This is a genomic window from Geomicrobium sp. JCM 19037, from assembly GCF_000698105.1.
Classification (GTDB): Bacteria; Bacillota; Bacilli; order Bacillales; family Marinococcaceae; genus Geomicrobium_A.
This window is the reverse complement of sequence record NZ_BAWZ01000016.1, coordinates 1-57671: the sequence shown is the minus strand read 5'-3', so window position 1 is coordinate 57671 and position 57671 is coordinate 1. Positions and strand designations below refer to the sequence as shown.

General features: G+C 44.3%; 57 protein-coding genes and 13 pseudogenes (1 of these 70 running past the window's edge). 56 read left to right on the top strand and 14 right to left on the bottom strand.

Translation table 11 applies throughout. The features are described from left to right. The 5 genes from JCM19037_RS10820 to JCM19037_RS10805 all read left to right on the top strand — a co-directional run. Nucleotides 1–265, top strand: partial view of a hypothetical protein gene (locus JCM19037_RS10820; protein ID WP_042400929.1) — the 3' portion only. Its footprint begins 164 nt before the window's first position; only the last 265 of its 429 coding nucleotides appear in the window; its start codon lies beyond the left edge, outside the window; the stop codon is at nucleotides 263–265. Between the two features lie 76 nt (nucleotides 266–341). Next, on the top strand, nucleotides 342–1058 hold the full coding sequence (liaF, locus tag JCM19037_RS10815) for a cell wall-active antibiotics response protein LiaF (RefSeq protein WP_081829238.1): 717 nt from the start codon (nucleotides 342–344) through the stop codon (nucleotides 1056–1058). Further along, a complete protein-coding gene (locus JCM19037_RS10810; RefSeq protein WP_052363792.1) occupies nucleotides 1055–1969 on the top strand; it encodes a sensor histidine kinase in 915 nt (304 codons plus the stop codon). Before liaF ends, JCM19037_RS10810 begins: the two co-directional genes overlap by 4 nt. Nucleotides 1970–1986: 17 nt before the next feature. Next, on the top strand, nucleotides 1987–2103 hold the full coding sequence (locus JCM19037_RS30085; RefSeq protein WP_373900760.1) for a hypothetical protein: 117 nt from the start codon (nucleotides 1987–1989) through the stop codon (nucleotides 2101–2103). Beyond that, complete coding sequence (locus JCM19037_RS10805; protein ID WP_042400924.1) at nucleotides 2100–2729, top strand: response regulator transcription factor; 630 nt, start codon at nucleotides 2100–2102, stop codon at nucleotides 2727–2729. The genes JCM19037_RS30085 and JCM19037_RS10805 overlap by 4 nt, the downstream gene beginning before the upstream one ends. On the opposite strand, the gene JCM19037_RS10800 is transcribed toward JCM19037_RS10805, so the two are convergent. Beyond that, a complete protein-coding gene (locus tag JCM19037_RS10800; protein ID WP_042400920.1) occupies nucleotides 2711–2905 on the bottom strand; it encodes a YlaI family protein in 195 nt (64 codons plus the stop codon). The two genes, JCM19037_RS10805 and JCM19037_RS10800, sit on opposite strands and share 19 nt — an antisense overlap. 159 nt (nucleotides 2906–3064) lie before the next feature. On the opposite strand from JCM19037_RS10800, the pseudogene JCM19037_RS10795 reads away from it, so the two are divergent. From JCM19037_RS10795 to JCM19037_RS10770, 7 genes and pseudogenes are all read left to right on the top strand, one after another. Continuing rightward, nucleotides 3065–4392: pseudogene (locus JCM19037_RS10795) on the top strand (PhoH family protein). Between the two features lie 626 nt (nucleotides 4393–5018). Then, nucleotides 5019–5915: a glutaminase A gene (gene glsA / locus JCM19037_RS10790; protein WP_042400917.1), complete on the top strand. Its 897-nt coding sequence runs from the start codon at nucleotides 5019–5021 to the stop codon at nucleotides 5913–5915. Between the two features lie 87 nt (nucleotides 5916–6002). After that, nucleotides 6003–6281: a YlaN family protein gene (locus JCM19037_RS10785; protein ID WP_042400999.1), complete on the top strand. Its 279-nt coding sequence runs from the start codon at nucleotides 6003–6005 to the stop codon at nucleotides 6279–6281. Nucleotides 6282–6445: 164 nt separating this feature from the next. Next, nucleotides 6446–9890, top strand: a pseudogene (gene pyc / locus JCM19037_RS10780) (pyruvate carboxylase). A gap of 25 nt (nucleotides 9891–9915) precedes the next feature. Continuing rightward, on the top strand, nucleotides 9916–10347 hold the full coding sequence (locus tag JCM19037_RS24315; RefSeq protein ID WP_193744735.1) for a GNAT family N-acetyltransferase: 432 nt from the start codon (nucleotides 9916–9918) through the stop codon (nucleotides 10345–10347). Further along, nucleotides 10242–10727, top strand: coding sequence for an enhanced intracellular survival protein Eis (gene eis / locus JCM19037_RS25755; protein WP_042400913.1), 486 nt, complete (start codon nucleotides 10242–10244; stop codon nucleotides 10725–10727). The genes JCM19037_RS24315 and eis overlap by 106 nt, the downstream gene beginning before the upstream one ends. Further along, complete coding sequence (locus JCM19037_RS10770) at nucleotides 10706–11074, top strand: sterol carrier protein domain-containing protein (protein ID WP_042400911.1); 369 nt, start codon at nucleotides 10706–10708, stop codon at nucleotides 11072–11074. The genes eis and JCM19037_RS10770 overlap by 22 nt, the downstream gene beginning before the upstream one ends. 122 nt (nucleotides 11075–11196) lie before the next feature. On the opposite strand, the gene JCM19037_RS10765 is transcribed toward JCM19037_RS10770, so the two are convergent. After that, nucleotides 11197–12009, bottom strand: a complete 813-nt coding sequence (locus JCM19037_RS10765) for a heme A synthase (RefSeq protein WP_238544667.1) — start codon at nucleotides 12007–12009, stop codon at nucleotides 11197–11199. 949 nt (nucleotides 12010–12958) lie between these two features. Between JCM19037_RS10765 and coxB the strand changes: the two genes are divergently transcribed. The 5 genes and pseudogenes from coxB (at nucleotide 12959) to JCM19037_RS10740 (ending at nucleotide 17654) form a co-directional block, all read left to right on the top strand. Next, on the top strand, nucleotides 12959–14071 hold the full coding sequence (coxB, locus tag JCM19037_RS10760; protein ID WP_042400908.1) for a cytochrome c oxidase subunit II: 1113 nt from the start codon (nucleotides 12959–12961) through the stop codon (nucleotides 14069–14071). Between the two features lie 34 nt (nucleotides 14072–14105). Next, nucleotides 14106–15982, top strand: a pseudogene (gene ctaD / locus JCM19037_RS10755) (cytochrome c oxidase subunit I). Next, nucleotides 15975–16591: pseudogene (locus JCM19037_RS10750) on the top strand (cytochrome (ubi)quinol oxidase subunit III). The pseudogenes ctaD and JCM19037_RS10750 overlap by 8 nt, the downstream one beginning before the upstream one ends. A 6-nt stretch (nucleotides 16592–16597) precedes the next feature. Further along, complete coding sequence (locus JCM19037_RS10745) at nucleotides 16598–16942, top strand: cytochrome C oxidase subunit IV family protein (protein WP_042400905.1); 345 nt, start codon at nucleotides 16598–16600, stop codon at nucleotides 16940–16942. A 163-nt stretch (nucleotides 16943–17105) separates the two neighbouring features. Beyond that, on the top strand, nucleotides 17106–17654 hold the full coding sequence (locus tag JCM19037_RS10740) for a DUF420 domain-containing protein (protein ID WP_238544666.1): 549 nt from the start codon (nucleotides 17106–17108) through the stop codon (nucleotides 17652–17654). Nucleotides 17655–17692: 38 nt separating this feature from the next. Here JCM19037_RS10740 and JCM19037_RS10735 read toward each other — a convergent pair whose 3' ends face one another. Continuing rightward, a complete protein-coding gene (locus tag JCM19037_RS10735) occupies nucleotides 17693–18046 on the bottom strand; it encodes a YugN family protein (protein WP_042400903.1) in 354 nt (117 codons plus the stop codon). Between the two features lie 167 nt (nucleotides 18047–18213). Between JCM19037_RS10735 and ylbD the strand changes: the two genes are divergently transcribed. The 4 genes from ylbD to JCM19037_RS10715 are packed head-to-tail and all read left to right on the top strand — an operon-like array spanning nucleotide 18214 to nucleotide 19790. Further along, nucleotides 18214–18648 carry a spore coat protein YlbD gene (ylbD, locus tag JCM19037_RS10730; protein WP_042400899.1) on the top strand — a complete coding sequence of 145 codons (435 nt, stop codon included), beginning with the start codon at nucleotides 18214–18216 and terminating at the stop codon, nucleotides 18646–18648. A 17-nt stretch (nucleotides 18649–18665) separates the two neighbouring features. Next, entirely contained in the window at nucleotides 18666–18890 is a 225-nt protein-coding gene (locus tag JCM19037_RS10725; protein WP_042400896.1) for a YlbE-like family protein, read from the top strand. Between the two features lie 47 nt (nucleotides 18891–18937). Then, complete coding sequence (locus JCM19037_RS10720; RefSeq protein ID WP_042400893.1) at nucleotides 18938–19309, top strand: hypothetical protein; 372 nt, start codon at nucleotides 18938–18940, stop codon at nucleotides 19307–19309. 37 nt (nucleotides 19310–19346) lie between these two features. After that, nucleotides 19347–19790 (top strand): YlbF family regulator, encoded by a 444-nt coding sequence (locus JCM19037_RS10715; protein WP_307189785.1) that lies wholly within the window; start codon nucleotides 19347–19349, stop codon nucleotides 19788–19790. Nucleotides 19791–19835: 45 nt separating this feature from the next. On the opposite strand, the gene cbpB is transcribed toward JCM19037_RS10715, so the two are convergent. Next, nucleotides 19836–20273, bottom strand: a complete 438-nt coding sequence (gene cbpB / locus JCM19037_RS10710) for a cyclic-di-AMP-binding protein CbpB (protein WP_042400890.1) — start codon at nucleotides 20271–20273, stop codon at nucleotides 19836–19838. A 206-nt stretch (nucleotides 20274–20479) separates the two neighbouring features. Between cbpB and JCM19037_RS10705 the strand changes: the two genes are divergently transcribed. Next, complete coding sequence (locus JCM19037_RS10705; protein ID WP_042400888.1) at nucleotides 20480–20824, top strand: hypothetical protein; 345 nt, start codon at nucleotides 20480–20482, stop codon at nucleotides 20822–20824. A 37-nt stretch (nucleotides 20825–20861) separates the two neighbouring features. Next, nucleotides 20862–22232: an aspartate kinase gene (locus JCM19037_RS10700; RefSeq protein WP_042400885.1), complete on the top strand. Its 1371-nt coding sequence runs from the start codon at nucleotides 20862–20864 to the stop codon at nucleotides 22230–22232. A 324-nt stretch (nucleotides 22233–22556) separates the two neighbouring features. Here the strand turns inward: JCM19037_RS10700 and JCM19037_RS30080 are convergent, their stop codons facing one another. From JCM19037_RS30080 to JCM19037_RS10680, 6 genes and pseudogenes are all read right to left on the bottom strand, one after another. Next, nucleotides 22557–23435, bottom strand: coding sequence for an ion transporter (locus JCM19037_RS30080; protein ID WP_373900772.1), 879 nt, complete (start codon nucleotides 23433–23435; stop codon nucleotides 22557–22559). Next, nucleotides 23392–24200: pseudogene (gene proC / locus JCM19037_RS30075) on the bottom strand (pyrroline-5-carboxylate reductase). The gene JCM19037_RS30080 and the pseudogene proC overlap by 44 nt, the downstream one beginning before the upstream one ends. Further along, nucleotides 24190–24801, bottom strand: coding sequence for a hypothetical protein (locus tag JCM19037_RS29360; protein WP_307189783.1), 612 nt, complete (start codon nucleotides 24799–24801; stop codon nucleotides 24190–24192). Before JCM19037_RS29360 ends, proC begins: the two are co-directional and overlap by 11 nt. Nucleotides 24802–24944: 143 nt before the next feature. After that, a pseudogene (proA, locus tag JCM19037_RS29355) lies at nucleotides 24945–25457 on the bottom strand (gamma-glutamyl-phosphate reductase); the annotation flags it as partial. A gap of 1 nt (nucleotide 25458) precedes the next feature. After that, on the bottom strand, nucleotides 25459–26532 hold the full coding sequence (proB, locus tag JCM19037_RS10685) for a glutamate 5-kinase (protein WP_042400883.1): 1074 nt from the start codon (nucleotides 26530–26532) through the stop codon (nucleotides 25459–25461). 314 nt (nucleotides 26533–26846) lie between these two features. Beyond that, nucleotides 26847–27167 carry a hypothetical protein gene (locus JCM19037_RS10680; protein WP_042400880.1) on the bottom strand — a complete coding sequence of 107 codons (321 nt, stop codon included), beginning with the start codon at nucleotides 27165–27167 and terminating at the stop codon, nucleotides 26847–26849. An 89-nt stretch (nucleotides 27168–27256) separates the two neighbouring features. On the opposite strand from JCM19037_RS10680, the gene JCM19037_RS10675 reads away from it, so the two are divergent. The 4 genes and pseudogenes from JCM19037_RS10675 to coaD all read left to right on the top strand — a co-directional run bounded on the left by JCM19037_RS10675 (nucleotide 27257) and on the right by coaD (nucleotide 28984). Continuing rightward, on the top strand, nucleotides 27257–27526 hold the full coding sequence (locus JCM19037_RS10675) for a YlbG family protein (protein ID WP_042400877.1): 270 nt from the start codon (nucleotides 27257–27259) through the stop codon (nucleotides 27524–27526). Between the two features lie 204 nt (nucleotides 27527–27730). Continuing rightward, entirely contained in the window at nucleotides 27731–27856 is a 126-nt protein-coding gene (locus JCM19037_RS28475) for a hypothetical protein (protein ID WP_255357894.1), read from the top strand. 68 nt (nucleotides 27857–27924) lie between these two features. Beyond that, nucleotides 27925–28469: pseudogene (rsmD, locus tag JCM19037_RS10670) on the top strand (16S rRNA (guanine(966)-N(2))-methyltransferase RsmD). 17 nt (nucleotides 28470–28486) lie between these two features. After that, nucleotides 28487–28984, top strand: coding sequence for a pantetheine-phosphate adenylyltransferase (gene coaD / locus JCM19037_RS10665; protein ID WP_042400871.1), 498 nt, complete (start codon nucleotides 28487–28489; stop codon nucleotides 28982–28984). Here coaD and ylbJ read toward each other — a convergent pair. Continuing rightward, nucleotides 28959–30158 (bottom strand): sporulation integral membrane protein YlbJ, encoded by a 1200-nt coding sequence (gene ylbJ / locus JCM19037_RS10660; protein ID WP_042400868.1) that lies wholly within the window; start codon nucleotides 30156–30158, stop codon nucleotides 28959–28961. The genes coaD and ylbJ overlap by 26 nt on opposite strands. Before the next feature lie 192 nt (nucleotides 30159–30350). Between ylbJ and JCM19037_RS10655 the strand changes: the two genes are divergently transcribed. After that, complete coding sequence (locus JCM19037_RS10655; protein ID WP_042400865.1) at nucleotides 30351–31148, top strand: patatin-like phospholipase family protein; 798 nt, start codon at nucleotides 30351–30353, stop codon at nucleotides 31146–31148. Further along, entirely contained in the window at nucleotides 31141–32211 is a 1071-nt protein-coding gene (locus JCM19037_RS10650) for a PDZ domain-containing protein (protein WP_042400861.1), read from the top strand. The genes JCM19037_RS10655 and JCM19037_RS10650 overlap by 8 nt, the downstream gene beginning before the upstream one ends. Here JCM19037_RS10650 and JCM19037_RS28470 read toward each other — a convergent pair. Further along, nucleotides 32196–32939: a nucleotidyltransferase family protein gene (locus JCM19037_RS28470; RefSeq protein WP_193744733.1), complete on the bottom strand. Its 744-nt coding sequence runs from the start codon at nucleotides 32937–32939 to the stop codon at nucleotides 32196–32198. The two genes, JCM19037_RS10650 and JCM19037_RS28470, sit on opposite strands and share 16 nt — an antisense overlap. Continuing rightward, on the bottom strand, nucleotides 32900–33409 hold the full coding sequence (locus JCM19037_RS28465) for a nucleotidyltransferase family protein (RefSeq protein WP_052363790.1): 510 nt from the start codon (nucleotides 33407–33409) through the stop codon (nucleotides 32900–32902). The genes JCM19037_RS28470 and JCM19037_RS28465 overlap by 40 nt, the downstream gene beginning before the upstream one ends. Before the next feature lie 114 nt (nucleotides 33410–33523). Here JCM19037_RS28465 and JCM19037_RS10640 point away from each other — a divergent pair, with 114 nt between their 5' ends. The 3 genes and pseudogenes from JCM19037_RS10640 to JCM19037_RS10635 all read left to right on the top strand — a co-directional run bounded on the left by JCM19037_RS10640 (nucleotide 33524) and on the right by JCM19037_RS10635 (nucleotide 34983). Beyond that, nucleotides 33524–34054 (top strand): DUF177 domain-containing protein, encoded by a 531-nt coding sequence (locus JCM19037_RS10640; RefSeq protein ID WP_042400858.1) that lies wholly within the window; start codon nucleotides 33524–33526, stop codon nucleotides 34052–34054. Between the two features lie 74 nt (nucleotides 34055–34128). Next, nucleotides 34129–34303: pseudogene (gene rpmF, locus JCM19037_RS24290) on the top strand (50S ribosomal protein L32). A 164-nt stretch (nucleotides 34304–34467) separates the two neighbouring features. Continuing rightward, nucleotides 34468–34983, top strand: a complete 516-nt coding sequence (locus JCM19037_RS10635; RefSeq protein ID WP_042400856.1) for an RsfA family transcriptional regulator — start codon at nucleotides 34468–34470, stop codon at nucleotides 34981–34983. A 55-nt stretch (nucleotides 34984–35038) separates the two neighbouring features. On the opposite strand, the gene JCM19037_RS10630 is transcribed toward JCM19037_RS10635, so the two are convergent. Then, nucleotides 35039–35512 (bottom strand): N-acetyltransferase, encoded by a 474-nt coding sequence (locus JCM19037_RS10630; protein WP_042400855.1) that lies wholly within the window; start codon nucleotides 35510–35512, stop codon nucleotides 35039–35041. Between the two features lie 224 nt (nucleotides 35513–35736). Between JCM19037_RS10630 and JCM19037_RS10625 the strand changes: the two genes are divergently transcribed. From JCM19037_RS10625 to sigG, 24 genes and pseudogenes are all read left to right on the top strand, one after another. Then, a complete protein-coding gene (locus JCM19037_RS10625) occupies nucleotides 35737–36126 on the top strand; it encodes a DUF3397 domain-containing protein (protein WP_042400853.1) in 390 nt (129 codons plus the stop codon). 51 nt (nucleotides 36127–36177) lie between these two features. Further along, nucleotides 36178–37797 (top strand): bacillithiol biosynthesis cysteine-adding enzyme BshC, encoded by a 1620-nt coding sequence (bshC, locus tag JCM19037_RS10620; RefSeq protein ID WP_042400850.1) that lies wholly within the window; start codon nucleotides 36178–36180, stop codon nucleotides 37795–37797. 486 nt (nucleotides 37798–38283) lie between these two features. Next, a complete protein-coding gene (gene mraZ, locus JCM19037_RS10615; protein ID WP_042400849.1) occupies nucleotides 38284–38715 on the top strand; it encodes a division/cell wall cluster transcriptional repressor MraZ in 432 nt (143 codons plus the stop codon). A gap of 20 nt (nucleotides 38716–38735) precedes the next feature. Next, a complete protein-coding gene (gene rsmH / locus JCM19037_RS10610; RefSeq protein WP_042400846.1) occupies nucleotides 38736–39668 on the top strand; it encodes a 16S rRNA (cytosine(1402)-N(4))-methyltransferase RsmH in 933 nt (310 codons plus the stop codon). Between the two features lie 31 nt (nucleotides 39669–39699). After that, entirely contained in the window at nucleotides 39700–40059 is a 360-nt protein-coding gene (ftsL, locus tag JCM19037_RS10605; protein WP_042400843.1) for a cell division protein FtsL, read from the top strand. A 26-nt stretch (nucleotides 40060–40085) separates the two neighbouring features. Further along, nucleotides 40086–40394, top strand: a complete 309-nt coding sequence (locus tag JCM19037_RS22700) for a hypothetical protein (protein WP_052363789.1) — start codon at nucleotides 40086–40088, stop codon at nucleotides 40392–40394. A gap of 14 nt (nucleotides 40395–40408) precedes the next feature. Continuing rightward, a pseudogene (locus JCM19037_RS28460) lies at nucleotides 40409–41349 on the top strand (peptidoglycan D,D-transpeptidase FtsI family protein). Further along, complete coding sequence (locus JCM19037_RS22685) at nucleotides 41292–42293, top strand: penicillin-binding transpeptidase domain-containing protein (protein ID WP_081829227.1); 1002 nt, start codon at nucleotides 41292–41294, stop codon at nucleotides 42291–42293. Before JCM19037_RS28460 ends, JCM19037_RS22685 begins: the two are co-directional and overlap by 58 nt. A 138-nt stretch (nucleotides 42294–42431) precedes the next feature. Beyond that, nucleotides 42432–44368, top strand: a pseudogene (locus JCM19037_RS10595) (stage V sporulation protein D). 139 nt (nucleotides 44369–44507) lie between these two features. After that, nucleotides 44508–45980, top strand: a complete 1473-nt coding sequence (locus JCM19037_RS10590; RefSeq protein WP_042400840.1) for a UDP-N-acetylmuramoyl-L-alanyl-D-glutamate--2,6-diaminopimelate ligase — start codon at nucleotides 44508–44510, stop codon at nucleotides 45978–45980. Between the two features lie 24 nt (nucleotides 45981–46004). Next, nucleotides 46005–46985, top strand: a pseudogene (gene mraY, locus JCM19037_RS10580) (phospho-N-acetylmuramoyl-pentapeptide-transferase). Continuing rightward, the gene (gene murD, locus JCM19037_RS10575; protein WP_042400834.1) at nucleotides 46982–48331 is read left to right on the top strand and encodes a UDP-N-acetylmuramoyl-L-alanine--D-glutamate ligase; all 1350 of its coding nucleotides are present in this window, start codon (nucleotides 46982–46984) and stop codon (nucleotides 48329–48331) included. The pseudogene mraY and the gene murD overlap by 4 nt, the downstream one beginning before the upstream one ends. Before the next feature lie 96 nt (nucleotides 48332–48427). After that, nucleotides 48428–49531, top strand: coding sequence for a stage V sporulation protein E (spoVE, locus tag JCM19037_RS10570; protein WP_042400831.1), 1104 nt, complete (start codon nucleotides 48428–48430; stop codon nucleotides 49529–49531). Between the two features lie 39 nt (nucleotides 49532–49570). After that, a pseudogene (gene murG, locus JCM19037_RS10565) lies at nucleotides 49571–50673 on the top strand (undecaprenyldiphospho-muramoylpentapeptide beta-N-acetylglucosaminyltransferase). Between the two features lie 36 nt (nucleotides 50674–50709). Further along, nucleotides 50710–50934, top strand: a complete 225-nt coding sequence (locus JCM19037_RS25750) for a hypothetical protein (protein ID WP_052363785.1) — start codon at nucleotides 50710–50712, stop codon at nucleotides 50932–50934. Nucleotides 50935–50948: 14 nt separating this feature from the next. Beyond that, a pseudogene (locus JCM19037_RS30070) lies at nucleotides 50949–51005 on the top strand (hypothetical protein); the annotation flags it as partial. 24 nt (nucleotides 51006–51029) lie between these two features. Continuing rightward, nucleotides 51030–51419 (top strand): cell division protein FtsQ/DivIB, encoded by a 390-nt coding sequence (locus JCM19037_RS25745; protein ID WP_052363784.1) that lies wholly within the window; start codon nucleotides 51030–51032, stop codon nucleotides 51417–51419. A gap of 412 nt (nucleotides 51420–51831) precedes the next feature. Then, entirely contained in the window at nucleotides 51832–53094 is a 1263-nt protein-coding gene (gene ftsA / locus JCM19037_RS10555; RefSeq protein WP_152549033.1) for a cell division protein FtsA, read from the top strand. A gap of 60 nt (nucleotides 53095–53154) precedes the next feature. Further along, nucleotides 53155–54303 (top strand): cell division protein FtsZ, encoded by a 1149-nt coding sequence (gene ftsZ / locus JCM19037_RS10550; protein WP_042400825.1) that lies wholly within the window; start codon nucleotides 53155–53157, stop codon nucleotides 54301–54303. A 268-nt stretch (nucleotides 54304–54571) separates the two neighbouring features. Continuing rightward, nucleotides 54572–54853 carry a sigma-E processing peptidase SpoIIGA gene (locus JCM19037_RS30065; RefSeq protein WP_373900747.1) on the top strand — a complete coding sequence of 94 codons (282 nt, stop codon included), beginning with the start codon at nucleotides 54572–54574 and terminating at the stop codon, nucleotides 54851–54853. Next, the gene (locus JCM19037_RS10545; protein ID WP_042400823.1) at nucleotides 54813–55406 is read left to right on the top strand and encodes a sigma-E processing peptidase SpoIIGA; all 594 of its coding nucleotides are present in this window, start codon (nucleotides 54813–54815) and stop codon (nucleotides 55404–55406) included. Before JCM19037_RS30065 ends, JCM19037_RS10545 begins: the two co-directional genes overlap by 41 nt. Next, complete coding sequence (locus JCM19037_RS30060) at nucleotides 55304–55522, top strand: sigma-E processing peptidase SpoIIGA (RefSeq protein WP_373900770.1); 219 nt, start codon at nucleotides 55304–55306, stop codon at nucleotides 55520–55522. The genes JCM19037_RS10545 and JCM19037_RS30060 overlap by 103 nt, the downstream gene beginning before the upstream one ends. A gap of 31 nt (nucleotides 55523–55553) precedes the next feature. Next, nucleotides 55554–56276 carry an RNA polymerase sporulation sigma factor SigE gene (gene sigE / locus JCM19037_RS10540; RefSeq protein WP_255343733.1) on the top strand — a complete coding sequence of 241 codons (723 nt, stop codon included), beginning with the start codon at nucleotides 55554–55556 and terminating at the stop codon, nucleotides 56274–56276. 164 nt (nucleotides 56277–56440) lie between these two features. Next, nucleotides 56441–57223 (top strand): RNA polymerase sporulation sigma factor SigG, encoded by a 783-nt coding sequence (sigG, locus tag JCM19037_RS10535; protein ID WP_042400821.1) that lies wholly within the window; start codon nucleotides 56441–56443, stop codon nucleotides 57221–57223. Nucleotides 57224–57671: the final 448 nt, after the last annotated feature.

Here is a 57671-nt window from a genome sequence, read left to right as displayed (position 1 = left end):
AACACGGGTGAAAAACATTGAAAAGCGTGTAAGAGAGCTCCATTTTCTGAAGAAAAATTTAAAAAGACAGCACCTTTCTGAACATGCACGCACAGAGGAAGAAAAAGCTGAGAAAATGATTCGTCATTGGTTTAAAGAAACCGATGAGCGAGAAGATGAAAAAGACGCAACATCTACGGAGTATGTTGACCTTACAGCCGAAAATAGTGAACTGGATGAGAGATTTCGATTGCTGGAGGAGCAGAACGAGCATTCTAAGCAATGATTCGATATACTAATAGCGGGGGAGAGGGATGCTAGATTCGTTCCCCGCTTCCGACTACATAAAGAGAAGGTGATTGATGATGAGTTCTTCAAATAATCCACTGCTTGCCTATATCCTTTTCGGACTCATCATTTTAATTCTTCTTGAACTGATTTTTCGTTTTCAACCGATCTTCTTCCTAATCGGTGCGATTTTGCTCGTTTATTTTGGGCTTAGTTCTAAACGGATTAGGCACGGGAAGTGGCTTGTCCTTCTCGGCCTGATTATTGCGGCTTTAAGCGTGTTCTCTTCTTATGTGTTTCGCATTGCGATCTTTCTTATTGCCATCTATCTTTTGTATGCGTTTTGGAAAAGTAGGGCCGGAAATAAAAACGTTCAAGTGACGTTGGATACCGAAGGAGACATCGCGGATGCTCGCCGGCAACCGTACTTCCAAACGATGCTCGTCGGTTCACAACAAATTAATGAAGAAAACTTTCACTCGGAAGACATCAATATCCTTCTCGGTTTGGGGGAGACGACCATTCACTTTGAGAATACCGTCCTTCCTTCTGGCGACACGGTCGTTATCGTCCGTGGATTCATAGGAAAAGTGACCGTATATTTGCCTTATGATGTAGGTGTAATGGTCCATCATTCATCTTTTTTTGGAGAAACGCGGCTATTGGAACATTTTGAAACGGGTTTTAATCAAAGTGTAACGAAACACTCTAAGCAATATGAGAGCAATACGAGGCGAGTCAGAATCTACACGTCCCTCGTTGCAGGAGATGTGGAGGTGAGGCAACGATGAAAGCCATAGGGCGATTACGTTTTTATCATCTGCTCATCATTTTGCTGCTCATGACTAGTTTTTTCTTCATTGTTGAGTTTTACGTGGAAACACCGAATTGGGGTTGGTTGATTGAGATTGAACGCTCACACTTATACATCCCACCGCTTTTTTACATTGTCATAGGAATAGTTATCGCGATTTGGCTAATGAACGTCACGACATCTTGGAGTTGGAGGCGTAATGTAGACGTGATGGCGAGTGCGTTGCAACGAACCGAGGAAGGCCGGCTCAATCAGGCAAAGCAAGAGATTAAGCGAGTTGATGCCGATTTTAATATCGTGGTTGATCGTTTTACACAAGTAAATGAACGTTTAAAAGAGCAAGCGAAACGCTCACAACGGCTCGTTGACGATTGGTCAGAAAACGAAAAGGCACTGAAACAAGAAATTGTGGAACAAGAGCGTAATCGACTCGCGCGTGAATTACATGATTCCGTTTCTCAACAATTGTATGCCGCTTCCATGCTGTTATCGGCTCACGTTGAACAGCAAAAAGGGAAGGACGAGGCGCTGGCACTACAACAAATCGAAAAAACGATTACAGATGCACAATCAGACTTACGTTCAATGCTATTTCAATTGCGTCCGATTCAGTTGGAAAACAAGAGCTTTTCTGAAGGGATCCGCCAGTTCACGGAGCGATTAAGGCAATATCATGCGCTTCATTTTCATGTGTCTGTTACAGACGAAGTAGGACTTCTAACGGGGATTGAAGATCAGCTGTTTCGCATTGCCCAAGAAGCGGTCGCGAATGTTGTTCGTCATGCCAATGCGTTGACGGTTGATATTTTCTATCAGCATGTTGACGGGATTGCCCTTTTGAAAGTGACCGATGATGGCGTAGGTTTATCGTCCATGAACAATCTTTAGGATACGGTCTTTCGAGTATGAAAGAAAGAGCAGAAGAAATGGGAGGAACGCTTAAGCTAATGAGTGTGCCAAATCGTGGAACGAGCATCGAAGTACGTGTGCCATTAATTGAAAAGGAGGAGGGGGATAAATGATATCTGTAGTACTCGTCGACGATCACGAGACGGTACGTCTAGGCGTATCAGCTTACTTATCGACCCAGACAGACATTGAAGTTATAGGCGAGGCGAGTGACGGACGTGAAGGTGTTGAACGCGCACTCCAACTATTACCGGATGTAATTATTATGGACTTAGTGATGAGTCCGGTGAATGGGGTGGACGCTACGAAGGAAATTAAAGAGAAGTGGCCGGAAGCCAAAGTGCTCGTTGTGACGAGTTTTGTTGACGAGGAGATGCTAACACCGGCATTACAAGCCGGTGCTTCTAGTTATGTGTTGAAAACGAGTAGTGCAAAAGAAATTGCCGATGCGATTCGCAAAACGTACGCTGGGGAGTCGGTTCTTGATCCGAAAGTGCAAGGAAAAATGCTCTCTTTATACAAAACCCCACAAGTTGCTCTTCATGAACAACTTACAACGAGAGAAAGAGAAATTCTAAAGCTCATGGCTGAAGGAAAATCGAATCGGACCATTGCTGAAGAGTTATTCATAACGATTAAAACTGTGAAAACACATGTCAGTCATGTACTGCAGAAATTGGAAGTAGAAGATCGAACTCAGGCAGTTGTGTACGCGTTTGATTACAAGTTGTTTTCTTGACGATGAGGGACGTGGTAATGACCGTTTGCCCGTCTCTCTTTTGTTCGTTTTTCGATACGATCATAACAGTCCGGGCACGTATACGTGTGAATCGGACGGTTTTTTAGTTTCTTTGTAAAGGGGTCATCATCAGAAAGCCGATCAATTCGGTCGCATAGCAAGCATTTTGCTCTCATTGTTTTACTCCTTTTTGTTCAATAGACATACCTCTATTCTACTAATCCCGGACAGAAATTGAAAGACTTGTCAACATTGAACTTCTCTTTGCATAAAAAGAAGTAAGGCAGAAGTTTGCTGAGAGGTTTGCCCAAACCTCAATGCCGGGAGGTAATCGATTGAAGAATATTTATGTTCTTGATACAAATGTGCTTTTACAAGATCCCTATGCACTATTCTCTTTTAAAGATCATGATGTCATCATTCCAGCCGTTGTTCTTGAAGAACTTGACGGCAAGAAAAAGAACATGGATGAGCTTGGGAAAAATGCAAGAGAAGTGGCACGAATTCTAGATAAGCTAAGGGAAAAAGGCCCTTGCACAAAGGTATTACCGTTAGTAAAAATAGCCATTTACGTGTGGAACTTAATCACAGCTCTTATCAAGCAGTGAAAGAAACGTTGCCGCTAGCAACGAATGACAATCGAATTATTGCTCTAGCTTTAAATCTGCAAACTGAACAGAACACGTACGATGAACCAAAGCGTGTGATTGTTGTGAGCAAAGATGCGCTCGTCAGAATTAAATCTGAAGCATTTGGGATTGAAGCTGAAGATTTCTTGTTTGATCGTGTCATCGCCCATGACGATTTATTCAAAGGGTATCGCCAACTTGACGTTGATCCGCAACTGTTGGAACGGTTTTATCAGTTAGGGGATGTGAAAACCCGTGACGTTGGCGTTGAAGGAGCGGAGCCGAACACATTTTTTATTCTGAAAAATACGGTGAAACCATCGGTATCTGGGCTTGCTAAAGTGAGTGAGGACGGACGAATGTTGGCACCTTTACGCTTTGAGCGTGAGCACATATGGGGAGTGAAACCGAGAAATGTTCAGCAAAAGATGGCGGTTGAGTTGTTGCTAGATCCTTCAATTGCGCTCATTACGCTTGCAGGTAAGGCAGGCACGGGAAAAACGTTACTATCCATCGCAGCAGGGCTCTATCAGACGGAAGATTTGGCGCGGTACAACAAATTGTTAGTGGCGAGACCGGTCGTACCTATGGGGAAAGACATTGGATATTTGCCCGGTGAAAAAGAAGAGAAATTACGTCCGTGGATGCAGCCGATTTATGACAACTTGGAGTATTTGTTCAATACGAATAAACAAGAAGAGCTAGATCATATTCTAGCAGGAATGGGATCCATTCAAGTAGAGGCGCTCACGTATATTCGCGGTCGTAGCTTACCAGGGCAATTTATTATTATTGATGAAGCGCAAAACTTAACGAAGCATGAAGTGAAAACGATATTGACGAGAGTTGGCGAGAATAGCAAAATTGTTCTCGTCGGAGATCCTGAACAAATTGATCACCCGTATTTAGATGCGTACAACAATGGATTAACGTACGTGATTGAATGTTTTAAAAATGAGCGGTTAAGCGGGCATGCGACATTAGAAAAAGGCGAGCGCTCTGCACTCGCCCAACTGGCTGCGGATTTGCTGTAATTAATCAATTCGTAGAGCAGTGACGTGCGTAATCGGAGCATGTTGATTGGACCATCTCCAAAGTAGATGTGAAGAGGTCCCGTTTCTTTAATCGCCTTTCCGTCTTCGGAAAAGCAGGCAATCCAATCTTTACCCACGTCTAGAGATGATTGATGCTCTTCTCCGTCTTTTGTGACAGCGGTAATCGTAGTTGCACCGGCTGATGGTTCAGCGTTGTCAATAAAAGGTGAGAGCTTCATTCCATAGGAGCCTTCAATGGAGGCTTCTTTCTTTGTGCGAATCTGATTGGTTTGCCATCTTCTTGGGCCAAATTCTGGTTCGTTATTCGCTTCGCTTATCGATTCTTCATGAAAGTAGGTATCTAAATCAACTTTACGGTTGTCAAAGATCCATACGGTAGGATCGAGTGTAATAGTGAATTTCGTATTTCCTGATAAGGTAAGTATGTGAGCGTCCATTCGATGTCCTCCTTCAAGCATTTCATTCTCATGTTAACAGCTTCTTGGCTTTTCTGCCACTCGATTGTTTTAGGTTATTTCGATGAGGGAAGGTTAGAATAAAGAAAGTAGAAGGAGGCGCTTACAATCGATATTCATGCTTTACAAACCGCAACAGATATTGAAGAGATGATTGAAAAAGCAAGACCGTTAAGCCGGACTGGGAAAGTAGCGGATTACATACCGGCTTTAAAAGAGGCAGACCCGAATCTGGTAGCATGCTCGGTGTTTACGAAAGAAGGGGCTTGTCACCGCTTTGGGGACGTCGGTACGACCTTTACGATTCAAAGTGTTTCAAAAACCCTGACGCTCGCGTTAGCGATTATGGATCACGGGGAAGAGGAAGTTTTCAAACGTGTCGGAATGGAACCTACAGGAGACCCTTACTACTCAATGGCGAGGTTAGAACTCACCCGCCAAGCAAAACCGTTAAATCCAATGATTAACGCGGGTGCGCTTGCGATTACGTCTATGATAAAAGGACGTACCGTTGAAGAAAGATGTGAACGCATTCTATCATTCGTTCAGGCAGTGGCTGGGGACACAAGCATTCGCATCAATCAAGAGGTTGCTCATTCAGAATATGAGACGACAGATAAGAATCGAGCTTTGGCATTTTATTTAAAAGGGGAGGGCATCATTGACGATGACATTGATGACTTGATCCGTGTGTATACTCAGCAATGTTCTATCGAAGTGTCCTGTTGTCATCTCGCCCGCATCGGACTTATTATGGGAACTAGAGGGTATGCTATGGATGAACAGAGGCAGATCATTCCAAAGGAAGTGGCCAAGCTCGTAAAGACATTCATGGTGACGTGTGGAATGTATAACAGTTCAGGTGAACTCGCAATTAAATCAGGCATTCCTGCAAAAAGTGGTGTGTCGGGTGCAATTTTAGGCTCATTGCCTCAAGGTGTAGGTATTGGAATCTACAGTCCGCCGCTAGATGAGAAGGGAAATAGTAAAGTCGGGATTGAACTTTTGAAAAATCTGTCACAAAAATATGACTTAAGCATATTTTAAAGGCAGGTTTTTTGAATCTTGCTTGCATTTTTATCGCTCAGCCGATATGATGAGTAGAGAGTTCAAACTGGAGGGATGCATGTGCATATGGAGACTGTGATGGACAGCAGAGAGCAGGCCTTCGCCATCCTAAAAGCAGATGCTGAGAAAATCAGACAGCTGATTGAAGTACAGATGGATAACTTAACGATGCCGCAATGCCCGCTTTATGAAGAAGTACTCGATACACAGATGTTTGGCTTATCCCGCGAGATCGATTTTGCAATACGTTTACAGCTCATTGACGAAGCAAGCGGAAAACAGATTTTAGCAGAGCTTGAACGACAGTTGGCTGCTCTCCATGAAGCGACTGTAGTGAATAAATGATTCCATTCTATACATACATAGAATGGTTTTTTGTTGTTATTTTTCCCGATTTAAAGGTGTTAGGTCGTTCGTTTAACGTCACTAAACGGTTTCGTTCTAGCCGTTTAGCCGCCTCACATGCTATGATAAGTGAAACATATAGAAAATGAGGTGGAGACATAACTATGAGCAAGCTCAAGAACATCAAGAAAGTTCTCGTTGCTAATCGTGGCGAGATCGCCATTAGAATTTTTCGCGCATGTACGGAGTTAAACATTCGTACTGTTGCTGTGTATTCCAAAGAGGATTCAGGCGCTTTTCATCGCTATAAAGCAGATGAAGCCTATCTTGTCGGTGAAGGAAAAAAGCCGATTGATGCTTACTTAGATATTGAGAATATCCTTTCTTTAGCCAAAAGAATTGGTGTTGATGCCATCCATCCAGGTTATGGTTTTTTGGCAGAAAATACTCAATTTGCTGAGCGTTGTGAACAAGAAGGGATTGTGTTCATTGGTCCGAAGTCGAAACATTTGAATATGTTCGGCGATAAGATTAAAGCAAGAACGACAGCGATCCAAGCGGGTATACCTGTTATACCAGGCAGTGACGGAGCAGTTGAAGGCATCGAAGAAGTGGAAGCGTTTGCGGATGAACACGGATTCCCATTTATTATAAAAGCAAGCCTTGGTGGTGGTGGCCGAGGAATGCGGATTGTTCGGGAAGCATCCGAACTCGCTCAGAACTTCGAGCGTGCTCGTTCAGAAGCGAAATCTGCTTTCGGTAGTGATGAGGTATACGTTGAGAAGCTAATAGAAAATCCTAAGCATATTGAAGTACAGATTATCGGTGACCACGCAGGAAACTTGTTGCATTTGTACGAGCGGGACTGTTCTGTACAGCGCAGACACCAAAAAGTCGTAGAGGTCGCACCAAGCATTGGCTTAGCAATGATTTACGAGAGCGGATTTGCCAATCTGCGCTAGACCTTGCCAAAAGCATTGAATATGTGAATGCCGGTACGGTCGAGTTTTTACTCGGACAAGATGGTGAGTTTTATTTCATCGAAGTTAACCCGCGAATCCAAGTGAGCATACGATTACCGAAATGGTGACCGGTGTAGATATCGTACACGCCCAACTGTATGTTGCCGACGGATCGACATTGTTCGGTCCAGAATTGCGCTTACCACAACAAGAAGATGTTAGTTTACACGGGTATGCAATTCAATCGCGAGTCACAACAGAAGACCCAGAAAATCAGTTTATGCCAGACACGGGACGAATTATGGCTTATCGCTCTAGCGGCGGCTTTGGCGTGCGGTTAGATGCTGGGAACGGATTCCAAGGAGCGGTCATTAGCCTCATTATGACTCGTTACTCGTCAAAGTATCGACGTGGGCGCTTTCATTCGGTGTAGCTGCTGAGAAGATGATTCGGAACTTGCGAGAGTTTCGAATTCGAGGAATTAAAACGAACATATCGTTTTTAGAGAATGTGGTTCGTCACCCGTCGTTCTTAAATGGAGAATATAATACATCGTTTATTGATGATACACCAGAATTGTTTGTGTTCCCGAGAAGGAAAGACCGGGGAACGAAGATGTTGAGCTTTATCGGTGAAACGATCGTGAACGGCTATCCTGACTTGGAAAAACAAGACAAGCCGCTGTTTAGTAAACCTCGTATACCAGATGTGGATCTCACCAAACCGCTTCCAAGCGGTACGAAGCAAGTACTTGAACAACACGGCCCAGACGGGTTGGCGAAGTGGCTAAAAGACCAAGAAAAGACGATGATCACAGATACAACATTCCGTGATGCTCATCAATCACTGTTAGCTACGCGCATTCGCACGAAAGATTTAACGTCAATTGCTGAAGAAACGGCACACTTGCTTCCTGATTTGTTTTCGATGGAAATGTGGGGCGGGGCAACGTATGATGTATCGATGCGCTTTCTCCATGAAGACCCGTGGGAGCGTTTAATTCATTTAAGAGAGAAGATGCCGAACGTACTTTTCCAAATGCTGCTTCGAGGAGCAAATGCTGTTGGATATAAGAATTATCCAGACAACGTGATTGAGGAGTTCGTGAAGCGTTCAGCGGATGCAGGAATTGATGTGTTCCGTGTGTTTGACTCATTGAACTGGGTTGAAGGGATGCGACAAGCCATTCATGCGGTGCGCTCAGCAGATAAAGTCGCTGAAGCTGCCATTTGTTATACAGGTGACATTCTCGACCCGAACCGGACGAAATACAATCTCGAGTACTACAAACAGTTAGCTAAGACACTGCAGAGTGAAGGGGCGCACATTTTAGCGATTAAAGATATGGCGGGATTATTAAAGCCGGAAGCCGCTTTTGAGTTAATTGGTGAACTAAAAGCTACCGTTGATTTACCAATTCATCTGCACATGCATGATACGAGTGGCAACGGGGTATATACGTACAGCCGAGCGATTGATGCAGGCGTAGACGTTATCGATACAGCGATTAGTTCAATGGCGGGTTCAACTTCGCAACCGAGTATGGAAAGCTTATATTATGCATTAAGTGGAACGGGCAAAGAGCCTAACTTAAACATTCAATCCGCGCGTAAGCTTACAGGCTATTGGGAAGATGTCCGTGGTTTTTACCAAGGGTTTGAAAATGGATTGCTCTCGCCACACCCTGAGATCTATGAGCACGAAATGCCAGGGGGACAATACAGCAACTTGCTTCAACAAGCGAAGGCAGTTGGTTTGAAAGAACAATGGGACGACGTGAAGGATATGTATCAACGAGTGAATCAATTGTTTGGAGATATCGTGAAAGTAACACCATCATCCAAAGTGGTTGGTGATATGGCGTTATACATGGTCAAAAATGAACTTACTGAAGAAGACATTTTTGAAAAAGGGGAATCACTTGATTTTCCTGAATCGGTCATTGAATTGTTTGCCGGTGAAATTGGTCAGCCACCTGGTGGATTTCCAAAAGAGCTTCAAAACATCATTATAAAAAACCGCAAACCGTTAACCGATCGCCCAGGCAGTCATATGTCAGCAGTAGACTTTGATGAAGTCGGTAGGCAGTTGTATGAAGAACTAAATCGAGAAGTGACTGCTCACGACATTCTCAACTATACGATGTATCCGAAAGTGTACGAAGAATATGAGCAGTTTAGAAATCGATTTGGCGATGTGTCTGTCCTTGACACCCCGACATTTTTCTATGGCCTTCGCTAGGTGAGGAAATTGAAGTCGTGATAGAAGAAGGAAAAACATTGATCGTGAAACTGATTTCCATCTCAGAAGCTGATGAAAAAGCGGATCGCATCGTATACTTTGAATTGAATGGGCAACCTCGTGAGGTCGTCATTAAAGATCGGAGTATTAAAACAGACATTCGAGAAAAAGTAAAAGCAGATAAAAAGAACGCTGCGCATATCGGAGCAACGATGCAGGAACGATCTTAAAAGTACTCGTCCGTGATGGGGAAGAAGTGAAGAAAGGAGACCACTTGCTCATTACTGAGGCAATGAAAATGGAAACAACCGTACAAGCGCCTAAGGATGGCACGGTAAAATCCATACATGTACAAGCACAAGATACAATCGAAGCCGGTGATCTTTTAGTGGAGTTCTCCGAATAAGAACGTGGCTGAAGGGAGCCAAGTAGTGGAGTTTCGAACATTACAACCAGAAGAAAAAGAACAAGCAATACAATTAGGAGAATTTGCCTTTCAACATCGGTTTACAGATGAGGATCGTGATTACCTGCGAGAAAATACCCAACCTGAAAATGTATGGGGAGCATTTGATGGCGAGCGACTCGCTTCAAAAGTATCCTTGCTGCCGCTTAACGTGTGGTTACATGGTGTTTCCGTTAAAGGGTGCGGGGTGACAGGTGTTTCCACTTGGCCGGAAGAGCGTCGAGGAGGTTTAGTTCGTCAATTATTACAACGAGGGCTCAAAGATATGAAAGATCGTGGAGCCTCGTCTCCTTGCTCGATCCATTTTCTGTTGGTTATTATCGCAAGTTTGGCTGGGAGCTCTATTGCGATGAGACGATTGCCGAACTCAAAAAAGACGAGTTCCCAACCCCAGTAAAAGAAGGCAACGGTTCCTTTCGCAGTGTTAATCAAGAAGATTGGCAAGCACTTCAGCATATTTACGCGAAATACGCTCCGCGATTTACCGGGATGATTGACCGGGATGAATGGTGGTGGATGCGCCGCAAGTTTAGCCATTGGACAAAACAGCGAAGGAATATCATTTTTACCAATCCTGAAGGCGAAGACCGCGGGTATGTGCTGTATTCGATGAAAGATAAGCAGTTAAAAGTGTCAGAATTTGTTGCTTTAGATGACGCAGCCGAGCGTGAGCTATGGCGCTTTCTTGCAAACCATGATTCGATGGCAGACAGCATGAATGTGAAGGTGGCAAACAGTGAGTCATGGCGTTTTTCATGGAAAACCCAAAGGCTTTAGAAAAGAAACGAGCGTTTTTTATGGGAAGAATTGTAAATGTAGAAGCATTTTTCTCTATATTTCCTTTCCAATTCAAAGATGATCAGGCGTTCGTATTAAAGATTACTGATCAGTTTGCCGCGTGGAATGACGGGATTTTTGAAGTGAGTTCTGAAGGTGTGAAACGGATGGATGATGGCACGAATCTTATCGAGATGGATGTGTCCACACTTGTCCCTTTGTTGTTCGGATATGTGAATGGCGAACATTTATACGCAGATGGACGGATGAAAGGTGAGGCACAAGATGTTTTAAATCTATGTTCAGCCATCCCGTCGACGCGTCCGAACTTGTTTGATGCATTCTAGAGCGAACTAAAAAGGAAGTGCCCTTGGCACTTCCTTTTTTAGTTAATATGCCGGTTTTCTTACTGAAATCATTGCCATGTAGCAAAGGATCGTAAACATAATCGATACGACGAGCGAGTGTGTCAGAGCGTTGCCATATAGTATTGTGGCAACATGACAATCAACACACCTGCAGTCGCTTGAATGAAGATGAGAGCAACGCTGATCCATGCACATACAGTCAATGCTTTACTTTCTCGATAATAACGGATCGCTTTAATCGCAAGTATGATAAGAAGTACGACGAGCAAAATTGCTGCTGAGCGATGGACGATTTGTACGATCGTTTGCAACGTCATGCTTGATGCTACCGGGTCACAAAACGGAAAGCTTGTACATGCGTATGTTGATCCTGTATGTTTCACGTAAGCTCCGGTGTAAATGACAAGGTAGGCATACACGAGAACAAAAAATAAATAGTTACGAAACCCTTTACGAACACGCGGGGCTGGCGGGTTGTGACCATCCTCAAAGGCGAGGATCGTTAGGATGACAACTGTTGCTAACGAAATGGCTGAAATCCCAAAATGCAAGGCTAGCACAATGTTTGAGTGCCCAAATACGACAGCGGCGGCTCCCATCATGCCTTGGAAAATAATAAATAACACAGCCATAAGTGCCCAGAAATTCGTCTCTTTTACGTGGCTTAACTTCTTCCAAGACCAAATGGCGAGAATAATAACGAGTAAGCCAACAAAGCCAGAAACCAACCGGTGGCTATACTCAATAAGTGTGGCGAGCGCGGTCGAACTAGGAATCACTTCGCCAAAACAAAGTGGCCAAGTGTCTCCGCAGCCATCACCGGAGTCGGTTTTCGTCACGATCGCGCCTTGTAACAAAACGAGAATCATTCCGAGTGATGTGAGCACGCCAAAAAACTTTAAACCTCTATTCAAAGCAATCACCTTTTCTACCAAATTCAGATGGGTGTAGTAATATTTAGCATACCCAATTCTGTATATTCGACACAAGTTGACAAACCGTCTGCGAGCGATTATTCTATGTAGGCTGTCTAGGACTCGACGCAGAATAAACATGCCTTTATACTAAATAGTAAGAAGGAAATCAAAGGAAGTCAATTTTTCTCCAGTGAACATTTCGTGGCAATTCGGCTCAGGGAATTAAAACGATTACACCTTATGTAATGAAACCCATTCTATTTTAGGCTATAATAAGATTAAATCGATAACCCTTACGTTTTACACGTTATTTGTAGTAGAATAAGGGAGGGCTTGACTGGTCGCCGAACAAAGAATGGTGTTCACTGGTCTATTTCAAAAAGGGGGTGAAGACGGACAAAGGCGGACATGGCGTTAATGGTGTAGGATGAACAGTTAGAAGGAATGAATACAACGTGTATACCGTGCGAAGTATGACTTGTCTGTGACTCTTTTGTGAATAGAGGCACTCACCTCAGATGATCCGAGCTTTTTTTCATACATAGGTCGTGAGAACCCACTTTCGTAAAGAGCTTGACGATCAAGCAATTGCTTTTGCCGCCAATTAAGCCGTTATCAATTCGTCTTACCTGTAACGTCGATGTGTGCATAATAAAGGCTGATGTGCACCGCGATTTTCTGAACACAAGTATTCATGCTTTGTTGCATGACAACGGACTGAACTTTGTTCGCGATGATGTTTGTCTGCCAGCCTAAACATTTGTAAATCGCAGATGGTGCAGATGAATATAAAAAGGCTGATGATGAATTGTAATCTGTTGACTGTTCGGTGTAGAACTACAAATGTTTTCATTTGTATGCACGCGCCGATGTTTTTACATGTTTTCATGTTGCAACGGATACACTTGTAATATCAGCGATAGAAAGAAAGTGGGGTTAAACACTCATGAATGGTTGGAGAAAACTTCTCAAGTTTGCACCGTTTATGGCAGTCTTCCTGTTCCTAGCAGGCTGTGGTGAACGGAGATTGACAGCTCTTGATCCAATGGGACCACAGTCACAATGGATTTATGACAACATGATCTTGAGCCTTTACGTAATGGCAATCGTAATTATTGTAGTCTTTGTGTTGTTCTTTATCGTTGTTATTCGTTTCAGACATAAAGAAGGAGATAACGAATACCCTGAACAGGTACATGGAAGCACAAAGCTTGAAGTTGCCTGGACAGTGATTCCACTCTTCTTGCTTGCGATTCTTGCTGTTCCGACAGTGACCGGTCAATTTTACTTATCAAATACCGGCCTAGAAGATGCTGAAGCGCAAGAAGATGTAAATGAAGAAGAGTTGTCTGAAGAAGAATTAGAAGAACTGAATGATGACGTTCTTCAAATTACAGCAACAGGTCATCAGTTCTGGTGGCAGTTTGATTACAACCACGGTGATGGATTCACTGCCGGAAATGAAGTATATGTTCCGGTTGGAGAGAAAGTCGCGTTCATCTTGGAAGCTGAAGATGTTATGCACTCGTTCTGGGTTCCTGCACTCGCAGGTAAGGTTGATAACATCCCTGGAATTGAAAACTACATGTGGCTACAAGCAGATGAACCAGGGGTTTATAAAGGGAAATGTGCTGAGCTTTGCGGACCTTCCCACGCGCTCATGGACTTCAGGTTAATCGCTTTGGAACAAGACGACTATGAAGAGTGGGCAGAATCAATGCAAGAAGAAGCAGAAGAGCCTGCGGATACACTCGCTAACCAAGGTCGTGAAATCTTTGAAGAGCAAGGGTGTATTAGTTGTCACGCTGTCGAAGGACAAGGGTCTGCGCAAGGACCAGCATTAACGAACTTCGGTGATCGCGAGACAATTGCGAACTACCTTGAAGTCACAGATGAGAACCTAAAAGAATGGATTCAAGATCCACAATCGTTAAAACAAGGCAATGAAATGCCGGCGTATCCAGAGCTCAGTGATGAAGAGCTGGACGCGATTGTTGCTTACTTGAATCAATTAGAGAAATTAGATCCAGAAACGAAAGAGGGACTTGAACGAGACTAATTGTTCAAGGTATGCATAAAGGAGGCTAATCCACGTGGTAAGAGAGGCTACGAATACGCTCAGAAAGAGCGTGCTTTGGGATTGGTTGACGACTGTTGACCATAAGAAGCTAGCCGTCTTATATCTCATTTCGGGTACGCTGTTCTTCTTGAAAGCCGGCCTTATGGCGGTTTTCATGAGGATACAGCTCATGAGCCCAATGAATGATTTTCTAAGCGGCCAAACATTTAATGAATTTGTTACGATGCATGGTACTATCATGCTGTTTTTAGCGGCAACACCGTTGTTATTTGCTTTTATGAACTATATAGTTCCTTTGCAAATTGGTGCTCGAGATGTTGCCTTTCCGTTTGTGAACGCACTCGGTTTTTGGTTGTTTTTCTTCGGGGGACTTCTCGTAAGTTTGAGCTGGTTCTTTGGCGGAGCACCTGATGCAGGTTGGACATCTTATGTGCACTTGCAAGTCGAGAATACGGGGGCATAGGGATTGACTTCTATGTTCTTGGTCTACAAGTATCCGGGATTGGTACGCTCGTCTCGGGGATTAACTTTATCGTTACGATTATTAACATGCGCGCGCCAGGCATGACGATGATGCGTATGCCACTTTTCTGTTGGACAACGCTCGTAACGTCTATTCTTATCGTATTCGCATTTACTCCACTTGCAGCAGGTCTTGCACTATTAATGCTTGACCGGATGTTTGATGGGCAGTTCTTTATCCCAGGTGAAGGCGGAAACGTTGTCATTTGGCAACACATCTTCTGGATCTTTGGACACCCAGAAGTATACATTCTCGTATTGCCAGCTTTCGGTATGATTTCTGAAATCATTCCAACGTTCTCCAAGAAGCGTTTGTTTGGTTATACAGCGATGGTATTTGCAACACTTATCATCGGTTTCCTCGGTTTCATGGTATGGATGCACCACATGTTTACCGTAGGAATTGGACCGATTGCAAACTCAGTCTTTGCGATTGCGACAATGGTAATCGGGATTCCGACAGGGATTAAGATATTTAACTGGCTATTTACAATGTGGGGCGGTAAGCTCACATTCAACACAGCGATGCTTTGTGCTTCATCATTTGTTCCGACATTCGTACTTGGTGGTGTAACTGGAGTTATGCTTGCCATGGCGCCTGTTGACCACTTGTATCACGATACGTATTTCGTTGTCGCTCACTTCCACTACATTATCCTCGGTGGTATTGTTCTTGGACTTATTGGTGCAACGTTCTACTGGTATCCGAAGATGTTCGGTCATAAGCTAAATGAAGGATTAGGGAAGCTTACGTTCTGGTTGTTCTACATTGGTTTCCACTTAACGTTCTTCGTACAACACATTCTCGGTCTGATCGGTATGCCTCGTCGAGTGTATACATATCTCGAAGACCAAGGCATGGAAGCGATGAATATGGTCTCTACGATCGGCGCGTTTGTCATGAGTGTTGCGATTATTTTACTCGTTGTAAACGTCGTGTACTCTGCAATGAAATCACCGAAAGCGAGTAGCGACCCTTGGGATGGCCGTACACTTGAGTGGGCGACACACACACCAGTTCCAGAGTACAACTTTGCGCAAACACCGCAAGTTCGATCTCTTGATCCACTATTCTATGAAAAGATTCATGGAGACGGCACGATGAAGCCTGCTGAACCTGTTGCAGATATTCATATGCCAAACGGATCGATCTATCCATTTACAATTAGCTTAGGTTTATTCTTTGTAGGTTTTGGTTTTATTATGCTCAACATGGAAGCCATCATTAGCCCATGGATTGTAATTGCTATCGGAGGTATTATTACCTTTGGTTCTATGGCCTTGCATTCTGTGAAAGAAGACCACGGTTATCACATTACAAAAGAAACTGTAGAAGAAATTGAGAAAGAGGTGGGGACGAATGGCTGAAACGACTGATCTTTCGAAAGGACTTCCCTCCCATCCGGAACGAGCAACGCTAGAAGGTAAGAACAAGTTTCTTGGCTTCTGGGTTTTCCTCGCCGGGGAAACAACGATGTTTGCAACGTTTTTCGGTACGTATCTTGCTTGAGAAACGGTACAGGATCTGGCCCAGAAGCAGCAGATATTTTCTCTTTGCCACTCGTGTTCATTATGACAATGATCCTTTTGACGAGTTCATTGACAAGTGTGTTCGCGATGTTTGCAATGAAGAAGAACCAGTTCAAGAAAATGAAGGCTTGGATGTGGGTAACGGTTGCTCTAGGTGCCGCATTCTTAGGTTTTGAAATCTATGAGTTTGTGGAATATGTACACTATGGACTTGGATTTACGACAAGCGCCTTTGCTTCATCATTTTATGCACTTGTTGGTTTGCACGGTGCCCACGTTCTCTTTGGACTTTTGTGGATCAGTTTGTTACTCATTCGCTACCGCAACTCCGGAATTACGTTAACGAACGCACCGAAATTCTATGTTTCGAGTCTGTACTGGCACTTTATTGATGTCGTGTGGATCTTTATCTTCACCGTCGTCTATCTAATGGGAATCGGAGGTTGATCATAAATGGGTGAAAATTTATCTCAACCCTTTGAGAAAAGTGCGATGACTCAAGAAGAGATGGTAAAGATAAACCGTGAGCAACGCATTCAAACGATTGCTTTTGCATTCATGATTGCAATTACGTTGCTAGCGTTTATCGCTGTTGGCGCAGATGTTGTGCCTGGCGCCTTTGCAACACCATTTATCCTCGGACTTGCAGGGGTTCAACTCTTCTTGCAGCTGTTCTACTTTATGCACCTAAAGGATAAAGACCACGGTTGGCCGAATACGTTTATTGTATCCGGAATCGTGCTTGTTATTCCTACCATTGTTGCACTTATGCTTCTTATCGGTGTAACGAAGTACTAAATGTGAATAAAGAAAAACCCATACGGTCATTACCGTATGGGTTTTTTCTCGGATGCACCTTACGATTAAGGATAGCTCAAGCGTTGTCATACAATCGTCAAGGTGTGGTTTTGTTTCTCGAGCGGCATTCACGTATAATAAAAGCGATAGGAGGTTGTCCAGTTTGGAAAATACGAATCAAATACCCAAAAGCAATAAAAACTACACGGGCTTAGTTGTCACGTTAACGATCGTGATTAACGGGTTAATCGCTGTGCTCTTTTTCATGGACGGTATTGGTGCAGAAGCTTCATTTGACGTTACGCTTTTGCCGATGCTTAACGCGATCTACAATAGTTTTACGACCGTTTTCCTGTTTGCAGCGCTCTATGCAATATTAAAAAAGAACGTGAAAGTTCATCGTCGATTCATTTATGCGGCGTTAACGACGACGACGTTATTCCTCGTCACGTATGTGGCTCACCATCTGTTGGCTGACTCTACAACGTACGGAGGAGATGGAATCTTACAAACCGTGTATTACTTTATTTTACTCACACATATTCCGCTTGCGGCCATCATCGTACCGCTCGTCCTTTTATCTGTAATTTGGGGATACACGAATCAAGTGAAAAAACATAAAAAGATTGTCCGGTGGACGATGCCACTATGGTTATACGTAAGTATTACTGGCGTACTCATTTACATTCTCATATCACCATATTATGGATAAAAAAGAAGGACGGGGGTTTGCACCCTCATCCTTCTTTTTTAGAAGCCTTTTAAGCCTTCTTCAATGCCTTTTAGTTTTGTTGCACATTTGTTAAGTACTTTGCTTGGCATTTCTTCGTCATATTCTACACCGTGAGGGTAGTAGTGGCGGCCAACGATGGGTGTCATTAGCTTCACAATGGTGTCCTCTCCAGGAATGTCACCTTCTACTGCATATGCCGGAACGCGAAGGTAATACGTAGCGTTTACACGTTCATCAAGCATTTTATAGTCAAACATGACTCTTTCATAGTCCCATTGTTCTGCATGAACAAAACCGAACTCGTCCATTACCGGCAAGAGGTTGCCAAATTTCAATTCTTTTTCTGGAAAGTTATAGTCTGTTAGTTTCACTGCCGTTCCCTCCTCAAAGGATCAATCCACTCTTTATTTTATATGGAAATGCTTAGATTTGCAATTGTTCCAAGTGAACTTAACGACTGGAACGTAGACAAGAGTCTATACGTATAGTAGTTGTAAAAAGAGGGGGTTTTCATGTCGGATGAGCATATGGACCTTCGGTGATTGAATTCAAAACGTTCGTTCAAAATCATCCAGGGTTAATCCAAGAAGTACGACACGGAAGATACTCATGGAATGATTTATATCAAGAATGGGCAATTATCGGAGGTGACCACGCTGACTGGACGTCTTATCAAACGAACCCTGAGCCAGAGCCTGTAGGTGAAGCATCGACGAATGACAGAGAGACGAGTGGAGAAACGACAACGAACGCAGCTCAGAACTCGTTGAATCAATTTTTGGAGAGCAACCCGACCGTATCATCGGTCGTCAGTCGTCTCGGCCAGATGAATGTCAATGACCTCCAAGGCTATTTGTCGCAATTCAGTGGTGTAATGGGAAATGTTCAGCAACTCATGGGTCAATTTCAAAATACGGGTGGCCCTGTTCAAAACAGTACGAGAGAAAATCCTTTTTCGTTCCGTGGTTTCTAACGTAAAGGAGAGGTTGTATGAGGAATGATCTGCTCGTATATATAACGAGTCGGCAAGATTTGAAAAGGTATTTGCGTGCCGAGCCTACATGGTATCGCATCCTAGCAAGACATCCTGAACAGCTTCAGGAAATGGAGAAGGAAGCGAAAGTGTTTAATGGTCAAACGTGGCCACAACGTGTAGCTCGTGTGAATCAAGGGTTAGGGATGACAATGAGTTTGCTTAGCATGTTCAGAAAATAGCATAAACCGACCTTCCTTTGGCACATACTAGCCAAAGGAGGGTTTATATGTTGGTGTATTTCTTGTTTGTGATTTGTTTCACGTCGAATGCTGATGAAATTAAGATTGAGCCATTACCTGAAATACTCGAAGTAAGCCAAGATGTACAAGACGTGCGAATATCGGTTGAAGTGAGAGACGAAACCCTTTTTGTAGAATCATACATTCCTGATTTTACATTTCGGACAGAAGCTGATGATCCTGAAAGAACAAAAGGATATATGACTGTATCAGTAGATGGGGAACGTGCAGAAAGTGTGCATCAAGCGGCTTTTACAATTACAGGGTTAAGTGAAGGGGAACATCACGTTCACTTCCAGTTGTACGATCTCGAGCACATGTTGCTATATGAGCACGAAGAGACCGTTCAAATGTCATAATGGACATGTTATACTGATGGTGATGGAGGTGATTGTGGTGCAAACGGTTGTTTCCACACCAATTGAACTGCTTGATCGCTCAGAAGAGCTCTCTCGTATGATGCTTCAATCTGAATTATATCAAGCATTTACAGACGCAAGAAGAGCGATGAATGAAGACGAAGAGGCGCAAACACTTATTCATACATTTAATCAAGAAAAAGAACGTTTTGAAGAAGTGCAACGGTTTGGTAAATATCATCCAGACTATCATGAAGTGACGAAAGCACTCCGATTAGCAAAAAGGGAAATGGATGTTTGTGAATCGGTGGCGAATTATAGAAAGACAGAACGGGAACTTGAGAAGTTGTTAACGGGCATTAGTGAGCTGTTAGCCTACTCTGTTTCGCCAAGCATAAAAATTCCTTCGTCGAATCCATACTTTGACTCATCCTCATGCAGTGGGGGTTGCGGTTCAGGCGGTAGCTGTAGTTGTAGTTAGACGATAAAAATCGAGATGAAGAGGTCGAATCTTCATCTGATTTTATTATTGAAGATAACGGTGGATGAGTGCCAAAATCGAACGGCGTGTGAGTATGCCTACAAAGGCGTCGTCATCATCAACAATACATATGAATGGATGGTTGATCGAGGTCGTAAGTGCTTTATGAAATGTTGCATCCATTCGTAAACGAGGCAGTTTCGTGTTCATGACCGTATCCACAGTGATGTCATGAAGTTTTTCCATTTCTAATTGTTCAAGACCTAAAATTGAATCGAGGATTTCATTTTTACTAATCTGACCGTGAACACGATAATCCACATCCAACACGGGTATGGCAGTATAACCAGATTTAATTAAAACTAAGAGCGCATGATCCAGTCGGTTTTGTAACTGTACGTGGGCCACTTTTTCATGTGAAATGATCAGATCGTGGATTTCTTTATTTATGAGCTGGCGATTCTTTAAGGTGTCAATCGTCATGTCATCACGTCCCTTTCGCCTAAGCAAGACATTATACACCAGCATGAAACATTGTAGTACTATGTATAATCGTAGAAGTTTGCCATATTTTTGTCAAGAATTGTGTGACGCTTTCTGACATCGACAAAACGATCAGACTAACGGTAGACCCTCTGTGTAAATCCACGTATAATGAGGGGAGGTTGCATTATGGAAAGGAACATCGTATGAAAAAGAGGGACAAGAACATTATCACAGTGCTGTTATCGACACTCGTGGTGCTCATTATTGCGGGAATGTTTATTCCGATAACCGTAAATGCCCCATCAGACACACGGACCATCTTGGACCACACGACACATACGTACGCCTCGCCGTCTTGTTTTGATTCGGCAGACATGACGAATTTTTTGCAAGAAACGACGTATGGGCATGCTCAATCTCTTGATTACGAGGCAGAATCATCGTGTTCTCAAGAATTCTATACGCAAAGTGATGTACCTCTGCTGTTAGCTGTGTTCCAGCTCGTCGGTATTGGCGAACAGAAATGGACAGAAGAAGATCGTCTGTAACGGACGTTCACTATACAAAAGGGAGAGAACCATTCGAATGAAAGTCGTAAAATTTGGCGGGACTTCCGTGGCAAGCGGACCGCAAATTGAGAAAATCACGAATATCGTAAAAGATGATGAAACACGAAAGGTCATTGTTGTATCTGCTCCTGGCAAACGCTCATCGGATGATGTGAAAGTGACAGATATGCTCATTGATCTTGGGGAGAAATGTTTGAATAACGAGGATACTTCCGATGCACTTGCGGCAGTAACCGGTCGTTATCAGTCCATCGCGAAAGAATTGGCATTACCGATGACGGTCATTGAAGAAATCGAAGCAGATCTTAAAGAGCGCGTTATGTATGACGCAGATAATTCAGGCCAGTTTATGGATCAGATGAAAGCCGCTGGGGAAGATAACAATGCTAAACTAATTGCGGCTCATTTTAACAACATTGGTTTGGATGCCGTCTATATGAACCCTAAAGATGCAGGCTTGCTCGTTACTGGCGAAGCTGGTGATGCCCAAGTCATTCCAAAAGCATACGATCAATTAAGTGCACTACAAAAAGAAGAAAGAATTATTGTGTTCCCAGGCTTTTTTGGATACACAGAAGCGGGTGTTCTCACAACCTTCCCACGCGGGGGTTCGGATATTACCGGCGCCATTGTCGCAGCAGGTGTGAATGCGACTTTATATGAGAATTTCACAGATGTTGATTCGGTTTGTGTGGCCAATCCGATGGTCATTGACCAACCAGAAGAAATCCATCATATGACGTACCGAGAGATGCGGGAGCTTTCTTACGCTGGTTTTACAGTATTCCATGATGTTGCACTCATTCCGGCATTCCAACATGATATACCGGTAAGCATTAAAAATACGAACAACCCTTCTAGTGACGGTACGTTAATTACCGCGAGCAGAAGAAAAGAAGATACGTATTATCCGGTTACGGGAATTGCCGCAGATAAAGGATTTAGTATCATTTACGTACGCAAATACTTAATGAACCGTGAAATCGGATTTGGACGTCGACTTCTTGAGATGGTTGAAGAAGAAGGCCTCTCCTATGAGCACTTGCCTTCAGGCATTGATGACACGTCGGTCATCTTAAGAACGTCTCAGTTTTCTTTAGATAGCGAAAACCGTCTACTCACACGCATTCAAACAGAACTCGGTGTAGATGACGCTTATATTGAACACGGGTTTGCAATGGTAATGGTTGTTGGTGAAGGCATGCACGAAACCGTAGGTCTTGCCGCTCGCGCAACCGACGCTATTGCTGGAGCAGGTGTTAACCTCGAAATGGTGAATCAAGGCTCTTCCGAAGTATCATTAACGTTCGGTGTAAAAGAGCGGGACGCGGACAATGCATTAAAAGCCTTATATGAGGAATTCTTTGCTCGAGTAGCTAAGCAATAAACTTTAGAAGGCTCTCGTAAAACTTCGAGGCTATTAAACAAGTGAAACACCCCAAAAGGTAGAGTTAACCTCACTTTTGGGGTGTTTTTTTTGAGTTTGTATTGAAATGACAGTTGCAAATAGAGGGGGAGGAACCGATTGTACGAAATAGGGATCATTCACGATTGTCCAACTGCGGCTGTGACAAGCATGGCTAACTGCATTCCGTGTGGATCGCAGGTGCTGACATTGTCGTGTTTTGCAACCCGAAGCGGCGACACCGGGATGCTACGGCAAATGACAAAAAAAGAGCTTAAGAACGAAAACGTTCGTAAGCTCAATCGATTACTGATTGTCGCTTTTCATATCTCGGAGCATCTCTTTAATTTCTTGTAGTTCATTTTGCAATGACTCGATGTCTTGATCTTTTTTATTTTTGCCTAGAAGTTGTTCGTCTTCTTCATTGGCTTTCTCGACGTTATTAACAATAACACCGATGAAGAGGTTGAAGATGATAAATGTACCGACGAGAACGAACGAAATAAAGTAGATCCAACTTAATGGCTCAATTTCGAGTATTGGACGCATCACAGCCTCTGTCCAAGAGTCCAGTGTTACAATTTGAAATAACGTGAGCACTGAACGACCTAAAGACCCGAAGTATTCTGGTGAGATCGATGCGAATAGCATTGTCCCAATGACTGCGAATATGTAGAAAACGAGACTCATGAGGAACATAATGTTGAAAAGTGAAGGAATCGTCCTCATAAGCGCATCGACAAGCCTTCGCAATGATGGAATGACTGACACGGCTCGAAGTACACGCAATACGCGAAGCACACGAAGAACTGTAACAAAGTGAGCGCCAGCAAACAAGTGACCCGCGGATATAATTAAAAAGTCAAACCAGTTCCAGCCACTTTTGAAAAAGGTAATCATCGGCTGCGCTGCGACCAACCGCATCGCAATTTCAACGGTAAAAATCCACAGAAGAATCCGATCCGCAATATAAAACCATTCTTTATATGGAACATACAGTTCAGGGTAGGTTTCCAAGCCTACAATAATGCATTCACGCCGATAAGCAACATAACGACCACCGTAAAAAAGCGGTGGTCTGTAATTTCTTGAAGGGTTTGCCTCCAGTTTTTTCGTTGACTCACATCTACACTCCCCCAAATTAGGAGCCGAGTTGTTTGGACCGTTCAATCGCTGCTTGAACACTGCGTGAAAAATGGCGTTGCACTTCGTTTTCTTCGAGCGTAACAAAAGCAGCTTCGGTCGTACCTCCTGGCTCATCACTTCTTTATATAAACTCTCTAAAGAAGCATCCGTTTTCGTCCAACGCATCGCAGCACCAAGAACCGTTTGGACAATGAGTTTTTTCGCTTCATCCTCGTTTAATCCGTTTTGTAGGGCGGTTTGTTGAAGACCTTCCATCATGTAATACATGTAAGCAGGGCCGCTGCCAGAAATTCCAGTCACTGCATCCATCTGAGTTTCTTCAACGTGAATGACAGAACCAATCGTTTCAAATAGTGTGGTTGCGAGTAACAAGTCATATTCTGAGGCATAATCCCCTTTGCAAACGGCTGTAGCGGACTGCAATACATTCGCTGAAGTATTAGGCATCGCTCGAATGATCGGGTTGTTTTCCCCGAGGTGATTCGTTATTGTTTGCGTTGTAATGCCTGCTAGCACAGAGATAATTAAATGTCTCGGCTCGACATAAGGTTGGATCCGGTCAATTGCTGATGCCATATCTTTCGGTTTCGTAGCAAGAATAATCATGTCAGCTTCAGCTACGGCCAAATCCATCTCAATTCCTTTATCGATGTTATATTTTTCATTTAGTAAAGACAGGCGTGTTTCATCATTACGATTGATCACACGAATGTCAGGTTGTTGTTGTTCGGCTAGGCGAATGCCTGAGATGATCGCCTCAGCCATCGCTCCTGCCCCGACAAAGAGTAAACGCTTATTGTGCATCATGTGTACCTGACCCTTTCGTTTGACCTGTACCGGTAATGTAGTACTTATTCGTTGTAAGTGCTTCGAGTCCAAGCGGACCTCTGGCGTGTAGTTTTTGTGTACTAATGCCAAGCTCTGCACCGAATCCAAATTCAGCACCGTCAGTGAAGCGAGTCGAGGCATTGTGATACACTGCAGCGGCGTCGATCAAATGACGAAACTGTTCAACGTGCTCGTCATCTTCAGAAATAATGGCTTCTGAATGCTTAGTCCCGTACTTATCGATATGCTGAGCTGCTTCTGCTACACTTGACACGCATTTAATCGCGACAATCGGGTCCAAGTATTCTTTTGCCCAATCTTCTTCGGTCGCTTGTTTTACGCGGTCATCTAATCGTTGCACGTCTTCGTCTCCATAGATCGTAACCCCTTTGGCAAGCAATGCTTGCAGTAATTCTTTTCCGTGGCGAGAAAGCCAGTCCTCGTTAATGAGGATCGTTTCGATGGCATTGCACACTGATGGGCGGTCAGTTTTCGCGTCGATTGCGACGGAAATGGCCATGTCTTCACGTGCAGATTGATCAATGAAAAGGTGACAATTTCCTTCTCCAGTTTCCAATACAGGGACGGTTGAGTTTTGTACAACCGTTTGGATGAGTGCCGCACCTCCTCTAGGATCATCACATCGACAATGCCGCGAAGTTGTCCAAGCTCTTTCACATTTTCACGTGTATGAGGAGGGACGAGGGTAATTGCATCCGCCGGTAGCCCAGCGTTTTTTAACCCTTCCTGCATACATGTGACGAGTATCCGGTTCGTTTTTTGTGCCGAGGAACTGCCGCGTAATAGGACGCTATTACCAGATTTTAAGCACAACCCAGCCGCATCTACGGTGACGTTTGGCCGGGCTTCATAAACCATCGCAATCACACCGAAAGGAACCCGGTGATTTTCTATAATAAGGCCGTCATCACGAACATAGCGACTTGGGGACTGACTGAGCGGATCTCGTAACGTTTTAACGTGCACGAGCCCTTGTGAGATCGATTGTAAACGTTCTTCTGTTAACGTTAAGCGGTCCAACATCTCCCGGCTCACATCATTTTTTTTCGCTAGTTCAACATCTTCTTGATTGGCCGCGAGTATGTCAACTTTATGGTCGAGTAAGACATTGGCGATGGCTTGAAGCGCATCATTTCGCTCAGCAGCTGTAAATGATGATAGTGACTTTGACGCAGCTTTACTTTGTAATGCTAATTGTTTTGTAGTTGTCATATTATTCGCCTCCGTTTACGTAAGATACCCAGTGATTTCTATGAATGCACAACTGATTATAATGTGTTGTTTTTATTTGTTCCGATGAAACCGCACTTCTTCCCCGCCCGATTGTATGACCATCTTGGTCACAAACGTCAATAACGGCTCCTTCAGGGAATGTCTTGATTACATCAACGATGCCGACGGTTAGCAAACTTTTTTTGTCGTGAAGAAGGGCTTGTTTCGCGCCGTTATCAATCATTATTGCACCTTCAACAGGAGAGTGAAGCCCGACCCATTGCTTGCCTTTTGTCCACGGCGTATGCCCGGCGTCTACGTACGTGCCGTCTCCGTTCGAGTGAACAGCGTCTTCAAGAGAGCGAGTGTCCCTTGCTTGGCCGATAAACGTCCGGATACCGAGTTGCTGCGCCCGCTTAGCGGCTTCTAGTTTGGAGCGCATCCCTCCTGTTCCAAGCGTCGAACGAGTGGATGCGGTTTGTTCATACAAGTCATCGGTAACGTCTGTAATTGTCGAATAGCGAACGGCATCCGGGCTGGATGGGTGTTTGTTGTAAACACCGTTCACGTCGGTGAGAAGAATGAGCATGTCGGCACGAATCAAGCCAGCAACAAGACTTGATAACCAATCGTTATCGCCGAACGTTAATTCTTCTATTGCAATCGAGTCATTTTCATTAATGATCGGCACGACCCCTCGCCGTAGCAATTCTTCAAGGGTCGCATACGCATTGTCGTACTGTTCTTCCACAACAAAGCTTTCTCTAGTGAGTAATAATTGGGCGACGGCAATCGTATTTTCACTAAAAGCTTTCTCATAAGCTTCCATTAACAGACCTTGCCCGACAGCGGCAGCGGCTTGTTTCTTTACGGTTGTGATTGGTCTTGTGCGGTACCCGATTTTTTGAAACCCTGCAGCAACTGCACCGGAAGATATGAGGACGACTTCGTATCCTGATGCATGCAAGTGGCTAACCGCATTTGCGTAATCGATTAATGATTTGTGATCAATACTGCCGTTTCGCTTCGCTAACGAGCTGCTTCCAATTTTTACGACCAATCTGCCTTTTTTCATCATCACGACTCCTATCTCATTTCTACATAAAAAACTCCTATTTCATCTGTTTTAAGGACGAAATAGGAGTTCCGCGGTACCACCTTGATTAATGGCATACGTGTACACCATTCACTCTTGACCCGTATCGCAGGTCAGACGACCAAGGTTGGCTTGGTTGCTCGAGGTAGGTTTCAAGGCGATCAGTGGCGCGAATGTTTCAGCTCGTCATTCGCTCTCTAAAGCTTGATCGATCTTTACTTGGCCCTTCATTGCGTTCGTTATTCATAAATTGGAGATCATAATATCATTATACAGCGGTTTACGCAAGAGGGCTACGATTTTAATCGAATGCAATCGGTGCAGCCATTACCACAACAAAATCGTTTTCTTAAAGGGACAAGAAAACGTACAGCATAAACATATTCTTTAAGGTCGGTCATGCGTACATAACGGATGGAGGCTGTGACAATTTTACCACGCATAGCTCGACCAGCTGCATTCTGCAACGCTTGCTCCAATGGTTCACGCGGTCCATCCCAGCGTAAATAGATGAAGGTTTGGTATGAAATGGTGTTCGTTGTTAGTTCGTTATCAACATGTCGCAATTGTTGAAGGAATGTTTCCCAAATTTGATCAAGGGTAAATGTACTCATCATTTGCCTCCTTTTCAACAAAGATGAATTGTTCTTTCTATTTTCCCGTGATAAACTGACGATAAACGATTTCCCAAAGGAGAGTTTGTATGTTTGAACAACGCCAAGGACTCGTTATTTGGGTTCAATCATTAAAAAATGTCCGTCACCTTAGAAAATATGGGCATGTTCAGTACGTTTCCAAAAAAATGCGATATGTGGTTCTTTATTGCAATACGAGTGATGCACATAAAGTGAGTGAGCAGATTAAGCAATTAAATTTTGTCCATAACATTGAATGGTCGGTTCGTAGACAATTAGATTTGGATTTTGGGCAGGAGAAGCGAGAAGTTATTCCTCAAGATAAAGTGCATACGTAAGCGCTCACTAACGCGAAGCAAGTAAATATATTCAAGGCATAAGCACGGTACGCGAATGGTTAGGACTTCTACGCCATTCGCGGTTTTTTCGTTTTGAGTGTTTACCTCTACTATTGAAAACGAAAAAACCGCGTCCCCCCATAGGGTACGCGGAGCCTGTTGTTTATACAGGCAATGGGAGAGGAGAAACCGGAGGAAGCGCTTATGGGGAAACGTAAGCGTTCTCCGCGGTTACTTGCAACATGGGATCATGTTGCTAACCCTAGTCTTGCCGATGAAGCTTTGAAATATACAACGACGAAAAAGTTTTTCATATCGGTCGTGCTCTGACATGGACAAGTTGGTATGATAGGATAGAAACAATTCGTGATGATTTTACATAAGAAAGGAAGAATCCGATGCGTGTGATTGCTGGCAAATGCAAAGGACTCCGATTAAAATCGCTACCAGGTGATAATACGAGACCTACCTCAGACAAAGTAAAAGAAGCATTGTTCCACCGACTCGGCCATTTTTTGATGGGGGAAAAGGGTTGGACCTATACGGGGGGAGTGGCGGCATTTCGATTGAAGCGATTAGTCGTGGCTTCCATCATATGCACGTTGCTGATGCTCATAAAGGGGCAATCAGTGTGATTAAAGACAATGTAAAGCTTGCTCGTGTCGAGAAGCAAATTACGGTTCATACCGGGGATCGCCTGCGAGTGTTAGAAAAACTTCGTGATCGAGATGAACGGTTCGATTTCGTGTTTTTAGATCCACCATATGAAGAGCAGCAGGTAGAAGAAGACATCCAACTTCTTCAGACGTACGGATTACTACATGATGAAGCGACGATCGTCGCTGAGCACCGAAGCAGTGTAGAGCTACCGGAGACGATTGCCCGTGTTTGTCAGACTCATCAAAAGACATACCGTGATACAACTGTGACAATGTACCAATAGATGAGAGGAGAGGTCATATGACGACCATCGCTGTGTATCCAGGAAGTTTTGATCCCGTAACCAATGGTCATATTGATATTATTGAAAGAGGCATGCAAGTTTTTGACGAGATCATCGTTGCTGTTCTACATAATCGCTCAAAGACGCCACTATTTTCTGTGGATGAGAGAGTCGAGCTACTCCGGCAGTCAGTGGCCCACATGCCAAATGTAACCGTTGACTCGTTTAACGGTTTGCTCGTTGATTACGTGAAAGAGAAAAATGCCAATGTCATTGTTCGGGGTCTTCGCGCTGTCTCAGACTTTGAATACGAGATGCAAAATGCGTCGATCAACCGAAACCTAGAGCGATCAGTCGAAACGTTTTTTATGATGACGAATAATCAGTATTCTTATTTGAGCTCTAGCATCGTCAAAGAAGTCGCCAAATATGAGCGCAGTGTGAAAGATCTCGTGCCTGAACCGGTCGAACGGGCGCTTAAAGAGCGCTTTATCCATCCACCCTCTGGTGAATGAGTCGTCGATGACGTAGGAAAATAAAGACAATGAGCGTGATGAGTGTAATGAAAGGTGCGACAGCAAAAAATTGATGTACCGAGTGTTCAATCATGTAGAGTGGATCAGCTCCTGTAAATACGTGAGCACTTTTTGGTTGATATAACCAGTCAAAGGTGACTGCTGCAATGCACGCGGCGAAGAAACCTTGCATAATCCTTGCCACAAAAAACGGCAAAAAGCGAATGGCTGTAGGTGCAAGTAGACTCGCTGCTTGAGCTTGAGCGGATAATCCAGCAAAAGCTAATAAAAAGCTTGTGACGATGGCTTGTTGTTTCAACGGTGTGTCAGTCAAACTGACGAGTTGACTACCGAGAGTCATTTCAAACAGCCCTGATACGATCGGGATGCCAAAATCGCTAGATAACCCAATCATCGCAAGCAGTACATGGATAAAAGCAGCAAAGATTTCGGTGAAGCGAAGCAAAGACAGAACTTCGTTAAGCACAGAGAAAAGAATGATAAACCCGCCGATCATGAGCAACGTTTGTACGGAAGACTGAACCGCATCACCGAGTTTTTTACCAATCGGTCGTTCGTCTTTTATTCGTTCCTCGTGGAGAAGATGAAAAGCTTTTGCCAAGCTGGGAAAGCTTTTCTTTTTCGTTGATTGTTCAGTCTGAGTGCCGTGAAAACGCATGATCAATCCAACGATGATGTTCCCTCCATAGTGGGCAGCAGCAAGTACGATGCCTAAGGCAGGATCATGGAAAAAGCCGATGGCAATCGCCCCGAAAATAAACAGAGGGTTAGAAGAATTCGTAAACGAAACAAGACGCTCAGCTTCAATCGTACTGATTCTCCCATCTTCCCATAGCCGGGTCGTCAGTTTTGCGCCGGCCGGATACCCACTCGCAAGGCCCATCGCCCATACAAACCCACCTGTACCAGGTACTCTGAACAACGGACGCATGAGCGGTTCCATGTAAGCACCGATAAAACTGACCACACCAAAAGCGATGAGTAACTCTGATATAATGAAAAACGGAAGCAACGATGGAAACACTACATCCCACCAAATCGACAGTCCGCGCAAGGAAGCTTCTAGTGATTGTTGTGGAAACAGCATTAAAGAAACGGCCAATACCGTTGCCGCTGTTGCTAATAATAAAGAGTGCCATTTTTGAAAAGACAAAGTCCGTCCCCCTTATGCAAAAACACGACATTGGACAAGGTTTGTGTATTACTTACGGTACGTGTCTAAGCGCTCGGATAGACCTTTTTTTCTTGGATGATTTAAAATCGAAGAATGACAGACGGTACGAATAGGTAAAATAGGCATACAATGGGTAGGCGAGAGTCACGGTGTTTTTATGGGGGGATGAAGATGGATCATAAAACGAGACCCCGGATTGGCTTGGCACTAGGATCAGGTGGAGCAAGAGGGATGGCACACGTCGGGGTGCTGCATGTACTTGAAGCACATCATATTCCGATTGACTATATTGCGGGAAGTAGCATGGGTTCTCTCGTTGGTGCACTTTATGCGTCTGGATATAACGCTGCTGAATTAGACCAGATTGCTAACTTGTTTAAGCGGAAATTTTATTTGGACTTTACGGTTCCAAAAATGGGCCTGATGAATGGAAAGCGCATTGAAGAACTCATCTATATGCTGACGAAAGGTCAGCGTTTCGATGAATTAGAACGTCCACTCACCGTAACCGCAACAAATCTACAAACCGGTGCTCCGGTGCAACTAAACGAAGGCAACGTTGCAAAAGCTGTGCGGGCAAGTATCTCGATACCAGGCATTTTTGTGCCTGTCGAGCATGAACAACAGATGCTCGTTGATGGAGGGATTGTGGACCGTGTGCCGGCGCAAGTGGTGCGGCAAATGGGAGCTGATATTGTCATTGCCGTAGACGTGTCATATTTTCCAAAGCAACCACCGATTTCTTCTATTTATGACGTGATTATGCAAAGTATGGAAATTATGGGCAAAGAAGTATTAGAAGCACGAACGATTCTAGCAGATGTACTCATGAGACCCATTGTTCGTCAGCACAGTTCGGTCATGTTTCAAGATACGCCAGAACTAATAAAACAAGGAAAAGAAGAAGCGGAGAAATATGTATCATTGATTAAAGAGCGTATGACGGAGTGGGAGGCAGCAAATGAGTGAGCCAAAACAGCAAAAACGACATGTATCAAAGCTCTGGATTGTTGTCGCAATCCTGTTTGCTGTATTAATTATCAATCAAATTCCAACTGGTTATTATTACTCTCAACCTGGAGAAGCGACGGGGTTGCAAGAGATTATTACGGTTGAAGGATCAAGTCAGTATGAAGAAGGAGAATTTTACTTAACGACCATCCTTCAAAGTCGGGCAAGTCCATTTTTGTATGCGTGGTCTTATTTGAGCCCGTATCGTATACTCACCCCAGAAGAAGATCTCATGACCGAAGATGAGACGGATGAGGAATACCAACACCGACAAACCGAATCGATGAGGCAATCACAAGATGCAGCAAAAATTGCCGCATACCGAGCGGCAGGGGCGACTGTGCATATTGAAGAGAACGGTGTGTTTGTGACACAGTTTGTTGATGGTATGGGTGCTGTTGAAGAGTTGGAGTCTGGAGACACGATTACAGCTGTAGACGATCAGGAGATTCACAATTTCAATGAATTAACCGAAGCGTTGCAAGGAAAAGAAGCGGGTGAATTTGCGGAGCTTTGGATTGAGAGAGAAGGAGACCGTTTTCAAGTCGATGTGGAAATGAGGAATTTCCCTGATCCTGACGAAGATGAAGATGGCATTGGAGCCGACCCTGAAGCCGTTGGCTTAGGCATTATCTTTCCCGTCAATGATCGAGAAGTGAGTTTTGATCCAGAAGTGACGATCGAAGCGGGAGCAATTGGCGGACCGTCGGCGGGCCTTATGTTCTCTCTAGAAATTTACAATCAGCTCATAGAAGATGAAGACATTACGCGTGGCATGAACGTTGCTGGTACGGGCTCGATTAATGAAGATGGCCAAGTAGGTCGAGTCGGAGGTGTCTCGCAAAAAGTAGTCGCCGCCGATCGGTCAGGAATTGAGATCTTCTTTACTCCGAATGATGAAGAGTTAGGGGAACGCTCAAACTATTTAGCCGCTTTGGAAGCGGCCAATGATGTGAATGCAGACATCGATGTTGTACCTGTAGAAACATTGCAAGATGCGATTGACTATTTGACAGAGTGACGAACGACTACTGGTGGACCATATTCTTCTTTATATTTCTCGACTCGCTCGTCGGGATGTGCATGGCTGTAGTACGCAATGGCTGCTTTTTCATCCAATCGCTCTTGTGCCCCTTTTTGACGAGGAGGTCGGTGGTAAAGGTGAAGAGCAGTCGTTTTTTTGATCGCGCGCAAATAGGATTGCCCAGTTTCGGTAAAGCCTAATAAGCGAACTGAGCGAGGCGTACATGACTCGCTGAACGAGGCGCGCATGTCATCTTTTGATGTATTTGTGAGCACGTGAACGAGCAGCCTTTGAATTCTTGTCCACGTATATCGTTTCGTTTTTACTGTTTCCATAAATGATTGAAAGTCTCTAGCTTGTTTCGCTGCAGCAATCAGACGGTGATGAATGCCTTCTTCGGCTTCATAGATTTCTCCTAAATGGTCTGGTGCTGTTGTGAGTAACACGTGTTGTAGCAAGGGGTAATAGTCGTCCCACGTAATAAGAGGCTGATGTCGAATGGCGCGCTCACAATCATCTGGCATGTACGCCCCGACGTCGGATTTTCCCTCGGAATGTAGCGTTTTTCGAATGGCCGTTGCACTTGCAATCGTGAGAGCATCGTCTAAATGTTCACTATGATAGCCACTTCCAATGCGTGTAATCGTTTGCGGTTGAATCCGCGCCCCGAGCTCTCGAGTTGCTTTCACGTACTCGTAGCCAAGAATGTTATTCGGTTGCGACAAATCAGGATAAGACGCCGGTGCATGAAGTAGATTAAATGCATAGGCTGAGCTCTCGGATAAGAGTAGCCTGCGTCCAACCCTTGCCTCAAGTGGCGTTGTAATAGCTGTTCATGCTCGATCATAAACGCATCTAATGCTAAAAAAGAGTCAATATTACCAGATTCACTCCCGAAATAAAATGCATCAGCAAGCAAACCGTCGAGGATAGAAATGCTCCCTCTAGCAAATAAGCTTGCGTGTTGTGTTGAATACGTATAGGGAAGTTCTACGACAACGTCTGCTCCACATGATAGTGCCATTTCGGTACGCGTCTTTCGGTCAAAGCCTGCAGGCTCTCCCCGTTGGAGATAATATCCGCTCATGACACAAATGACAACATCAGCATCTGCATCTTCCTTTGATTTTTGTAAATGATACAAATGACCGTTATGAAAGGGGTTATATTCCACTACAAGGCCGATGGCTTTCATTTTGTTTCCTCCAAACCGTACATCTTATCTCTACAGTATAATGTAAAGAAAAAATGTTGACAAACTGCCTGAATGACCGATATAATTACTCTTGTTGCTCTCGAGGTGATTACATTGCGTTGGACAATTCAACAACTATTAACGAGTAGAAGTGAGCGGGTCGATATTGACAAGGTTGTCGATGTCACGGAACTTACTGAGCGCGACCGGGAATTGCGGCACGTATCCCCAGTTCGAGTTCATGGGTATGTGATGATTGATCGTCAATATGCAACCTTCCATCTCCATGCGGAAGGGTCGATGACTCTACCGTGTGCAAGAACGCTAAGAGACACAATAGTTCCATTTGACATTGCGTTTACGGAGCGATTCCGAATTGATGGAGCGCCAATATCTAACGAAGACGAAACGCTGCACGAGCCAGAGAATGGTTATGTGGATCTTCTTCCTTATATTAAGGAGAATATTCTTCTTGCGATCCCAATTCGGGTAATTAATGATGACCAAGATCCATCCGATGATACGCCAAACCAAGGAAATGGTTGGGAAATCGTGTTGGATGAAGATCATAAGAAAACCGATGAAAAGACCGCTGTTGACCCTCGCTTAAAGGACTTAGCGAAATTCTTTGAAGACGATCAGTGACGGATAAGATAAACACTCGCGTGTAGTCTTTAATGATGAAATTGAACTCATTTTCTAAAGGAGGTGCATTGAGAATGGCAGTACCAAAAAGAAGAACATCCAAAACAAGAAAGAATAAACGCCGGACTCACGTAAAGCTTGCAGTACCAGGCATGACTAAGTGCTGAGTGTGGAGAACTTAAACGTTCACACCGCGTATGCAAATCTTGCGGGACGTATAAAGGTGAAGAAATTGTAGAAGCTCAGTAAATGCTAGCTTCAAAAGGAAACGGTCGTGCAGATGAACCTCATCTGCACGACCGTTTTTGCTTTCTTTTGAAGTTCTATCATAGATGGCACCGTTTCGGCATAGAAGTACATAAGGAGATATGATTAGCAATGATAAGGAATGAGTAAGAATCGGAGGGAAGAGGATGAGTGTTGTCAGACAGGATGCATGGAGTCAGGAGGAGGATGTAGTACTCGCGGAAGTTGTGCTCACACATATTCAAGAAGGCAAAACGCAACTGCAAGCATTTGAAGAAGTAGGCAAACGTTTAGGGCGAACATCGGCAGCATGTGGATTTCGTTGGAACGCTAGCATTCGAAAACAATATGCAAAAGCCATTCAGAAAGCGAAAGCAAACAAAACCCCGTTAAAGCATGAAAAACCATTGTATACAGTGGAGAGCAATGAACGTAAAGTTTTAAGTAGCCAAACAGTAGGAAGTATGGAGGACGTTATACGCTTTTTACAACAGATGCAACAAACCGAACATGCATCAGGGCAACTGGAACGAGAAATTGAGCGGGAGCGCTCAGAAAAGCAAGCATTACTTACTCGACTACAAAACGCAGAACAAAAACTCGCCCGTGTCGAAGAAGACTATCAAACGTTTCTTGCATTGCTCGACAAAGCGAGGTCACTGCCTGGAATGAGTAACAAATAAAGGGAACCCAGTAGGTAGGGTTCCCCTTTGCGGAGCAATCAAACGATTGCTCTTTTTAGTTCTTTTGTGCGGATACGTTCGATGGATAGGAAACGTATGGGTTTTCTCCTCGGTCTCGAACGGAATCGTACTCTACTGGAGAGAATCCCATCTTTAACCAAAAATCATCAGAGCCTTGGCGTGCGTTCGTCTTAATCGGATATCCTAGCGTCTTTGCGTATTCAACGAGCGCTTTCCCGAAGTTTCTTTTGCGGTAGGGTTCAAGCACTTCGAGCTTCCATAGTTCTAAAAACGTTTGTGGAGGTTCGAAATAGAAGTCATACTTCTTCTCAATTTCATATAAACACATACGCGCTGCCAATCGATCGCCAATATATATCCCGTAAAAAGGCGACTTGCTGTTATTCTCAATCATGTCTTCTTGTAGTTCCTCTTTCATTGACAACTCTTGAATGCCAACTTCGCGGAATGCTTGGAAATCTTCAATTGTTTTGTAATTAATTCTAAGTTGTTCAACGTTAACGTCCACGGAAGTGCCTCCTTTAAATATAGCCCATCTTCACATTTATTTTACTATATATTGTAGCGGTTGTGTTTTCATACGTAAAAAAAATCCAAAAGTCAGATCAAAGGAAATTCAAAACCGGGTATGCTACACTGAAGCTATTGAACGTGCGTATACACCTTTGCATCAACTACCTAGAACGTACAGACAGAACCTCATTCATGGGAACGTTAGGAGTTGAATACGCGTTGACGTTTGCAACATATATGATTACAGTACTTTTGACTTTTCCTCTATTGATTTTTTTGATACTATCGGTTTTGTTCAAGCGTTGGCCACAAACAGAGAAGCAAGCCATCCGGCTCGCCGCTGATATTACGACGCCTTTATTTTTAGGAGCGGTCTCCTTTCTTTGGTTTGAAGTTTGGAGTGCGGGTAGCTATTGGGTGTTTGTAACGATTCTTTTACTTGTCGGGGCGATGTTTACGTATTATTATGCTAAAGTATATGAAGAACTCCAACCGAAGAAGCTCGTGAAAGGGCTATGGAGACTGTTGTTTATTCTCGTAATGCCAATTTACCTCGTCGTATTTACCTATGGGTTTGTTTCGAGCATGTTTACATACTTCTCATCCTAGGTAGCCGTGGATAAACACCAATGTTGAAACCTTCAAGAAAGGTCGGAAATCATGACGATCGAATCCTATTCATCGATAAAAGAAGGATGGTTACAGCGTTACGCTGAGGGTGAATCTCAAGTAGCCTCTTTATACGACTATCGCCCATCGGGCGATGAACGTCGACGCCACAAAGAACTTATGGATCATTCGTATGATCGGAGTGAGTTGCAAAAGGCGCTACAAACGTATCAGTCCAACTTCTTATATAATGAACAAGCACTAGAACAAATAAAGAAATTTTCATCAGACGAAAGTACAGTGATTGTCGGTGGACAACAAGCCGGACTGTTCACCGGTCCGATTTATACAATTGCTAAGGCGCTTTCAATCGTAGAAAAAGCGAAAGAGCAAGAAGCTGCACTTGGTACACCTGTCGTTCCTGTGTTTTGGATTGCAGGCGAGGATCACGACTGGGAAGAAGTAAACCATGTGTACGTCCACACGCCCGACAACCGCTTACAAAAAGTGAAATACGAAGGTCACGCTTCTCAACGTGTTGCCGTTACGAATCAAAAGCTAGACGAACAGGCAATGAGGAAGATGATCGACGAGCTGTTTTACCATTTAGGTGAGACTGAACATACGAAAGAGCTTCACCACGTTGTTTCTCGATTTGCTAAGCGTTCAAATAGTCCTTCACGTTTTTTTGCCGAGCTATTACTTTGGTTGTTTAAAGATGACGGTCTTGTTGTCATGGACGCAGAAGAACCGGTGTTTCGAAGCATGATGGCTGATCTATGGCAGGAGTTACTCTTGTACAATGACGAAGTGAGAGGGCATTTCGCAACGGCGTGCAATCGTGTCGAGCAGTTAGGTGAGGAACCGTTTATCCTTCTTTCCAATGATCACACCCATCTTTTCTATAAAGATGATGGGTATCGAGAGAAGATCGTTGCCCACGATGATGGGGACTTATCATTGGAGAGTGGTCGCTTTAAAATGTCTAAAGGTGATTGGTCAGAGTGGGGAGCGAAAGAACCAGACCGTTTTAGCAGTAACGTCTACACGCGCCCCTTCGCTCAGGAACGGATGTTGCCTGTACTCGGATTCGTCTCTGGCCCTGGGGAATTAAAGTATTGGTCGATGGTTCAACCTCTCTTTCATCAGTTCCGTCGTCAAGTGCCACCGGTTATTCCTCGTGTGCAACAAACGTTTGTGGATCGAAAGTCGGCGAAGGCGCTTCAAAGCGCTGGATTACCTGTGATTCAAGTAACCGAAGAGGGAACGAAGGAACGCCAATGGAAGTTGAAACGTGACAGTGAGCAGTTGGATACTGGAGCGCTTTTAGAAGCGAGCAAACCTGATGCCCGCCAAGCGTTACAGCCTTTGCGAGAAGCGCTTCTTGGATTGTCAGCTTCAGAAGAACGCTTTGCAAATAAGAAATATGATGACGTGCTCCACGTACTCGAAGAGATGCAAGCGCGCGTTGACCTTGTACAATATGCGCGGGTTCAGCCGGAGATTGAGCGGTTAAAGTTTGCCGAACATCGATTGTCTCCAGAACAGAAGCCTCAAGAACGGATGCTCAATATTTTGCAAGTCTTGAATGAAGGAGGCGTCTCCCGCTTTCGTCAGCTCATGAGTGAAGCGAATGTCGCCGATTTTGAACATCATATTCTCTACATCTAAAAAAGTCCCCCACTTTCTCCCCCGTAGAAAGTGGGGGACTTTTTCTGTCGTCTAGTAAGATAAGAGCGCATCTAAGTTGTCCGATTGTTTTATAAAAAGTCGATGCCCGTACTTGCAAGTGACACCCCTTGCCAAAATCACTGGAGAATAGCGGGGTGTCGTCGACAATGTGCGTTATTAGATGAGGAAATGCAGGCGTTTCGACACCATTCGCTTCGCTCGTAATTTCAGGAGTGGGATTGTAGTGATGTCCTCTCGATCTGTAGTGAACAAATGAAAGATGTACAGTGAAAGGAGGAAAAAAGCCGATGAATGCAGCGGATGTTTATAAAAAATGTTCGCTGTTATTTTATGTCAAAAACCGCGTTAATTCGCGCTTTCTGTCTTTCTCAAGAAATCATGCGCAAAAAAATGCAAAAAATAACGTGGTGTAAAGTGGGGGATTGTGGTAAATTATCAGTATCAAGTGGAAGGAGATGGCGCTCCATGTTTATGGGCGAATACACTCACGCCATCGATGATAAAGGCAGGCTGATCATTCCGTCGAAGTTCAGAGAACAGTTGGGGGACCAATTTGTTGTCACAAGAGGTATGGATCAGTGTGTTTTTGTATACCCAAGAACAGAGTGGGATCTGCTTGAACAGAAACTTAAAACGTTACCATTTACAAAAAAGGATGCACGGGCGTTTACACGCTTCTTCTTCTCAGGAGCAGCAGAAGCCTCTTTTGATAAACAAGGCAGGGTGAATATCCCGAGCCCATTACGAACATACGCAAACTTAGACAAAGAATGTGCGATTATCGGAGTTTCCAGGCGTGTTGAGATTTGGAATCAATCAACTTGGGAATCCTACTTTGCAGAGTCGGAATCATCGTTTAGTGATATTGCAGAATCAATGGAAGACCTTGATTTCTAAGGAGAAAGGAGCTTACAGGCATTTATACTCATGACACCGTGCTTCTTCATGAATCAGTTGAAGCACTAGACATTAAGCCAGATGGCGTTTATGTGGACTGTACGTTTGGTAGAGGTGGCCATTCTCAATTAATTCTTCAGCAGTTAGGCAAAGAAGGGCGCCTCATTGCTTTTGATGCAGACGATGAAGCCATCCGCTCAGCAAAAGAAACGTTCGCAAATGAACAACGATTGACGCTCTTCCATGTGAATTTTCGGGAAGCGGCTCGTTTTTTAAATGAACAAGGCATTACGGGCGTAGACGGTGTGTTGTTTGATTTGGGAGTATCTTCTCCCCAATTTGATGATAAATCACGAGGGTTTAGCTACCAAGGTGATGATCCGCTGGATATGAGAATGGACCAAAGACAATCGCTCACAGCAAGGGAGATTGTGAATACGTGGCCTTTTGAGGACCTCGCTCGCATTCTTTATCGATACGGAGATGAGAAGTTTTCAAGGCAAATTGCTCGTCTTATTGAACGTTACCGACAGTCAAAACCAATAGAAACGACGAGTGAGCTAGTAGAAATTATTAAAGAAGGAATTCCGGCTGCCAAAAGAAGGACAGGGGGACATCCTGCCAAGCGCAGCTTTCAGGCACTAAGAATTGCAGTGAATGATGAAATGGGTGCGGTTGAGGAAGCGCTCTCCGCATTTATTCCGATGCTTCGAGTGAACGGCAGAATTGCTGTTATATCCTTTCACTCATTAGAAGATCGCATGACGAAAACCATTTTGGACGAGTACTGCAAGTTGCCGAAACTTCCCCCAGGGCTACCGGTCATACCTCCGGAACTAGAACCATCCATGCGATGGGTGAGCAAAAAACCAATCGTCGCAAGTGAGCAAGAGCTAGAAGAGAATCGAAGAGCAAGGTCAGCGAAACTACGGGCGGCAGAAAAGATAAAGTAGAGAAAAGTAGAGATCTACGAGGGAGGCAGCAATGAGTCAATTCGCATTTAAACACGAACAAACGCAGCAATCGCAACAAAATCCCCAAGTGGAGACGGTGCAAAAGCGGCTGAAGAAAAGAATTACGCTCGGTGAAAAATGTTTAATGATGATCATCGTTGGCATCATTCTCGTTACCGCCCTCATGATGATCTCGAATTACGCTACAATTTATAGTCAAAACTCAAGCCTCTCGGATGTCAATACGAGCATAAGTAACCAGCAAGAAGTGAATGCAGGGCTTGATTTGCAAGTTGCTGAACTTAGTGATCCTGAAAGAATCCTTCATCTCGCTCAAGAAAATGGCATGCAGCTGAATGAAGGCAACGTGCAAGTGGTGACCGGTGAATAGACATCCCTAAATAAGGTGGTGAAGTTGTGAAACGCACAACCATCGTATATCGTGCGTTAATTGTGTTCGCCTTCGCTGCACTTCTGTTAGCAGTGATTGGCGGACGCTTTTTGTATGTTCAAATCGCACAAGGAACAGAAGAACATGATTATTTGCAGTATGCAGAAAGACAATGGACGAGTGAGCAACCTTTACACGGAGAACGTGGGACCATTTACGCCAGTAATGAAAGTGCGATTGCAGAAGAGGTGTCTTCGTATACAATCCAACTCATTCTGCGAAATGACTTTGGGTATGCGGGGGTTGAAGACCTGTTGAAACCGCACGGGAGTTAGCGCCTCACATTAATATGGAGGAAGGTGAGTTGCTACAAAGAATTGAAAATGGCATGGAAGAAGACCAATTCCAAATTGAATTAGGTCCAGGTGCGAGTTATTTAACATTTGAGCAGCGACAGGCAATTGATGATCTTGAACTCTCAGGGATTGAATTTCGTACGGAGCCGAGAAGGTATTATCCAAAGCAAGATTTTGCTTCTCATGTCGTCGGGTATTTTAACCGCAATGAAAATTCTCCGGCAATGGGTTTGGAATCTTATTTGAATGACCATCTTGAAGGGACAGGTGGGTCATACAGTTATATGCGTGCGAGGAACGGCGTGCCACTTCCTGGAGAAATTCGAGACATCGAAGAAGCGTACAACGGTGATGATATTCACCTAACGCTTCATTCCAATATTCAATTGGCCGTCGAGCAAGCGTTAACGAATGCCGATGAACAGTATAGCCCTGAACGAATGATTGCAGTAGTCGCTAACCCTAAATCAGGAGAGATATTAGCGATGAGCAATCGCCCATCGTTTAACCCGAACCACTATGAATCGATTTCAAACCATATGAATTTCGCGGTGAGTGACCATTTTGAACCAGGTTCAACGATGAAAATATTTACGATGCAGCAGCCATAGAAGAAGGGGTGTATGAGCCGGATGACTATTTCGAATCCGGTACGTACAACACCGGCTACGCAGATACCCCTCTCATTCGTGACCACAACCAAGGCCGTGGGTGGGGAAGTATTCCATACCGAGAAGCGATGCCTCGTTCAGCGAACACCGCCTTTGCAAGCATCGTTAATGATCAGCTTGGTGCTGAACGTTTCTATGAATATATGAACGCTTTTGGATTTGGGTCCCCGACCGGCATTGAATTACCGATGGAAGCACCAGGCTCATGTCAGAAAATGATTTGGGTGCCATCTATTCTGGGTTTGGACAAGCTTCTGCTGTGACGCCAATTCAACAAATCCAAGCAGCGACCGCCATTGCGAACGATGGGCAGATGGTCAAGCCATATTTAATTGATTCGATTGTGAATCCAAATACCGGGGACGTGACGTATGAACACGAACGAGAAGTCATTGGTGAGCCAATCTCTAAAGAAACCGCTAATGAAGTGATGGAACAGCTTCATGATGTTGTGTATAGCGATGTTGGAACAGGTAAACCGTTTCAAGTTGATGGCATTGAAGTGGCAGGCAAAACAGGGACTGCTCAAATTCCGAGTGAAGGCGGCTATTTGCAAGGGCACAACCAAAATGTGTTTTCATTTCTAGGTATGGCGCCATTTGATGACCCTGAAGTTATTGTGTACGTTGCTGTTGATCGACCGGACATGCAAAATGGTCAAAGTGGAAACCAAGCGGTTGCAGAAATCTTCAACTCTGTTCTAAAACAAAGTATCCAGTATTTGAATGTGACCCCTGAAGAGTCCGACAACCAAGCTTATCAACCTGAAGGTGCAGAGTTGATGAATGTAAGTGGAGAAAGACGATCAGATGCGGTTGATGCATTACAACAAGAGAATCTCGAACCGGTCTTACTCGGTCAAGGGAACCGGGTTGAAGCCCAATTGCCAGCCCCGCACGCCAAAGTGCTCGCCGGGGAAAAGGTGTTCCTGTACTTAGGCGGAGAGATGGAGATGCCAGACCTTTCAGGTTGGTCTGTGCGTGATGTGATGAAGTTTTCTCAAGCTGCTGGTGTTACCGTTGAACAAAGCGGCAATGGCTATGTGATAAATCAAGAGATTGCACCAGGAGAGCCAATTTCAGGCAATGAGACGATTGAAGTGAACTTTGATTCAGAACGAAACAGTGATGAAGATGAGGAAGACAGTGAAGAAGGCACGGAAGAAGAAAGTCTAGAAACAAATGATGAAGAAGTTGAAGATGAGTAATCGTCGTTTTTTCGTTCAACTGTTCTAATGTGATTCCGTACAAGCATAGAGTTGAAAAGGAACAAGCTTTTATAACAGACGCTCATTAAGCCAAACGCTTATTGCGGCTACACATCTAGTGTAAAAGGTGGCCTTTCAATGTCTAAAATTACGAAAACGCTTGTACGGAAACGTTTATTATTCGTCTTGTTGATTGGTCTGGTGTTAACCGTCATTCTTATTGCAAGGCTAGGATATGTGCAGTTTGGCCTTGGCGGCTGGCTGACGGGGGCAGCTGAGGACTCTTGGAGTCGAGATCTCCCTTTTGAAGCAGAGCGTGGAGAGATTTTAGACAGAAACGGAGAAGTGCTCGCGACGAATGTAAGTGCGCCTTCTGTCCTTGTCGTGCCAAGACAAATTGACAACCCAAATGAGACTGCAGCAATGCTTGCAGACATTTTGGATGGGGACGAACAAAGAATTTATAGCCAAGTGACAGAGAACAGTTCGATTGTGCGGATTAACCCTGATGGCAGAAAGATTGAACAAGATGTCGCATCTGATATTCGTAAAATGCGACATTCTGGCGTTTATATCGTCGAAGACAATAAGCGGCATTATCCTAATGGTGAGCATTTAGCCATGTGTTAGGGTTTGCTGGTATTGACAATCAAGGCCTTGTTGGGCTGGAGAGCTTTTACGATGAACAACTTCGGGGTGAAAGTGGGCACGTATCGTTCTTTTCCGATGCACAAGGTCGGAGGTTGCCTGATATGGCAGATCAATATCAACCTCCGCAAAACGGAATGGACGTAAAGCTAACGATTGATAACCGGGTTCAAACGATTATTGAACGAGAACTAGATGATGCAGAAGCCACGTATGACCCTGATGGGGCGATGGCAATCGCCATGGATCCAAGTACTGGGGAAATTCTAGGGATGTCGAGTCGCCCTCATTTTAACCCAGATGACTATCAAGCTGTTTCACCGGAGATATACAACCAAAATCGTCCGATTTGGGCACAATATGAACCAGGATCAACGTTTAAAATTATTACACTCGCTGCCGCATTACAAGAGAATGAAGTTGACTTGGATGAAGATCATTATCATGATTCAGGCTCCATTGAGGTGTCCGGTCACCGGCTTCGGTGCTGGAAAAAAGGCGGACATGGGAGCCAAACATTCCTTGAAGTTGTGCAAAATTCGTGTAACCCTGGTTTCGTCGTTTTGGGGGAGCGTTTAGGGACTGAGCGTTTATTTGATTATATCCACTCGTTTGGATTCGGGGAGCAAACCGGAATTGATATGGACGGAGAAGGCAGTGGCATTCTGTTTGACGAAGAAAATGTAGGGCCACTTGAGCGGGCGACTACCGCATTTGGTCAAGGGGTGTCCGTAACGCCGATTCAGCAAGTCGCTGCTGTAAGCGCTGCGGTTAACGGAGGCACTTTATACCAGCCGTATATTGCCAAAGACTGGGTAGACCCAGATACAGGTCTTGTCATCGATAGTCAGTTGCCGATCGCAAAACGAAACGTCATCTCGAGTGAAACATCGCAAGAAGTGCGACGCGCCTTAGAGCATGTAGTAGCCAAAGGAACCGGCGGCAAAGCGTTTGTGGATGGGTATCGTGTCGGCGGAAAGACAGGTACAGCTCAGAAGGCTCAAGGTGGACGTTATTTGGAGAATAATCATATTGTATCGTTCATTGGGTTTGCCCCTGCAGATGACCCGCAAATCGTCGTATATGTTGCTGTAGATAATCCGAAAAATACGGTGCAGTTTGGCGGCGTCGTCTCTGCGCCCATTGCAGGTAAGATTATTGGAGATAGCTTGAGTGCGCTAGGCGTACCGAGAAGAACAGACCAAATTGAAAAAGAACTCACCTGGTCAGATGTTCCGTACCTTGAAGTCCCGGATGTGACCGGTCTAACATTACGAGACATTCATGATGCTCATTACCCATTGCAACTTGACATAACGGGTGTTGGGGAAACGATCGTCAGTCAAGCGCCAGAACCAGGTGTTCGCGTGCAAGAAGGGTCCACCCTACGTATATTTATGGGCGAAGAAGACGAAAGTGATGAATAATACGATTAGCAAGAAGGGTGAACTTCTTGGCTAATCGTCTATCTATGGATTCCTGTTTGCATCTGTAAGAAACTGTTACAAATTCTTATCTATTAATGATATAATTATTGCTTGTGAGAATGAAAGTGAGTGATAAGTAATGAAGTTAAATGAACTCGTTGAAGACGTGCTTGTTTACAAACAACACAATAATGTAAATCCAGAAATAAGCGCCATTGAAATGGACTCTCGAAAGGTGCAACCTGGGGTGCTCTTTGCGGCACTTCGCGGCTTTACCGTTGATGGCCATGACTTTGTTCAACAAGCTGAACAACGCGGGGCAGCGGCAATCTTAGCAGAAGAGCCTGTAGAAACGAAGCTACCGGTGATTCAAGTGAAAGATACGTATCGTGCGCTTGCCCAACTCGCAGCGAAATTTTACAAAAACCCAACAAAAGATATGAACGTCATCGGTGTGACAGGTACAAATGGAAAAACGACGACGACACACCTTATCGAAAACATCTTTCAACATGCAGGTAAGAACATAGGTCTCATTGGCACGTTGTACACAAAGTTTAACGATGTCATCGAAGAATCTAAAAACACAACACCTGAGTCCCTTCTTTTGCAACAAAAGTTTACTCAGATGAGAGATGCCGATGTTCAACACGTCGCGATGGAAGTATCATCTCAAGCATTGGCGCTAGGGCGGGTCCGAGGCACCGATTTTAACATTGCCGTCTACACGAACCTTACCGCTGATCATTTGGATTACCACGAGACGATGGAGAACTATAAACAATCGAAAGGCTTGTTGTTCTCTCAGTTAGGCAATGCATACACGGATGAGCGAAAAGCAGCGGTTATTAATATTGACGATGAGCACAGTGACTATATGACGAGCATTACCTCAGCTCCAATCATTACGTACGGACTGAGTGAGGGGGCCGATGTAAGAGGCACCGATTTGCATGCCGGTCCAGGAGGCACATACTTTCGCATGATTATCGGAGATCAATCCGTTGATTTGAATTTAAAGATGGTCGGCCGATTTAATGTGTATAATGCTCTCGCTGCAGCGGCTAGTGCATACGTATCGGGAATTGCAGTAGAAGATATAAAAGATAGCCTAGAAAGCTCTAAGCCAATTCCAGGTCGCTTTGAAACCGTTGATGCTGGCCAGGATTTTGCGGTGATTGTTGATTATGCTCATACCGCAGACAGTTTGGATAATATATTAAAAACGGTGAAAGACCTTGCTAACAAAAACGTATACGTCGTCGTTGGATGTGGTGGAGATCGGGATCGCACGAAGCGACCAGAAATGGCGAGAATTGCTGTGCACTACGGCGATGAGGCGATTTTCACTAGCGATAACCCACGCTCTGAAGATCCTGAAGCGATTTTACGTGATATGCGCGCGGGTGCAGAAGGTCAACCGTATACCGTAATTACTGACCGTAAGCAGGCGATTCGAACAGCGATTCATAAAGCAGAAGCAGGCGACGTTGTCGTTATTGCCGGAAAAGGGCATGAAACGTACCAAGAAGTCGCTGGTGTGTTCCATGATTTTGATGATCGCGTAGAAGCTTCACAAGCCATTCAAGAACGCCTTGCCGAGCGAGGATAAACGAGGAGAAAGGAGAGACCGGATATGTTTGAACCATCGATTCTCATAGCCATCGCAGTATCATTTGTTTTATGTGTCGCTCTTTCCCCTTTGTTTATCCCGATTTTGCATCGGATGAAGTTCGGGCAGAGCATTCGTGATGAAGGACCTAAAAGTCACCAAAAGAAAAGCGGAACACCAACAATGGGTGGGATTGTCGTTTTACTCAGTTTGATGATCTCCGCGGTAGCGTCATTTTACTTATTCCAGAATTAGAGCTCAACTATCAAGTGTGGCTATTGCTACTCGTTACGCTCGCTTTTGGTATTGTTGGGTTTTTAGATGATTTTATCAAAGTGGTCATGAAGCGAAACCTTGGCCTGAATTCTAAGCAGAAGTTACTCGCACAATTGGTCGTGTCCTTCATTTTTTACTTTGTGCTTAGAAACTATGGATTTTCTACATCTGTGGATATTCCAGCAACAAACATGTCTATTGACATCGGCATCTTATACTTAGTTCTCATCGCAGTCATGCTCGTTGGTGCGTCCAATGCGGTGAATCTAACAGACGGACTTGATGGTTTGTTAGCCGGGACATCAGCGATTGCCTTTGGTGCATTTACTGTTCTTGCTTTCGGTGCTGGTGAACTTGAAATTGCTGTGTTCTCGGCGGCTGTCGTCGGTGCGGTGCTTGGTTTTCTCGTCTTCAATGCCCATCCGGCAAAAGTGTTTATGGGTGATACCGGCTCTCTCGCGTTAGGTGGTGCCATTGCAGCGGTTGCCATCTTGCTTGAAATGGAAATCTTGCTCATTATTATCGGAGCGGTGTTTGTCATTGAGACTTTATCAGTTATTATCCAAGTGATCTCGTTTAAATTAACAGGTAAGCGAGTGTTTAAAATGAGCTCTTCACCATCACTTTGAGCTCGTTGGATGGTCAGAGTGGAAAGTTGTTATCGTGTTTTGGGTAGCGGGTATGATCTTTGCTGCAGCGGGTGTTTACATTGGGGTGTTAAGTTTATGAATGATTTCTCTGTAGATGGCAAAAAGGTGGTTGTTCTCGGGCTAGCCAGAAGTGGAGAAGCTGCGGCTCGTCTGCTTTATGACTTAGGAGCGAGTGTGACTGTCAACGAATACAAAGAAAAACAAGAGTTACAAAACGCAGAAGAACTAGAATCACTCGGCATTTCTTTTGTGACCGGCGGGCATCCCTTATCGTTATTAGAGCCACGCCCTCTATTCGTCGTGAAAAACCCAGGCATTCGCTACGATAATCCCCTCGTTAAACGAGCGATTGAAGCTGAAATTCCCGTCATTACGGAAATTGAATTAGCTGCACAAGTGGTCGAAGGAACGATGATTGCGATAACCGGTTCTAACGGAAAAACGACGACGACGGAACTAATCACTCGGATGATTAGCGAAGATGGAAAACAAGCTGAAGTAGCCGGAAACATCGGCCGCCCAGCGAGCGAAGTGGCTAGAACTATTGATAAAGATGGATTTATGGTGACTGAAGTATCGAGCTTTCAACTCAAAGGAACGTTGCATTTTAAGCCGAAAATTGCTTTGATGTTGAACATTTTTGATGCCCACCTTGATTATCATGGCACGAAAGAAGACTATGTGAATTCGAAAACGAGAATCACGACAGAACAGACAGAAGAAGACTTTTTTGTTTACAATGCTGACGATCCAATTGTCGTACGGGCAGCTGAGAAATCGAGAGCGACGAAAGTGCCCTTCTCTGTGGAGCGACCCTTAAATTCCGGAGCCTATTACATGAACGACAACATCTATTGGCAAGATACGGTAATTATGAAGCGAGCAGATGCTGCGCTTCCAGGGATACACAATTTGGAGAACATATTGGCAGCTGTTGCAGCGGCTAAACTATCTGGAGTGAGCGATCGTGCCATTGCTCATGTGTTGAACGTATTTACAGGTGTAGAGCACCGTCTGCAGTACGTGAAGACGCTTCAAGGTCGTAAAGTGTTCAATGATAGCAAAGCGACGAATGTTCTTGCCACAGAAAAAGCACTACAAGCATTCAAAGAGCCGGTTGTTCTCATCGCTGGTGGTTTAGATCGTGGCAATGAATTCGATGGCCTCATGAGCAGTATGGAAAATGTAAAAGCGTTAATCTCTTATGGGGAAACGAAACATAAGTTAAAATCAACGGCCGATGCAGCAGGTGTTCAAACGACAGAAGTGACAAACACGTTAGACGAAGCCGTTGCCACTGCTTTTCGTGCTTCTAATATTGGGGATGTGATCCTTTTGTCTCCAGCATGTGCGAGTTGGGATCAATATCGAACATTTGAAGAACGAGGAGAGGCATTTATTCGAGCAATTGGCGCAATCGAATAAAGCTAGGACATGTTCTTCCTCACCCCGTCATAAGCTGTAGTGTGTGCGTGTCTTTTTTGGACAAAGCATGACGTTGCGATGTGACGGGGTGAAATTATGAGTGAAAAGAAAAAAACGGCAGACGGTCTACTGTTGTTTGCCATTGGTGCTCTATTAATTATTGGGGTCATTATGGTGTATAGTGCGAGTGCGGCATGGGGAGAGTATCGTTTCTCCGATCCGTACTATTTCGCAAAGCGACAGATGTTATTTGCTTTTGTCGGCGTGATCGGTATGACAATTATGATGCACGTTGATTATTGGAACTGGCGCAGGTTTACGTTGCTCGGTCTTTTTATCTGTTTTGGTTTGCTCATTCTCGTCCTCATTCCAGGCGTAGGCCTTGTGCGAGGCGGTGCGCAAAGCTGGATCGGTGTAGGGGCATTTTCAATTCAGCCGTCAGAGTTTATGAAACTTGCTATGATTGCGTTTTTAGCACACTGGTTGGCAGCCAACCCACAAAAGATCCAATCGTTTAAGACCGGCTTACTTCCACTTTTAGCGATCATCTTTACAGCTTTTGGGATGATCATGCTACAACCCGATTTAGGAACAGGTGCGGTAATGGTGGCCACATCGTTTGTCATCTTATTTGTAGCTGGGGCAAGAGTCAGACACTTTGCTGTAATGGGTGGGATTGGCATTGCAGGTTTTGTCGGGCTAATCGCATCAGCACCGTATCGGATTGATCGGATTACGTCGTTTATGGATCCGTGGAGTGATCCACTCGGCACAGGGTTTCAAATTATTCAATCACTTTATGCCATAGGTCCTGGCGGACTTTTCGGAATGGGGTTTGGTGAAAGTAGGCAAAAGTACTTTTACTTGCCTGAACCGCAAACCGATTTTATTTTTGCGGTGATCGCCGAAGAAGGAGGATTTATCGCAGGTGTCGCTGTCATTTCGTTGTTTGCGATTATTCTTTGGCGGGGGGTTCGTACTGCGCTATTAGCACCTGATTCGTTTGGCACATATCTTGCAGTTGGAATCGTTGGTATGCTGTTCATACAAGTCGCAATTAATGTCGGGGTAGTGATCGGCCTTATACCAGTAACTGGAATTACGTTGCCACTTTTAAGCTATGGTGGGTCTTCGTTAACACTCATGCTTGTAGCCCTAGGCATTTTAGTTAACATTAGCAGTAATGTTCGCAGCGTATAGTTGTGCGCATTGATATTTACACATGAAAAGGTGAAAAACATGAAAGTTCTACTCACAGGAGCGGCACCGGAGGTCACATTTATCCGGCGCTCGCACTCGTTCATACAATACAAAAACAAAACCCCGACGCCGAGTTCTTATACGTTGGAACAGAAAACGGGTTGGAAAGTACCATTGTGCCAAAACAAAACATCCCTTTCCAAACGATTGAAATCTCCGGATTCAAACGGAAGCTTTCGTTTGAAAACGTGAAGACGGTGCAACGGTTTTTGCGTGGAACGAAAAAAGCAAAATCAATCATTAAACAGTTTCAACCCGATGTGGCGATTGGCACAGGCGGGTATGTTGCGGGACCGGTCATGTATGCTGCTTCAAAAGCAGGGGTGCCGACAATCATCCATGAACAAAATAGCATTCCTGGCTTGACAAACAAGTTTCTTAGTCGCTACGCCGATCGAGTGGCGATTTCTTTTCACGAAGCGAAACAATACTTTAAAGAAGAGAAAGTTGTTTTTACAGGGAATCCAAGAGCAACCGAAGCATTGGAAGCACCAGAACTAGACATTCATCATGAATTTGGCATGGATCGTAGGCTGCCTATTGTGCTCGTCGTCGGTGGAAGTCGGGGGGCAAGACCGATTCACGAGGCGTTTTTAGATGCGTTACCAAAAATGACCGACAAAACTTGCCAATTCTTGTACGTTACTGGAGACGTACACTATGATAAAGTAAAGGAAACATTAAATGAAACGAAGAATGCTCAACATGTAGTCATTCGCCCGTTTTTGCACAACATGCCGAGTGTACTAAAGCGTGTGGATGCGATCATAAGCCGAGCGGGGGCAACAACGCTTGCAGAAATTACGGCGATGGGGATTCCTTCAATACTTATCCCAAGCCCGTACGTGACGAACAATCATCAAGAGCATAATGCTAGATCGTTAGAGCGCGTGGGGGCAGCGATTGTCCGAAAAGAATCAGAATGGACCGCTGAGCAAATGGAGGCAGATTTGGCCTATTTGTTCCAAGACCAAAACCAGTCACAAATGAGCGATAATGCCAAAAAGGCAGCCGTACCAGATGCTGGTGAACGAATGTACGCACTCGTGCAAGAATTAATGAACGCCGGTTCTTCGACCTAGTAGAAACGTGCTCCGTTCGTAAAAGGATTGAGGTATATGTCTGACGACCAAAAAGTCATATCCGTACAAGATCGCATTCCGGCGCTGAAAGAACAGCGGAAAAAGCGAGCCAACCGACGACTGATTTTGTATGTGAGTATCTTTTTCATACTCATTGCAGCAGTTGTCTATTTTCAGTCACCGTTAAGCCATATTCAAACCATTCAAGTCGAAGGCCAAGAAATAGGGGAGGAGCAAGAAATCCTTCTGCCAGTGGTCTAGAAACAGGGACAAGCATTTGGTCTGCGGATTTTGACGCAGCAGAGCAATCCATCACACAAATTCCATACGTTGATTCAGTAGAAGTGAGACGCTCATTGCCCACAACCGTTCGCATCGTTGTTAACGAGCGAGAGCGAACCGCGTATATTGAGCAGGAAGGGCAATTTATTCCGGTTTATGGCAATGGAAACTTGATGGAAGAGCAAAGTTTATCAACGCATCCAAGTGATGCACCGGTCATTTACAATTGGACAGAAGACCGTTTGTTAGAACTGTTTTTTGAAGAGCTCGATCAGCTCGGGGACGGCATTGTGAATCACATCTCTGAAATTCATCCGCTTGAAGACGATCCAACGCATCTCAGGCTATATATGAATGATGGCATTGAAGTTGAGACGACTGTGAACCAATTTGCGGATCATATGACGCCGTACCAACGATTGCAAGGCAAATTTCAGCCCCAGAAGATGGCGTTTTACACATGAAAATGAGCCTTACTTTGAAGCATTTCAATGGGAAGAAGAAGATGAAGAGATGGAAGAGCACATCGATACTGGAGAAGGCGGAGTCGAGCAACCTGAAGAAGAATCATCAGACGAAGCATAAGGTGGCACTTTTGGTGGGTTACAACTGAAAATCGTGAGTGAAACGAGATAGGGGAGAGAGAAGTTGTGGCTTTTGTTCTAGTCGCAATGTAGAGCGTTTTTCGCTTCCCTAGTCGGTGAACATAGTGTAGACTTGTACATAGTAATTCTTTTTCCAAATGAAAAAGGGATTTGCTGTATTGAAATCGAACTAAACTTAAGTAAGTCGTTTTCCAATGCGAACGAAGCTTAATCTTGTAAACAATGAATAACAGAAACTAGGTAGAGTTTTTATCAGTAGGAGGTACCACGCATGGACAGTAATGAATTATATGTCAGTCTCGATGTTGGTACAGCCGAGGTACGTGTCATGATCGGAGAGATGTCAGCAGGGATGCTGAACATCATTGGAGTAGGAAATGCGACTTCAACAGGGATAAAAAAAGGTGCAGTTGTTGACATAGATGCTACTGTCAAAGCCATCCGGCAAGCGGTTGAGAAGGCCGAGAGAATGGTGGGTATGTCAATTAAGCAAGTGGTTGTAGGCATTAACGGAAACCATATTGATCTCCATCAGAGTCACGGAATCGTTGCAGTATCCAGTACGAATAAAGAGATCACGGACGAAGACATTGATCGTGTGAAAGACGCTGCAAGTGTCGTTAGCATTCCTCATGATCGTGAAATTGTTGATGTTGTGCCTTTGCAGTATATTGTAGACGGTTACGATGGCATTACGGACCCGACAGGTATGATTGGTGTTCGTCTTGAAATGGAAGGGCTAATGGTAACTGGCTCGAAAACCGTTTTACATAACCTACTGCGTTGCGTAGAAAAAGCAAACTTGGAAATTATCGACATCTTCTTGCAGCCTCTTGCGGCTGGAGAAATCGCTGTTTCTGATGATGAGCGATCGCTCGGCGTTGGTTTGGTTGATGTAGGTGGCGGACAGACAACCGTCTCCTTTTTCCAACATGGTGGGCTTGTCGCCACGCATGTATTACCGATTGGTGGAATGCATGTAACGAGTGACTTATCTGCAGGGCTTCGAACGACAATGGGACAAGCTGAACAAGTGAAGATTGAACACGGACATGCGTTTATCGATGATGCATCCAACGATGTGACGACGAAGATCGTTCCGATGGGCAATCACGATGGTGAAGAGTATTCACAACAAGATCTTGCTCATATCATTGAACCGAGAATGGAAGAGATTTTTTCACTCGTCGAAGACACGTTGAGCAAGTACGGTGATATTCCTGCAGGTGTTGTACTCACTGGTGGCGGCGTCATGATTCCTGGAACGTTGGAACTTGCCAGAGATGTGATGGGAAGAAACCTTCGCATGGCCATCCCAGATTATATCGGGGTGAGAGAACCACGGTATACAAATGCTGTAGGACTCATTGAATTTGCCCATAAGCATGTTAAAATGCTTAGTAAAGAGATGGTTGCAGCAACAGCCGACACTGAAGAGTTGCCGGCAGAACCTGCTCGCAAAAAAAGACAAGCTGAGAAACACGTAAACGAACAAAATGAGAACAGTCCTGGTGTAAAAAAAACGCGTACGTAATTTCTTTAAAGTGTTTTTTGAATAAAGCAGGCACATTTGACTGAATGAGGGGGACCTGAAATGCTAGAGTTTGAAATGGACATGGACCAACTCGCCCAAATTAAAGTCATTGGGGTCGGAGGTGGAGGTTCAAACGCGGTAAACCGTATGATTGAAAATGGCCTCCAAGGTGTAGAGTTTATTGCAGTAAATACGGATGCACAAGCACTCCAACTTTCACAAGCTGAAACGAAGTTGCAATTAGGTGGAAAGCTTACTAGAGGTCTTGGTGCAGGTGCGAATCCAGATATCGGAAAAAAAGCTGCAGAAGAGAGCAAGGAACAGATTGAAGAATCGTTAACCGGCGCTGACATGGTGTTTATTACTGCCGGAATGGGTGGAGGAACTGGAACAGGTGCCGCCCCTGTTATTGCTGAAATTGCTAAAGAAATCGGCGCTCTTACTGTAGGTGTTGTTACACGACCTTTCTCTTTTGAAGGGAAGAAGCGTTCAACCCATGCGAGCGATGGTATTGAAGCACTAAAAGAAAAGGTTGACACACTAATTGTCATACCAAACGATCGTTTGCTTGAGATTGTCGATAAGAATACACCGATGTTAGAGGCGTTCCGTGAAGCGGACAACGTACTCCGTCAAGGTGTACAAGGCATATCAGATTTAATTGCTACACCGGGTCTCATTAACTTAGACTTTGCCGATGTGAAAACGGTCATGAGCGAGAAAGGTTCGGCTCTGATGGGGATTGGCATTGCAACGGGTGAAAACCGTGCTGCTGAGGCAGCGAAAAAAGCGGTTTCAAGCCCCCTTTTAGAAACGTCAGTAGACGGGGCACAAGGGGTATTAATGAACATTACAGGTGGAAGTAACCTGAGTCTATTTGAAGTTCATGAAGCGGCTGAGATCGTTTCAGACGCCTCTGATCCTGAAGTGAACATGATTTTTGGTTCCGTCATTAATGAGAATCTGAAAGAAGAGATTGTCGTCACGGTCATTGCGACCGGTTTTGATGACCAAACCGAAAAGAAGCACAGGCAGCAAAAGACAAGAGGGACAGCTCCTAAACGTCAACAAACGGTGCAGAGCAATGAGTCCGAACGACCGTCGCAATCAAACCGTCAATCTTCATATGAAGAGCCACCACAACAATCTCAATCTGAAGAAGATTCATTGGATATTCCGGCATTTCTTAGAAATCGCCGCCGTAAATAACAAGTAAACGTCCGGTACGACCTTTCGTGGTTGTATCGGACGTTTTTCTTTTGCTTCCCCAATGTTTTTTTCAACATATCATGCCCTCGCTGTATCCTTATAAATAGCGGGTGTCAAACCTTGCTTAGAGTGAACACTTCTGTCTTTCGACACAATGGAACGAAAAGGTTGAAAAACAGCGACTCTGTCACTCTAACAAAATGACATACTTCGAAACCGCTGCAGACTATACTTATATCAAGAGTTTAGCAAGGAAAATGAATCCTTCGTGAAGGGAGGATGTGCAGGTGTCTTGACGTTATACATAGATATTATCTATGGACTGAATACGATCGTAACCATTTCACTTTTGTATATGACGGGGAAATGGATTGGATATGAAATAAAGCCTGTTCGCATCGTCTGCACAGCGCTAGTTACCGGCTTACCCTTGTTCCTATGGATGACGGATTATAGCGTATATTTGGCATCTCCAATTTCGCAATTTTTTATCTGTTTTAGGAGCGGTGTTGCTTGCCTTCGGTTTTCAGACGTTTTGGCGGCTTTTTAAAACGGTTGCCGCCTTTTATTTTATTTCGATTTTATCTGGTGGTGCGGTCGTGGCGATGAGCTGGTTTTTCCAGTCTTCAGCACTCGTTCAAAGCTGGAGAGCCACTTCTACATGGCATTTATTAGATCATATGCACGCACTGCTCGTACTATCCACAATCCCCGTCGTTCTAATTTTAAGTGAAATTGTCAAACGTGCCGTAAAAGAAGACAAGAAGATGATGAAAAAGCTTGTGCGAGTATCGATTCGAATGACAGAAGAGGACGATTGGATTGACACTAGTGCACTCGTTGATACTGGCAATCAATTGAAAGATCCGATCTCAAGGAAGCCCGTCGTTTTGGCAGAAGCATCGATTGTGCGTCCATTGCTCGATGAAGCATCCTTTGCTCAGTTTATCGAATGGATCGCAACAGACGGGAATCAAGGTGCCAACCTTTGGATGATAAAATCCGTGTCATACCGTACCGTGCTGTCGGGAGCAGCCATGGATTTATCTTTGCCGTTGTCGCCTTTGAAGTTGTCATTTGGATCGATGACGAGAGAAAGGTGAACACTCACACCCTTATTGGATTTGAGGACAAACCGTTTTCGACTGAAGGCAAATTTCAATGCATTATTCCTCCGGACTTACTTCCGGACGAAACACCGTCAGAACAGGCCAGTTAAACACGCAACACTCACCGAAGGGGGATTTACTTTGTGGAAGAAATCAAAAAAGATGATTACAATTCGTTGGTATCGCCTGCTCGTCCGCCTCGGCATTAAACCTGATGAAATTTATTATATCGGTGGAAGCGAAGCCTTGCCTCCACCGCTTTCGAAAGAGGAAGAAAAAGATTTGCTAGACCGTTTGCCTTATGGCGACCCTGAAGTACGGGGGCGTCTAATTGAGCGAAACTTGCGCCTCGTCGTATACATTGCGCGTAAATTTGAAAACACAGGCATTAATATTGAGGATCTCATTAGCATCGGAACGATCGGGCTCATCAAAGCCGTGAATACATTCAACCCAGAAAAGAAGATTAAGTTGGCAACGTATGCCTCACGTTGTATTGAGAATGAAATTCTCATGTATTTACGCAGAAATAACAAAACTCGTTCAGAAATTTCGTTTGATGAGCCGCTAAACGTTGACTGGGACGGAAACGAACTCTTACTCTCGGATGTAATGGGTACCGACGATGATATTATTACTCGTGACCTCGAAGATAAGGTCGATAAATCACTCCTCAGAAGAGCATTGACGACATTAAACCCCCGAGAGAAACAAATTATGGAACTTCGTTTTGGTCTAGCAGGAACAAAAGAAAAAACGCAAAAAGATGTGGCAGATATGTTAGGCATATCGCAATCATACATTTCTAGGTTGGAAAAACGAATCATTCGCAGACTAAGAAAAGAATTTAATAAAATGGTGTGATCAAGAAAGTCTCATTGGACTGCGGTTCTACGTAAGATTGTTCGCTCCAACCTTTCTTTTAGGAGGAAACCGAACGCATAAAAAAACCTCCCACGGACATACTGAACATGAAAGCAGGATGAACGTTGAAGTTCTCTGCTATGACGCCGTGGGAGGGAACGCATGTGACACGCAACAAGGTAGAAATCTGCGGAGTTGATACGTCAAAGTTACCCGTACTTAAAAATGACGAAATGCGAGTGTTGTTCACTGAATTGCAAGCAGGAGATGAACGAGCACGAGAAACGTTAGTCAATGGGAATTTGAGACTTGTACTTAGTGTGATTCAACGGTTTAACAATCGAGGAGAGTTTGTTGATGACTTGTTCCAGGTCGGATGTATTGGACTTATGAAATCCATAGATAATTTTGACCTAAGTCATAATGTGCGTTTTTCTACGTATGCCGTACCGATGATTATTGGAGAAATTCGTCGTTATTTACGAGACAACAACCCGATCAGAGTGTCGAGGTCTCTAAGAGATACAGCTTACAAAGCTTTGCAAGTTCGAGATCGGTTGATGGCAGAGAAAAACCGTACGACCGAACCGACCGTACAAGAAATCGCCAAGGAGTTAGACCTTCCAAAAGAAGACGTCGTTTACGCTCTAGACGCGATTCAAGACCCTGTATCATTATTTGAACCGATCTATAACGACGGTGGAGACCCGATATACGTAATGGACCAGATTAGCGATGATAAAGAGAAAGATAGCACGTGGGTTGAGCACATCGCCATCCAAGAAGCGATGATTCGATTAAACGAACGAGAAAAAAAGATATTGGACATGCGATTTTTCCAAGGAAAAACACAAATGGAAGTTGCCGAAGAAATCGGCATCTCTCAAGCGCAAGTATCCAGACTAGAAAAAGCAGCCATTCAGCAAATGAACAAACATACAAGGTAACCACACAGTGTTGTGGTCAATAAACCAGCCCCTAATAGATTCATAGGCTGGTTTTTCGTCGAGGAGCAAGAGGCCCAGCGCCTAACTAGCACGCACGTTTACTCATATCACTTTCGTTCTTCTCAAAATGCACAGTTGGTTCTTGATTTACTACAGGCGGAAGCTTTTGCTCGAGAGCATAAGTGCAACATCGGAGGCCCGGAACGCCCACCGTGTTTTCTTTACAGTCCAGAGCATAAGTGCAACATACCTCGGTACTGCGCTTTTGTCTAATTTGGTTGGATGCTCGGTGTTGGTAATTTCTAGGAGATCGGCGATCTAGATCACGCCATAAATGGTCTAGATCACGGTAAAAGGACTGTTTTTCTCATATATAGGTTGATCTAGATCATTTTTCATGGTGATCTAGATCATTTTTCACTGCTCTCAAGACCAGCGGCACTAAGGG

Bases quoted from the DNA above. Each gene is read 5' to 3' on its own strand.
- JCM19037_RS10800 (WP_042400920.1), bottom strand. From the start codon at position 2,905: ATGAGAGCAAAATGCTTGCTATGCGACCGAATTGATCGGCTTTCTGAT.
- proB (WP_042400883.1), bottom strand. From the start codon at position 26,532: ATGAAAAAAGGCAGATTGGTCGTAAAAATTGGAAGCAGCTCGTTAGCG.
- JCM19037_RS10770 (WP_042400911.1), top strand. From the start codon at position 10,706: ATGGAAAACCCAAAGGCTTTAGAAAAGAAACGAGCGTTTTTTATGGGA.
- JCM19037_RS10785 (WP_042400999.1), top strand. From the start codon at position 6,003: ATGGAGACTGTGATGGACAGCAGAGAGCAGGCCTTCGCCATCCTAAAA.
- glsA (WP_042400917.1), top strand. From the start codon at position 5,019: ATGATTGAAAAAGCAAGACCGTTAAGCCGGACTGGGAAAGTAGCGGAT.
- JCM19037_RS10805 (WP_042400924.1), top strand. From the start codon at position 2,100: ATGATATCTGTAGTACTCGTCGACGATCACGAGACGGTACGTCTAGGC.
- JCM19037_RS28465 (WP_052363790.1), bottom strand. From the start codon at position 33,409: ATGAAAGCCATCGGCCTTGTAGTGGAATATAACCCCTTTCATAACGGT.
- ftsZ (WP_042400825.1), top strand. From the start codon at position 53,155: ATGCTAGAGTTTGAAATGGACATGGACCAACTCGCCCAAATTAAAGTC.
- liaF (WP_081829238.1), top strand. From the start codon at position 342: ATGATGAGTTCTTCAAATAATCCACTGCTTGCCTATATCCTTTTCGGA.
- JCM19037_RS10810 (WP_052363792.1), top strand. From the start codon at position 1,055: ATGAAAGCCATAGGGCGATTACGTTTTTATCATCTGCTCATCATTTTG.
- coxB (WP_042400908.1), top strand. From the start codon at position 12,959: ATGAATGGTTGGAGAAAACTTCTCAAGTTTGCACCGTTTATGGCAGTC.
- coaD (WP_042400871.1), top strand. From the start codon at position 28,487: ATGACGACCATCGCTGTGTATCCAGGAAGTTTTGATCCCGTAACCAAT.
- JCM19037_RS10680 (WP_042400880.1), bottom strand. From the start codon at position 27,167: ATGAGTACATTTACCCTTGATCAAATTTGGGAAACATTCCTTCAACAA.
- JCM19037_RS10725 (WP_042400896.1), top strand. From the start codon at position 18,666: ATGAGGAATGATCTGCTCGTATATATAACGAGTCGGCAAGATTTGAAA.
- JCM19037_RS10590 (WP_042400840.1), top strand. From the start codon at position 44,508: ATGAAGTTAAATGAACTCGTTGAAGACGTGCTTGTTTACAAACAACAC.
- JCM19037_RS10745 (WP_042400905.1), top strand. From the start codon at position 16,598: ATGGGTGAAAATTTATCTCAACCCTTTGAGAAAAGTGCGATGACTCAA.
- JCM19037_RS30085 (WP_373900760.1), top strand. From the start codon at position 1,987: ATGAAAGAAAGAGCAGAAGAAATGGGAGGAACGCTTAAGCTAATGAGT.
- JCM19037_RS10650 (WP_042400861.1), top strand. From the start codon at position 31,141: ATGAGTGAGCCAAAACAGCAAAAACGACATGTATCAAAGCTCTGGATT.
- bshC (WP_042400850.1), top strand. From the start codon at position 36,178: ATGACGATCGAATCCTATTCATCGATAAAAGAAGGATGGTTACAGCGT.
- mraZ (WP_042400849.1), top strand. From the start codon at position 38,284: ATGTTTATGGGCGAATACACTCACGCCATCGATGATAAAGGCAGGCTG.
- JCM19037_RS22685 (WP_081829227.1), top strand. From the start codon at position 41,292: ATGTCAGAAAATGATTTGGGTGCCATCTATTCTGGGTTTGGACAAGCT.
- JCM19037_RS10700 (WP_042400885.1), top strand. From the start codon at position 20,862: ATGAAAGTCGTAAAATTTGGCGGGACTTCCGTGGCAAGCGGACCGCAA.
- JCM19037_RS25750 (WP_052363785.1), top strand. From the start codon at position 50,710: ATGTCTGACGACCAAAAAGTCATATCCGTACAAGATCGCATTCCGGCG.
- JCM19037_RS10705 (WP_042400888.1), top strand. From the start codon at position 20,480: ATGAAAAAGAGGGACAAGAACATTATCACAGTGCTGTTATCGACACTC.
- JCM19037_RS28475 (WP_255357894.1), top strand. From the start codon at position 27,731: ATGGGGAAACGTAAGCGTTCTCCGCGGTTACTTGCAACATGGGATCAT.
- JCM19037_RS10675 (WP_042400877.1), top strand. From the start codon at position 27,257: ATGTTTGAACAACGCCAAGGACTCGTTATTTGGGTTCAATCATTAAAA.
- ftsA (WP_152549033.1), top strand. From the start codon at position 51,832: ATGGACAGTAATGAATTATATGTCAGTCTCGATGTTGGTACAGCCGAG.
- spoVE (WP_042400831.1), top strand. From the start codon at position 48,428: ATGAGTGAAAAGAAAAAAACGGCAGACGGTCTACTGTTGTTTGCCATT.
- murD (WP_042400834.1), top strand. From the start codon at position 46,982: ATGAATGATTTCTCTGTAGATGGCAAAAAGGTGGTTGTTCTCGGGCTA.
- JCM19037_RS10635 (WP_042400856.1), top strand. From the start codon at position 34,468: ATGAGTGTTGTCAGACAGGATGCATGGAGTCAGGAGGAGGATGTAGTA.
- JCM19037_RS10720 (WP_042400893.1), top strand. From the start codon at position 18,938: ATGTTGGTGTATTTCTTGTTTGTGATTTGTTTCACGTCGAATGCTGAT.
- cbpB (WP_042400890.1), bottom strand. From the start codon at position 20,273: ATGACGATTGACACCTTAAAGAATCGCCAGCTCATAAATAAAGAAATC.
- JCM19037_RS10655 (WP_042400865.1), top strand. From the start codon at position 30,351: ATGGATCATAAAACGAGACCCCGGATTGGCTTGGCACTAGGATCAGGT.
- ftsL (WP_042400843.1), top strand. From the start codon at position 39,700: ATGAGTCAATTCGCATTTAAACACGAACAAACGCAGCAATCGCAACAA.